This is a genomic window from Streptomyces sp. NPDC002994, from assembly GCF_040611155.1.
Classification (GTDB): domain Bacteria; phylum Actinomycetota; class Actinomycetes; order Streptomycetales; family Streptomycetaceae; genus Streptomyces.
Genome location: NZ_JBEXNQ010000007.1, coordinates 220,912 through 276,349, shown reverse-complemented (window position 1 = coordinate 276,349; position 55,438 = coordinate 220,912). Strand labels below are relative to the sequence as shown.

General features: G+C 69.0%; 53 protein-coding genes and 7 pseudogenes (2 of these 60 running past the window's edge). 26 read left to right on the top strand and 34 right to left on the bottom strand.

What is annotated here, in order from left to right; genetic code table 11:
• On the top strand, positions 1-1,098 hold the 3' portion of the coding sequence (locus tag ABZX79_RS12030; RefSeq protein ID WP_355254845.1) for an aminotransferase class V-fold PLP-dependent enzyme. It extends 141 nt beyond the left edge of the window; 1,098 of the gene's 1,239 nt are visible here — the last part of the coding sequence; the start codon falls outside the window, past its left edge; the stop codon is at positions 1,096-1,098.
• A 543-nt stretch (positions 1,099-1,641) separates the two neighbouring features.
• Here the strand turns inward: ABZX79_RS12030 and ABZX79_RS12025 are convergent.
• From ABZX79_RS12025 to ABZX79_RS12010, 4 genes are all read right to left on the bottom strand, one after another.
• Positions 1,642-2,139: a transposase family protein gene (locus tag ABZX79_RS12025; RefSeq protein ID WP_355254926.1), complete on the bottom strand. Its 498-nt coding sequence runs from the start codon at positions 2,137-2,139 to the stop codon at positions 1,642-1,644.
• Between the two features lie 381 nt (positions 2,140-2,520).
• The gene (locus ABZX79_RS12020; RefSeq protein ID WP_355254843.1) at positions 2,521-2,688 is read right to left on the bottom strand and encodes a hypothetical protein; all 168 of its coding nucleotides are present in this window, start codon (positions 2,686-2,688) and stop codon (positions 2,521-2,523) included.
• Between the two features lie 75 nt (positions 2,689-2,763).
• On the bottom strand, positions 2,764-2,976 hold the full coding sequence (locus ABZX79_RS12015) for a hypothetical protein (RefSeq protein WP_355254841.1): 213 nt from the start codon (positions 2,974-2,976) through the stop codon (positions 2,764-2,766).
• 62 nt (positions 2,977-3,038) lie between these two features.
• A complete protein-coding gene (locus tag ABZX79_RS12010; RefSeq protein WP_355254839.1) occupies positions 3,039-3,890 on the bottom strand; it encodes an arylamine N-acetyltransferase in 852 nt (283 codons plus the stop codon).
• Positions 3,891-4,553: 663 nt separating this feature from the next.
• On the opposite strand from ABZX79_RS12010, the gene ABZX79_RS12005 reads away from it, so the two are divergent.
• From ABZX79_RS12005 to ABZX79_RS11990, 4 genes and pseudogenes are all read left to right on the top strand, one after another.
• A complete protein-coding gene (locus ABZX79_RS12005; protein WP_355254837.1) occupies positions 4,554-6,170 on the top strand; it encodes a phospholipase D-like domain-containing protein in 1,617 nt (538 codons plus the stop codon).
• 128 nt (positions 6,171-6,298) lie between these two features.
• Positions 6,299-6,513 (top strand): annotated as a pseudogene (locus tag ABZX79_RS12000) (hypothetical protein); the annotation flags it as partial.
• A gap of 542 nt (positions 6,514-7,055) precedes the next feature.
• The gene (locus tag ABZX79_RS11995) at positions 7,056-7,214 is read left to right on the top strand and encodes a hypothetical protein (RefSeq protein ID WP_355254835.1); all 159 of its coding nucleotides are present in this window, start codon (positions 7,056-7,058) and stop codon (positions 7,212-7,214) included.
• A gap of 118 nt (positions 7,215-7,332) precedes the next feature.
• Positions 7,333-7,641 (top strand): hypothetical protein, encoded by a 309-nt coding sequence (locus tag ABZX79_RS11990; protein ID WP_355254833.1) that lies wholly within the window; start codon positions 7,333-7,335, stop codon positions 7,639-7,641.
• A gap of 873 nt (positions 7,642-8,514) precedes the next feature.
• On the opposite strand, the gene ABZX79_RS11985 is transcribed toward ABZX79_RS11990, so the two are convergent.
• Positions 8,515-9,381: an NAD(P)-binding domain-containing protein gene (locus ABZX79_RS11985; RefSeq protein ID WP_355254831.1), complete on the bottom strand. Its 867-nt coding sequence runs from the start codon at positions 9,379-9,381 to the stop codon at positions 8,515-8,517.
• Between ABZX79_RS11985 and ABZX79_RS11980 the strand changes: the two genes are divergently transcribed.
• From ABZX79_RS11980 to ABZX79_RS11970, 3 genes and pseudogenes are all read left to right on the top strand, one after another.
• A complete protein-coding gene (locus ABZX79_RS11980; protein WP_355254829.1) occupies positions 9,380-9,781 on the top strand; it encodes a helix-turn-helix domain-containing protein in 402 nt (133 codons plus the stop codon). The two genes, ABZX79_RS11985 and ABZX79_RS11980, sit on opposite strands and share 2 nt — an antisense overlap.
• Positions 9,782-10,056: 275 nt before the next feature.
• Positions 10,057-10,393, top strand: a pseudogene (locus ABZX79_RS11975) (DNA polymerase III subunit beta); the annotation flags it as partial.
• 264 nt (positions 10,394-10,657) lie between these two features.
• Complete coding sequence (locus ABZX79_RS11970; protein WP_355254827.1) at positions 10,658-12,106, top strand: FG-GAP-like repeat-containing protein; 1,449 nt, start codon at positions 10,658-10,660, stop codon at positions 12,104-12,106.
• Between the two features lie 287 nt (positions 12,107-12,393).
• Here the strand turns inward: ABZX79_RS11970 and ABZX79_RS11965 are convergent, their stop codons facing one another.
• Complete coding sequence (locus ABZX79_RS11965) at positions 12,394-13,257, bottom strand: AraC family transcriptional regulator (RefSeq protein WP_355254825.1); 864 nt, start codon at positions 13,255-13,257, stop codon at positions 12,394-12,396.
• Positions 13,258-13,306: 49 nt separating this feature from the next.
• On the opposite strand from ABZX79_RS11965, the gene ABZX79_RS11960 reads away from it, so the two are divergent.
• Positions 13,307-13,804: a DUF2000 domain-containing protein gene (locus tag ABZX79_RS11960; RefSeq protein ID WP_355254823.1), complete on the top strand. Its 498-nt coding sequence runs from the start codon at positions 13,307-13,309 to the stop codon at positions 13,802-13,804.
• Positions 13,805-13,927: 123 nt separating this feature from the next.
• Here the strand turns inward: ABZX79_RS11960 and ABZX79_RS11955 are convergent, their stop codons facing one another.
• Positions 13,928-14,863, bottom strand: coding sequence for an oxidoreductase (locus tag ABZX79_RS11955; RefSeq protein ID WP_355254821.1), 936 nt, complete (start codon positions 14,861-14,863; stop codon positions 13,928-13,930).
• Between the two features lie 82 nt (positions 14,864-14,945).
• Between ABZX79_RS11955 and ABZX79_RS11950 the strand changes: the two genes are divergently transcribed.
• A complete protein-coding gene (locus tag ABZX79_RS11950) occupies positions 14,946-15,557 on the top strand; it encodes a TetR family transcriptional regulator (RefSeq protein ID WP_355254819.1) in 612 nt (203 codons plus the stop codon).
• On the opposite strand, the pseudogene ABZX79_RS11945 reads toward ABZX79_RS11950, so the two are convergent.
• Both ABZX79_RS11945 and ABZX79_RS11940 read right to left on the bottom strand, forming a co-directional pair.
• A pseudogene (locus tag ABZX79_RS11945) lies at positions 15,554-15,754 on the bottom strand (EamA family transporter); the annotation flags it as partial. The gene ABZX79_RS11950 and the pseudogene ABZX79_RS11945 overlap by 4 nt on opposite strands.
• A 234-nt stretch (positions 15,755-15,988) precedes the next feature.
• Positions 15,989-16,540 carry a GNAT family N-acetyltransferase gene (locus ABZX79_RS11940; protein WP_355254817.1) on the bottom strand — a complete coding sequence of 184 codons (552 nt, stop codon included), beginning with the start codon at positions 16,538-16,540 and terminating at the stop codon, positions 15,989-15,991.
• A gap of 88 nt (positions 16,541-16,628) precedes the next feature.
• On the opposite strand from ABZX79_RS11940, the gene ABZX79_RS11935 reads away from it, so the two are divergent.
• Entirely contained in the window at positions 16,629-17,327 is a 699-nt protein-coding gene (locus ABZX79_RS11935; protein ID WP_355254815.1) for a DUF6193 family natural product biosynthesis protein, read from the top strand.
• Between the two features lie 475 nt (positions 17,328-17,802).
• On the opposite strand, the gene ABZX79_RS11930 is transcribed toward ABZX79_RS11935, so the two are convergent.
• Positions 17,803-18,402: a hypothetical protein gene (locus ABZX79_RS11930; protein WP_355254813.1), complete on the bottom strand. Its 600-nt coding sequence runs from the start codon at positions 18,400-18,402 to the stop codon at positions 17,803-17,805.
• Positions 18,403-19,648: 1,246 nt separating this feature from the next.
• On the opposite strand from ABZX79_RS11930, the gene ABZX79_RS11925 reads away from it, so the two are divergent.
• From ABZX79_RS11925 to ABZX79_RS11915, 3 genes are all read left to right on the top strand, one after another.
• On the top strand, positions 19,649-19,921 hold the full coding sequence (locus tag ABZX79_RS11925) for a hypothetical protein (protein ID WP_355254811.1): 273 nt from the start codon (positions 19,649-19,651) through the stop codon (positions 19,919-19,921).
• A 319-nt stretch (positions 19,922-20,240) separates the two neighbouring features.
• A complete protein-coding gene (locus tag ABZX79_RS11920) occupies positions 20,241-21,341 on the top strand; it encodes a helix-turn-helix transcriptional regulator (RefSeq protein ID WP_355254809.1) in 1,101 nt (366 codons plus the stop codon).
• A 230-nt stretch (positions 21,342-21,571) separates the two neighbouring features.
• On the top strand, positions 21,572-22,909 hold the full coding sequence (locus tag ABZX79_RS11915) for an LPXTG cell wall anchor domain-containing protein (RefSeq protein ID WP_355254807.1): 1,338 nt from the start codon (positions 21,572-21,574) through the stop codon (positions 22,907-22,909).
• 349 nt (positions 22,910-23,258) lie between these two features.
• Here ABZX79_RS11915 and ABZX79_RS11910 read toward each other — a convergent pair whose 3' ends face one another.
• Complete coding sequence (locus ABZX79_RS11910) at positions 23,259-23,576, bottom strand: hypothetical protein (protein ID WP_355254805.1); 318 nt, start codon at positions 23,574-23,576, stop codon at positions 23,259-23,261.
• Between the two features lie 222 nt (positions 23,577-23,798).
• Between ABZX79_RS11910 and ABZX79_RS11905 the strand changes: the two genes are divergently transcribed.
• Positions 23,799-24,911, top strand: coding sequence for a PP2C family protein-serine/threonine phosphatase (locus ABZX79_RS11905; RefSeq protein ID WP_355254803.1), 1,113 nt, complete (start codon positions 23,799-23,801; stop codon positions 24,909-24,911).
• Positions 24,912-25,054: 143 nt separating this feature from the next.
• Here the strand turns inward: ABZX79_RS11905 and ABZX79_RS11900 are convergent, their stop codons facing one another.
• Positions 25,055-25,528 (bottom strand): hypothetical protein, encoded by a 474-nt coding sequence (locus ABZX79_RS11900; RefSeq protein WP_355254801.1) that lies wholly within the window; start codon positions 25,526-25,528, stop codon positions 25,055-25,057.
• A gap of 353 nt (positions 25,529-25,881) precedes the next feature.
• Here ABZX79_RS11900 and ABZX79_RS11895 point away from each other — a divergent pair, with 353 nt between their 5' ends.
• On the top strand, positions 25,882-26,403 hold the full coding sequence (locus tag ABZX79_RS11895; protein ID WP_355254799.1) for a hypothetical protein: 522 nt from the start codon (positions 25,882-25,884) through the stop codon (positions 26,401-26,403).
• 345 nt (positions 26,404-26,748) lie between these two features.
• Positions 26,749-27,216 carry a DUF6083 domain-containing protein gene (locus ABZX79_RS11890; protein ID WP_355254797.1) on the top strand — a complete coding sequence of 156 codons (468 nt, stop codon included), beginning with the start codon at positions 26,749-26,751 and terminating at the stop codon, positions 27,214-27,216.
• Positions 27,217-27,299: 83 nt separating this feature from the next.
• On the opposite strand, the gene ABZX79_RS11885 is transcribed toward ABZX79_RS11890, so the two are convergent.
• The gene (locus tag ABZX79_RS11885; RefSeq protein WP_355254795.1) at positions 27,300-27,809 is read right to left on the bottom strand and encodes a hypothetical protein; all 510 of its coding nucleotides are present in this window, start codon (positions 27,807-27,809) and stop codon (positions 27,300-27,302) included.
• Positions 27,781-28,161 (bottom strand): hypothetical protein, encoded by a 381-nt coding sequence (locus tag ABZX79_RS11880; protein WP_355254793.1) that lies wholly within the window; start codon positions 28,159-28,161, stop codon positions 27,781-27,783. The genes ABZX79_RS11885 and ABZX79_RS11880 overlap by 29 nt, the downstream gene beginning before the upstream one ends.
• Positions 28,162-28,432: 271 nt before the next feature.
• Between ABZX79_RS11880 and ABZX79_RS11875 the strand changes: the two genes are divergently transcribed.
• Positions 28,433-28,981 carry a putative glycolipid-binding domain-containing protein gene (locus tag ABZX79_RS11875; RefSeq protein WP_355254791.1) on the top strand — a complete coding sequence of 183 codons (549 nt, stop codon included), beginning with the start codon at positions 28,433-28,435 and terminating at the stop codon, positions 28,979-28,981.
• A 557-nt stretch (positions 28,982-29,538) separates the two neighbouring features.
• Here ABZX79_RS11875 and ABZX79_RS11870 read toward each other — a convergent pair.
• The 4 genes and pseudogenes from ABZX79_RS11870 to ABZX79_RS11855 all read right to left on the bottom strand — a co-directional run bounded on the left by ABZX79_RS11870 (position 29,539) and on the right by ABZX79_RS11855 (position 32,225).
• On the bottom strand, positions 29,539-29,964 hold the full coding sequence (locus tag ABZX79_RS11870; protein ID WP_355254924.1) for a VOC family protein: 426 nt from the start codon (positions 29,962-29,964) through the stop codon (positions 29,539-29,541).
• Positions 29,965-30,174: 210 nt separating this feature from the next.
• Positions 30,175-30,516, bottom strand: a pseudogene (locus ABZX79_RS11865) (DUF418 domain-containing protein); the annotation flags it as partial.
• 110 nt (positions 30,517-30,626) lie between these two features.
• Positions 30,627-31,133, bottom strand: a complete 507-nt coding sequence (locus ABZX79_RS11860; RefSeq protein WP_355254789.1) for a hypothetical protein — start codon at positions 31,131-31,133, stop codon at positions 30,627-30,629.
• 93 nt (positions 31,134-31,226) lie between these two features.
• Entirely contained in the window at positions 31,227-32,225 is a 999-nt protein-coding gene (locus ABZX79_RS11855) for a CocE/NonD family hydrolase (RefSeq protein WP_355254787.1), read from the bottom strand.
• A 214-nt stretch (positions 32,226-32,439) separates the two neighbouring features.
• Here ABZX79_RS11855 and ABZX79_RS11850 point away from each other — a divergent pair, with 214 nt between their 5' ends.
• Positions 32,440-33,063 (top strand): GNAT family N-acetyltransferase, encoded by a 624-nt coding sequence (locus ABZX79_RS11850; protein WP_355254785.1) that lies wholly within the window; start codon positions 32,440-32,442, stop codon positions 33,061-33,063.
• A gap of 41 nt (positions 33,064-33,104) precedes the next feature.
• Entirely contained in the window at positions 33,105-33,995 is an 891-nt protein-coding gene (locus ABZX79_RS11845) for a PaaX family transcriptional regulator C-terminal domain-containing protein (protein ID WP_355254783.1), read from the top strand.
• 64 nt (positions 33,996-34,059) lie between these two features.
• Here ABZX79_RS11845 and ABZX79_RS11840 read toward each other — a convergent pair whose 3' ends face one another.
• Together ABZX79_RS11840 and ABZX79_RS11835 are read right to left on the bottom strand one after the other, a co-directional pair.
• On the bottom strand, positions 34,060-34,746 hold the full coding sequence (locus ABZX79_RS11840) for an acetoacetate decarboxylase family protein (protein ID WP_355254781.1): 687 nt from the start codon (positions 34,744-34,746) through the stop codon (positions 34,060-34,062).
• Entirely contained in the window at positions 34,743-36,149 is a 1,407-nt protein-coding gene (locus ABZX79_RS11835) for an NAD(P)/FAD-dependent oxidoreductase (protein WP_355254779.1), read from the bottom strand. Before ABZX79_RS11835 ends, ABZX79_RS11840 begins: the two co-directional genes overlap by 4 nt.
• Before the next feature lie 167 nt (positions 36,150-36,316).
• Here ABZX79_RS11835 and ABZX79_RS11830 point away from each other — a divergent pair, with 167 nt between their 5' ends.
• Entirely contained in the window at positions 36,317-37,408 is a 1,092-nt protein-coding gene (locus ABZX79_RS11830) for a glutamate--cysteine ligase (protein WP_355254777.1), read from the top strand.
• Positions 37,409-37,743: 335 nt separating this feature from the next.
• Here ABZX79_RS11830 and ABZX79_RS11825 read toward each other — a convergent pair whose 3' ends face one another.
• Positions 37,744-38,730, bottom strand: coding sequence for an LLM class flavin-dependent oxidoreductase (locus tag ABZX79_RS11825; protein WP_355254775.1), 987 nt, complete (start codon positions 38,728-38,730; stop codon positions 37,744-37,746).
• 143 nt (positions 38,731-38,873) lie between these two features.
• Between ABZX79_RS11825 and ABZX79_RS11820 the strand changes: the two are divergent.
• The 3 genes and pseudogenes from ABZX79_RS11820 to ABZX79_RS11810 form a co-directional block, all read left to right on the top strand.
• A pseudogene (locus tag ABZX79_RS11820) lies at positions 38,874-39,222 on the top strand (response regulator); the annotation flags it as partial.
• A gap of 17 nt (positions 39,223-39,239) precedes the next feature.
• A pseudogene (locus ABZX79_RS11815) lies at positions 39,240-39,683 on the top strand (sortase); the annotation flags it as partial.
• Positions 39,684-39,897: 214 nt separating this feature from the next.
• On the top strand, positions 39,898-41,964 hold the full coding sequence (locus tag ABZX79_RS11810) for a SpoIIE family protein phosphatase (protein WP_355254773.1): 2,067 nt from the start codon (positions 39,898-39,900) through the stop codon (positions 41,962-41,964).
• A gap of 53 nt (positions 41,965-42,017) precedes the next feature.
• Here ABZX79_RS11810 and ABZX79_RS11805 read toward each other — a convergent pair whose 3' ends face one another.
• The 4 genes from ABZX79_RS11805 to ABZX79_RS11790 all read right to left on the bottom strand — a co-directional run bounded on the left by ABZX79_RS11805 (position 42,018) and on the right by ABZX79_RS11790 (position 45,975).
• Entirely contained in the window at positions 42,018-42,611 is a 594-nt protein-coding gene (locus tag ABZX79_RS11805; protein WP_355254922.1) for a hypothetical protein, read from the bottom strand.
• A 134-nt stretch (positions 42,612-42,745) separates the two neighbouring features.
• Positions 42,746-43,024, bottom strand: coding sequence for a hypothetical protein (locus ABZX79_RS11800; protein ID WP_355254771.1), 279 nt, complete (start codon positions 43,022-43,024; stop codon positions 42,746-42,748).
• Between the two features lie 1,375 nt (positions 43,025-44,399).
• Positions 44,400-45,230, bottom strand: a complete 831-nt coding sequence (gene nadE / locus ABZX79_RS11795; protein WP_355254769.1) for an ammonia-dependent NAD(+) synthetase — start codon at positions 45,228-45,230, stop codon at positions 44,400-44,402.
• 43 nt (positions 45,231-45,273) lie between these two features.
• A complete protein-coding gene (locus ABZX79_RS11790; RefSeq protein WP_355254767.1) occupies positions 45,274-45,975 on the bottom strand; it encodes an SMI1/KNR4 family protein in 702 nt (233 codons plus the stop codon).
• A gap of 78 nt (positions 45,976-46,053) precedes the next feature.
• Between ABZX79_RS11790 and ABZX79_RS11785 the strand changes: the two genes are divergently transcribed.
• Positions 46,054-46,485: a GNAT family N-acetyltransferase gene (locus ABZX79_RS11785; protein WP_355254765.1), complete on the top strand. Its 432-nt coding sequence runs from the start codon at positions 46,054-46,056 to the stop codon at positions 46,483-46,485.
• Between the two features lie 90 nt (positions 46,486-46,575).
• Here ABZX79_RS11785 and ABZX79_RS11780 read toward each other — a convergent pair whose 3' ends face one another.
• The 3 genes and pseudogenes from ABZX79_RS11780 to ABZX79_RS11770 all read right to left on the bottom strand — a co-directional run.
• Positions 46,576-47,874 (bottom strand): amidohydrolase, encoded by a 1,299-nt coding sequence (locus tag ABZX79_RS11780; protein ID WP_355254763.1) that lies wholly within the window; start codon positions 47,872-47,874, stop codon positions 46,576-46,578.
• Between the two features lie 212 nt (positions 47,875-48,086).
• Positions 48,087-48,767, bottom strand: a complete 681-nt coding sequence (locus ABZX79_RS11775) for a class I SAM-dependent methyltransferase (protein WP_355254761.1) — start codon at positions 48,765-48,767, stop codon at positions 48,087-48,089.
• Positions 48,768-49,243: 476 nt separating this feature from the next.
• A pseudogene (locus tag ABZX79_RS11770) lies at positions 49,244-49,572 on the bottom strand (transposase); the annotation flags it as partial.
• A 177-nt stretch (positions 49,573-49,749) separates the two neighbouring features.
• Between ABZX79_RS11770 and ABZX79_RS11765 the strand changes: the two are divergent.
• Complete coding sequence (locus ABZX79_RS11765) at positions 49,750-50,067, top strand: hypothetical protein (protein ID WP_355254759.1); 318 nt, start codon at positions 49,750-49,752, stop codon at positions 50,065-50,067.
• Between the two features lie 294 nt (positions 50,068-50,361).
• Here the strand turns inward: ABZX79_RS11765 and ABZX79_RS11760 are convergent, their stop codons facing one another.
• From ABZX79_RS11760 to ABZX79_RS11735, 6 genes are all read right to left on the bottom strand, one after another.
• Positions 50,362-51,564: an IS701 family transposase gene (locus tag ABZX79_RS11760; RefSeq protein ID WP_355254920.1), complete on the bottom strand. Its 1,203-nt coding sequence runs from the start codon at positions 51,562-51,564 to the stop codon at positions 50,362-50,364.
• 452 nt (positions 51,565-52,016) lie between these two features.
• Entirely contained in the window at positions 52,017-52,163 is a 147-nt protein-coding gene (locus ABZX79_RS11755; protein ID WP_355254758.1) for a hypothetical protein, read from the bottom strand.
• Positions 52,130-52,282: a hypothetical protein gene (locus tag ABZX79_RS11750; RefSeq protein WP_355254918.1), complete on the bottom strand. Its 153-nt coding sequence runs from the start codon at positions 52,280-52,282 to the stop codon at positions 52,130-52,132. The genes ABZX79_RS11755 and ABZX79_RS11750 overlap by 34 nt, the downstream gene beginning before the upstream one ends.
• A gap of 308 nt (positions 52,283-52,590) precedes the next feature.
• Positions 52,591-53,124, bottom strand: a complete 534-nt coding sequence (locus tag ABZX79_RS11745; protein ID WP_355254756.1) for an SMI1/KNR4 family protein — start codon at positions 53,122-53,124, stop codon at positions 52,591-52,593.
• Between the two features lie 222 nt (positions 53,125-53,346).
• Positions 53,347-54,528: a PLP-dependent aminotransferase family protein gene (locus ABZX79_RS11740; RefSeq protein WP_355254755.1), complete on the bottom strand. Its 1,182-nt coding sequence runs from the start codon at positions 54,526-54,528 to the stop codon at positions 53,347-53,349.
• A 261-nt stretch (positions 54,529-54,789) separates the two neighbouring features.
• On the bottom strand, positions 54,790-55,438 hold the final stretch of the coding sequence (locus tag ABZX79_RS11735) for a sel1 repeat family protein (RefSeq protein ID WP_355254753.1). The gene runs 1,802 nt beyond the window's last position; only the last 649 of its 2,451 coding nucleotides appear in the window; its start codon lies beyond the right edge, outside the window; its stop codon occupies positions 54,790-54,792.

Here is a 55,438-nt window from a genome sequence, read left to right as displayed (position 1 = left end):
GCGTTGTTCTACCTGGCCTCGCATCCGAAGGTGGTGCGGGATGCGGTGGATCATCTGAGTGCACAGGTCGACGCCAATCCTCTGTCAGTGCCCACGGGGATGGCGCTGCCCGACGGTCCGACCGGATGGCCCCGGGTACGCCAGGCGCTCGCGGCCTATCTGGGAGGCCGGGCCGAGGACATCGCGATGACGGCGAGCACGAGTATCGGGCTGGGTGTCGTCTACAACGGCATCGTGACCCGTCCGGGACAAGAGTTCCTGTTGACGGAGCACGACCACATCTCCCATCGCACCGCCGCCCGGTTGGCCGCCGAAAAGCATGGCAACACGGTGCGGCTGGTCTCCTGGTTCGCCGATCCGGCCACCGCGACGGCGGACGGCATCGCAGCGGCAGTCGGCGAGGCGATACGCCCGAACACCAGAGTTGTGGGGATCACCTGGGTGCAGTCCAGCACGGGGCTTCGTATGCCGGTGCGTGCGGTGGCCGAGGTGGTGCGCCGGGCCAATGAAGGGCGCAGTCCTGCCGACCGGTGCCTGCTGGTCGTCGACGGCGTGCACGGGCTGGCGGCAGTCGACGAGGATGCCGCCGGCCTGGGCGCGGACGTGGTGATCGCCGGAACGCACAAATGGCTGTTCGGTCCGAGGGGCACGGGACTGGTCTGGGTGGCGCCGGACGTCCTCGAGCAGCTGCGGCCCACGTTCGTGAGCTTCATCAGCGGCGGGGGAACAGCGTCCCTGTCGCCCGGCGGGTTTCTGGCGTTCGAGCATGCCTTCGCCCTGCCGGTGGCGGTGGCGCTGCATGAGCAGCTGGGCCGAGCGCGCGTTGCCACCCGGATCACACAGCTGTCGACCCGGGCGAAACAAGGACTGAGCCGCATCCGCGGGGTCACCGTGCACACTCCTGCCGACCCGGGACTCTCAGCGGGCATCACCTGTTTCAGCGTGGCGGGCCACACCCATCAGCAGGTCGTAGACCACGCCGCTGCCCACCGCGTGCGGCTGTCCACCTCGACCTACACCCGCATCGGGACCGCCGTCATCAACACTCCAGCAGAGATCGACACCGCACTCAACAGCCTGGCTGACCTCACCCGCTGAAAGCCGTTCTGGACTTCCCCGGGGCGTCGCCGGGGCGTTCGGCACGGGGCCCGGCGACGGGCGGCAGATGGTTCCGTGGAGCGCAGGGCGGCGAAGGCCCACATGTAGCCGACGGCGGCCATGCGTCGGTTCATGTCCCGGCCGGGCCCTGACCCTGCTTGCGATCGCGGTAGGGCCGTGTACCCGAAGTTGCGCGATCCTGGCGTGCGTTTGCCTGATCGCCTCGCGCTGCGCCTTGCCGGCCGCTTCTTCGGCTGCTGCCCAGGAGCCGCCTTGGCGGCCTTCTGTGCCGGGCTCTGCCCCACGAGCCGCATCGTAGAGCTGCCTTGACGGCCCTGCGCCACGCGCTCCATGACGCGGATGCCGACGGCGCACCGGTGCGATGCGCCGCTCACGAAGCAACGCACTCCCTACCGGTGGTTCGCAGCGATGCGGTTCACTGAGCCTCCGCCAACTTGAAGTCGCAGTTCAGAGGGCTGGTGTGACCGGCTCTCGGGGTGCTCACGCTGGTCGTGGGCGACAGTCTCCGGCGTAGATCGTGTGTCAGCGGTTGATTTCGAGGTTCGTCAGGACGAGCAGGGCGCGCAAGAGTTGGGTGGCGCGGTCGGGGTCGTACGGAGCTTGGTGAGGATCCGCCAGTTCTTGAGGTGGGCGAAGCCGTGCTCGACGGGTGCACGTCCGACGGCGAGAACGCGATGGGCAGTCTTCTGGCCTGGGGTGAGCTTGTGGGCGCGGGTGGCGGTGAAGCCGGTGACGGCCACGGGGTCGCGTACGTCGTTGTCCAGGCCGCGGAAGCCGAGGTCTGCGAGGGCGCCGAGACCGGCGGGCGCGCAGGCGGGCCAGGATGTGGTCGTGGCGGGCGGCGGTGATGTCGTGGGTGCGGCCGGGCCGGGCGGCGGATATCCAGACAAGGCGGCCTCTCTCGTCGGTCAGGGCGAGGAAGTACAGGCCGTGATAGTGGTGTTTGCCGGAGTAGTTCCGCCGGGTGGCCTTGCCGGTGCGGCGCTGGGTGGGGATGAGGGTGCCGTCGATCAAGACCACCTCTTCGCCCTGCTTGGCGACCTTCTTCACGGCGCGGCGGTCCAGGCGCGGGGCCTGGGCGGCGAGCAGAGCGATCAGCGTTGTTGCCGCCGGCCATGTCGGCCAGGCGCTGGTCGTGGCGCAGTACGGCCAGGACAGGACGATCACTGCGATCCGTCCGGGCGGCAGGATCCGCCACCTGGACCGTATCGCCCTCAGGTGGCGTCGCAGCAGATCGGTAAGGTGGTTGACGGTGCTCGTGGACAGTGGCAGACGGCACTGGCAGACAAGCTGGCAGGTGTCCTCGGCGCGTTCTTGGGTTCTCGTCACACAGGCCCAACGGCTGCCGGTGGCACCCCGGTTACGCCTGCGACGTCCCGCTCCGGGCAGCGGCGTGCCTGGTCACAGGCGGGTGGTGAACCAGCGGTCGGGAAGTTTCCGCAGCCAGCAGCGGTCGGCCAGTCCGACCAGCTTCCCGCGCAGCGGTTCCAGCTTGGCCCGCACGCTGACGTCCACCCCCAGTACTTCGCCGACCTGCCGGGCCATGACCGGTCCGGCAGCCTGCCGCACGGCGGCGAGGATACGCTGGTTAGTCCGGCGGGAGCGTGGCCTCCTCCACGCCTGACGTGCGGTGCGGGACCAGCATCACCGCCTGCCCGCCCCTTGCACTGGCGTCGGCGCGGCCGAGGCGCGTTCGTTGGCGAGCTGCTCGCTCATCCGCTCAAGGACGCGTTCAGCGACGGCGAGTTCATCCCGCTCGTCCCGAACCTCTGCCGACTGCTTGGCCAGCTGTTCTTCGAGTTCGTCCAGTTCCGCGCGCCGCGCGGTGATCCGTTCCAGCAACTCGGGATCCAGCATGCACCGGATCGTAGAAGACCGCCCGGCCACAGCGGGCAGGAACCGGCGAGCCGACCGTCCCGTCAGAGCGTTGTTGCACGCTGCCCCGCAGCCTCCCGCTCCTGGTGTGCGGTGTGGACGCGGTGCCACAGCGCCGCCCGCGCGGGGGCGTCGACGTCGGTCAAGTTCAGGTGGAACACGTCGGCCAGTACGTCGTACCAGTCGTCGGCCGAGTCGATGGTCCGCTCGTACGTGCCTTCGGCGTCGATCCGGCGCAGCACGCAGCCGCGCAGCATGTCCACGCCCTTGGCGTCGCGGAGCTGGGCTTGGAGGACCCGGACGAATCCGGACTCGGGGGAAGTGGACAGCCGGTGGTGCTCCGCGGCGAAGGAGGACAGCTCCACGGGCTCCGGCGCGAAGACCATCGCCGTGAAGGCGCCGCGGGGGTCATGGGTGAACCGCCAGCCGCCGGGCACCACCACCGACGGGGCCATCACGTAGGTGAACGGCCCCTGGGTGTAGGTGCCTTCGCGTAGCGGCAGTGGCTCGTACATGCCGCCGGCGAGCCCGGTGTCGACAAGCCACCGTTCGCCGTCGAGCCCCACGGTGAGCGCGAGATGGTCGCCGCCCGGGCCCTCGGGGTCCTCGACCTCGTCCTGCACCCCGGCCCGGTGCAGGGTCACGTCGTAGCCGAGGGCCGTCAGCAGCGCGGCGAAGGCCCCGTTGAGGTGGAAGCAGTAGCCGCCGCGGCCGCGCAGGATCCGGGCCACGGATTCCGCGGCGCCGATGCCCGTCAGCCGTCCCAGTTGGTTGTCGAGGGTCTCGTAGGCGACCCGTTCCACCTGCGCCCGGTGCAGTGCCCGCAGCACTTCGGCGGTCGGGGCCGCCGGCCGGGCCACCCCCAGCACGGCCAGATACCCGTCGATGTCGATCATGCTCCCCCTCACCGTTCGAACGGATGATCAGCCTAGTCGCCGGTACCGTCCGTCCCAAGCCCCCGCCCCCTGGGTACTACGCCCTCCTTCGACCACTCCACTCCAGCCACCCAGCGAAACCCGCAGGTCAGACAGCGAAATCCTGCTGGAGTACCAGGTCGTGTTTCCTCGATCAGCTCTTACGGCTCCAGACGATCTACTCCGCAGACTGTCGCCCACGACCAGCGTGAGCATCCCGAGAGCCGGTCACGCCAGCCCTTTGACCTGCGGCTTCAAGTTGACGGAGGCTCACTCCCCCCGACGGTTCGCATCGCCGGGAGCCAGTGCGCACCAACCGCGCACCGATACGAGACACAGCGGACGGTGGCGAACGTGGTCAAGGAGAAAGGTGCGCGCCGCCAGACCTCGGCAAGGAGTGCGCATCCAAGGCGGCGTACTCCGGACAAGGGGTGCGCATCGACCGCACGGAACCGAACCAGCACTTCCTCAGCCTCCGTGCGCGCACCGCGGTGCGGTGCGCACCACGGTGCGCCTTGCGCTGCGCTCGCCCGTGGCAACCACGGCGGGGAATCACAGCGGCGCAGTCGGGTGAACCGATCGGGATGAGCGGGCGTGAACCGGGTAGCCGTACGTTCGGGACCGAATGGGCGGAGGGCCCATGTCGTGGAACTCACCGACTGGCTGCTGACAACCGGCGAACGTGGCAACCCCGCGACCCGCCTGGACGGTCGCCGACCGGACCGCGTGGCGTGGTCGGAGGGTAACCATGTGCGACCTCTGGTCCATGGGGCGACGTACTTCCGCGAGCTGCTCGCCGCGGTCCGCTCGCAGCGCGCCGGCGACCTGCTCCTGTTCACCGACTGGCGCGGCGATCCCGACGAGCGGCTCGCAGGTCACGGCACTGAGATCGGTACCGTCCTGTGCGAGGCGGCGCGGCGCGGTGTGATCGTCAAAGGGCTGGTCTGGCGCTCCCACCTGGACCGCTTGCAGTTCAGCGAGACCGAGAACCGCCACCTCGGCGAGGAGATCGAAGGGGCGGGCGGCGAGTGCCTGCTCGACATGCGCGTGCGCCCCGGGGGCTCGCACCACCAGAAATGCGTGGTGCTCCGGCATCCCGGCCGCCCCGAGCTCGACGTCGCGTACGTCGGCGGGACCGACCTCTGCCACAGCCGCAACGACGACGCCACCCACCGCGGCGACCCGCAGGCACAGCCCATCTCCGCCGCGTACGGACCGCGCCCACCGTGGCACGACATCCAGCTCGCCGTACGCGGACCGGCAGTCGGCGACCTCGAGGCCTGCTTCCGGGAACGCTGGGACGACCCGGCCCCGCTCAGCCGCAGCCCCGTCACCCGCCTGCGCGAGCGCGCACACCGGGAGGACACCCACGCCAACCCGCTGCCACCCCAGCTGCCCGACCCGCTGCCCCGCGGCACACACACCGTCCAGGTGCTGCGTACGTACCCGAACCGTCTGCTGCGCGGATACGACTTCGCCCCCGATGGTGAGCGCAGCATCGCGCGTGGCTACCTCAAGGCACTGCGGCGAGCCCGGGCACTCATCTACCTGGAGGACCAGTACCTGTGGTCTCCGCACGTGGTCAGGTACTTCGCCGAGGCGCTGGCCGCCAACCCCGGCCTGCACCTTGTCGCGATCATCCCGTCCTTCCCTGAGCAGGACGGCCGGGTCACGCTGCCGATGAACCTTGTCGGCAGGATCACGGCCTTGGAGAAGCTGCGACGCGGTGGTGAGGGGCGCGTCGCGGTGTACGGGCTGGAGAACCACACCGGGACACCGGTGTACGTGCACGCCAAGGTGTGCGTGATCGACGACGTCTGGGCCTCGGTGGGGTCGGACAACATCAACCTCCGCTCTTGGACCCACGACTCGGAACTCGACTGCACCGTCCTGGACGAGAGCGCCGACCCACGTGAGCCGCGCGACCCCGGAGGCCTCGGTGACGGCGCGCGCAGCTACGCCAGGAACCTGCGGCTGGCGCTCTCGCGTGAGCACCTGGACAGGGAGGAACCCCTAGCCCCTGACGCGCCGGACATCCTCTGCGACCCGGTGGGCGCCTTCGACACCTTCGCGGCGAGCGCCGCCGCCCTGGACTCCTGGCACGACAGCGGCCGGCGCGGGCCCCGGCCTCCCGGACGCCTTCGCACTTACCGCCCGCCGAACCTCTCGCAGCCGGCGAAGGCTCTTTCGCTGCCGCTGTACCGCCTTCTCGTCGATCCCGACGGCCGGCCCTTCAGCCTGCGCCGCCACCACACGTTCTGAGCCGGTCGATGACGGGACGCTTTCGCACGGCGCGCTCACGCAGCCGCGCGATGATCCCGGTGCTGAGCCCGGCGGCGCTCCTGCCACGTACTTCCGGCTTACTGCCTCTCCACCAGTTCGGGGACAGCGTGGAGCCTGCCGAGTACCGGGTCTGGGTGCGCGCCCCGGAGCATGTACGGCCTGTGGACGGTGTCCAGTGCGACGACGTGCCCACCGAGTACCTGGACCCGCCCTCGCCCGTCCAGCAGGCGCTGGGGCCGCGCCGTCCGTCGGCTGGGTGCTGGCGAAGGCCGCCGGCCTCAGGCTCGGCCGGGGCGTCGTGCACGCCGTCGACTGCGCAAAGCCCCGGCAAGTCGGGGTAGGTGAGGTGCGGCCACAGCAGCTTGAGGTCGCGGGCGGCCCGCTCCGCCAGGACGACGGGGTCGTTGGCGCTCCATTGGTGACTGACCCGATGGTGTCGGCGGCCTTCGTCCCGGAGGTGCCCTTACCGGGGAAGGATCCGGAGGTGACGCGGGCGGTGAAGGTGGCCAGGGCGGGCGGGGCAGGAGCAGCAGTGGGTGGTGCGGGGTGAAGTCGAAGTGGCCCAGGCCGGCTGCGGGTTCTTCGTCGAAGAGCTGCAGTTCGGTCCACAGTCGACGGTGACCACCAGCCAGTGTGCGGGTGGTCCGGGTCGTCGCGCAGCCACAGGCCGAACGTGTCGACCAAGAGGTTCTCCTCCCACTTCCAGACCTTCGCCCGCGGATCGAGTGCGTCGGCCCCGGCCCGGCGCAGCGGCATCAGGACCCGCTCGAACGGGGCGATCAGGTCGTCGTAGGCGTCGCGCATGGCACTGCTGGCCGCGTGGGCGACGGTCCGCTCCCGGTCGGGGACGATCTCCCATGTCAGTTGATCGGGCAGCTGCTCGGCCAGGTACTGGCGCAGCCGCTCCACGACTACCGGGAGGTCGTTCTCACCGCGTCGCGCATGTTCGGCCGCTGGCAGGCGGACCCATCAGGCGTAGTACGGGACATCGTCCTCGGAACCGGCGCTGACCGGGCCGCCTGAACTCTGTCCCTGCTCCAGGGGGTTGGCCCCTGAGCTGGAGAGGGGCCGGTCGCGGAGCCCGTACGACGGCCACTTAGGGTCGTACGGGCCCACCACTGCGCCGACCACAGGAGTCCCCTTGCGCCCCGAGACCCGCCCGCTGGATTCGCCGACGTCCGCCGGGAGGGGGCGGCCGGGGCCCGCCGGCCCGCTCGGAGGGATCCCCTGGGCGGTCGGATTCCTCGCCGCCTGGACCCTTCTGGTCGTATCGCTCATGCAGGACCGGCACCAGTGGCTCACGGTGATCAACCTGGTCACCACCCACGCGGGCCTGTTCGTCCGGCTCAACGCCCGTCGCTTGGGCCACGGACGGCTGGCCCGCGCCAGCCAGATCGCGCCCGTGGTCACGCTGGTGCTCAGCGTCGTGGCCCTTGTGGTGTTCCGGTAGGAAGGGCGGGGGCGGTCGCGAGGTCGGTCGTGGGGACGTGCGGCTGGCTGCCCCTCTCCGCTCCGGGCGACGACGAGGAAACTGAAGCTCTCTACGAGGCGATATGGCGGGGTGAACGCCCGGAGTTCGGCGAATCCCGCCCTGCGGGGGCGTTGCTCGCCGAACTGCGGGCCGGGACGGTCCGCCTCTCCACTGTGGTTCGGCACCGGTTACGGGCGGCACGTTCGGCCGCCTCGCGCACCACGAGCTCCCGGTGCTCTTCCTGCTGATGCAACGCGGCCACCCGGGCCGCGTTGTCCGCGGCCTCGTCTTCCCGGTCCGTGCCTCTGGCCGCACCCTTCGTGCTTGCACGCCCACTTCGCCCACGCGCCCCGCGGCTCGACGCTGCAACCCCTGCTGTACCCGGCCATTGCGCTCCCTGCTCGGCTCCGACCCGAAGGTGTGGCTTTGGCTGATCGGCTGCCTAGTGCCCCGCGACGGCACGGCCACTCATTGGGATGAGCGAACAGAGATCGCTTCGTAAGGACACTTCGGCGTAGTCGTCCGCAGGGTCCAGGAGACCGATTGGCGAAGGGGGTTCGGGTGCCCGGGACTTGGGCGGGGGACGGATGCCAGCAAGGCCGCGCACCACGGCACGGTGATCGACTCGGACGGCGACAAGCTGTTGTCGCGCCGGGTCCTTAATGATGAATGCGAGCTCCTGGGCCTGATATGTAACGTGGTGGCACTGGCCGAGGACGCGCGGTGACCTGGGCAGTCGACCTGAACGCGGGCAGGGCCGCGCATGCGCATGGCGCGGGCGAGGCGGCGGCCGTCCGGTAACCAACGACCGGGTCCGCCCGTCCCGGACGGGCCGGGACGGGACGGGACGGTTCAGCCGCGGAGGAGTTCGGCGACGTGGGCGTACGAGTCGTCCGCGTAGCCGGCCGCCATGCCGCGGCGGGCGATGTCATGGGCGGCGGAGATGACCGTGTCGTCGACGCCCCGGCTGCGAGAGGCGTCGAGGACGTGGGACATGATGGCCGCCGCCGAGCGGAGGTTGGAGACCCCGGCGGGGTAACTGCCGGTGTCGACCTGCTCGGCGAAGGCGCCGATCACGTCGGGCAGGAGACCGGCGACCCCCTTGGCGTAGGGGGCAAGGTCGGAGGCGGTGACGCCCTCGGCCCTGGCGAGGGCGAAGGCGTGGACGACGCCGGTCAGTGCCGTCCAGAAGATGTCGAGCAGCGCGACGTCGTGCGCCCCCGCACGGCCCGGGTCCGTGCCCAGGTGCACGCACGTGCCGCCGACGGCCTGGAGGGTGTCCCGGTGGCCTTCGTACAGGTCGGCCGGGCCGCTGTGAAGGACCAGGGTGGACGGGCCGCCGACCAGGTACGTCGGAACCATGATCGCGCCGTCGAGGTAGCCGATGCCGTGCGAGGCGGCCCACTCGGCGGTGGCGCGGGCGTCGTCGGGAGTGCCGGCCGTGAGGTTGGCCAAGGTGCGGCCCTTGAGCGCGGCGGTGTGCGGGGCGGTGACGGCGTGGACGGCGTCGTAGTCCAGTACGCAGATCACCACGAGGTCGCTCGCCGCGATCGCCTCAGCGGCGTTCGCGGCCCCGACGGCGCCGCTCTCCACCAGGCCGTCCGCCCGGCCCGGGGTACGGTTCCACACGGTTGTGGGATGGCCCGCGGCCAGGAACGAGGACGCCAGGGCCCGGCCCATCGGGCCCAGGCCGAGAACGGTGACGGGGGAAGCAGACATGGGGAGCTCCGAGGTCGTGACGGTGACCGATCCGCACACGTGCGGGATGGGCGTGGCCGTCGGGGTGTTCGAGGGCAAGTGGAAGTCGTTCATCATGTGGGTGCTCGCCGACGGTCCGCGCCGTTTCGGGGAGACCAGGCGACTGGTCACCGGCATCAGTGAGAAGGTGCTGACCCAGCAGCTCCGGGAGCTCCGGGCGGACGGGATCGTGCATCGCAAGGACTACGACGAGGTGCCGCCCCGGGTCGAGTACTCGCTGACGGAGCAGGGCCGTCGGCTCTACGAACTGCTGGAACTGCTCTCAGCCTGGGGACGGGATCACCTGACCGCGAAGGCAGATTCGGTAACGGACGAGGGACTTGGCGCGCCTCCACCAGACTCCCCGACCGCCGGTTCTTGATCAAGTACGTACCTTCAGGTACGTGCCACGTCCCGTCCCGGCTCGGCGTTCGCGGCCCCCGGCGCGGTCCGCCGACGGCGAGCGACGGGCCGACCGGCCACTTGCCGGGTGCGGGATCCGGTGGGGCGGCGGGTAGCGACAGACCCCTACTGCTGGGTCCACACCCTTGCCTTCAAGAGCGAACGCGACACGGCCGGCGTCCCGGCGCCCTGGGTCGTCGGGAGGACCGGTGGCCCGCGCCATCAAGGTACTTCCGTCGCGCTGATGGACCGGGGCCACTGGTCGACGCGGTGAAGCGCGTCTCGGTCGTCACGGAGAAGGACAAGCCGCTGCAGTTGAGTCTCTCCGGCGACCGGGTGCACCTGCATGCCGGTTACGAGGACGACGTCGCCTCGCAGCGCCTGCCGGCGGTGCTGGAGGGCGCCGATGAGCTGAGGGTCCGCCTTCAACTCCACTTTCCTGCTGGACGCGTTGACGTCCTTCGACGCGCCCGTCGTACGGTTTGAGCTCCTCGGACCGGGCCAGCGCGCACTGATCACCGGAGAGCCCGGCGGACAGAACCGGCACCAGCACCAACACCTGCTGATGTCTGTGAAGCAGCCGCTCGTCTGACGGCCGCCCCGAGGTGGCTGGGCCATCCCGGGGCGTACAACACGCTTACGCTTTGGGGAGGGTGCAGCCGGGGCGGGTCAGCTAGATCTTGTGCCGATGCCTATGCAGGCGACGAAACCGTACGTCAGGTGCTTCAAGCAGGCGTATCACCTGGCTGGGATCTGGGTCACCTGGCGATAACGATCTTCCACTCCGTACAACCAGGGGCACCCCTCGGTGATCTCCCGTACGACACGTTTCGTCGTTCCCAGCAGTGGAGCCCGCATGCAGCACATCCCGTCCCGCAGATACGCCGTGCCCGGCACCCTGCTCGGCGCCCTCACGCTCAGCGCACTCTGCGGCGCACCGGGGGCCGGGGCCGCACCAGTGCGGTCCGGGATCGAGGCCGACTACAACGGCGACGGCTACCTCGACCTCGCCGTCGGCGCGCCGAACGCGAAGGTCGGGTCGCGGGAGTACGCCGGAGCCGTCGTCGTGTTCTACGGATCGGCGTCCGGGGTGTCTGCCGGACGGCGCACGGTCGTGCACCAGGACTCGTCCGGGGTGCCGGGGGCCGCGGAGAGGAACGACGGGTTCGGCCGGTCACTGGCCTCGGCCGACCTGGATGGGGACGGGTACAGCGACCTGGTCGTCGGCTCGCCGGGTGAGGCTGTCGGCTCTGTGCCCTACCGGGGCGCCGTCACCGTGCTGTGGGGCGGCCGCCAGGGCATCGCGGGCGGCGCGAACCTGCCCCTTCCCTCCTACCTCGACGAGCAGAGCGTGATGGGGTCAGGCGTCGCTGCCGGCGACTTCAACGGCGACGGCCGCAACGACGTGACGGTCACCGGCCGTACAGAGACCCGGACGTACTTCGGCGCGTTCACCCGCACCGGTGCCCCCGCCCGTCAGCAGACGGAGAACCTGGGCAGCACCACCGGCGCGGTCGCGGGCGACCTCAGTGGCGACGGCGCGGCGGAGCGGCTGTACCCGCGCGGGACCACCGACGACCCCGCCGGCGTGATCTCCTACGTCAGGTGGACCGGCGGCACCACGTACGTGATCACGGAGCTGACCGGCGCGGACGGGGACACAGCCGCGGTCGGCGACGTCAACGGCGACGGGTACGGCGACCTCGTCGTCGGCGACCCCCAGGACCCGGGCAGCGACAGGAACGGCGGGCACAAGGGCGGCCAGCTCACCGTCTGGTACGGCGGCCCCACCGGCCCCGCGCCGGCCCAGCGGCCCACCGTCGTCCACCAGGACACCGCCGGTGTCCCCGGCGGTGGTGAGACCGCTGACGGCTTCGGCGTGAGCGTCGCCGTCGGGGACATCGACAGGGACGGATACGCGGACGTCGCCGTGGGAGCCCCCTACGAAGACCTGAGCAGCAGCGAAAACGCGGGGGCTGTCACCGTCCTGTACGGCTCGAAGGCCGGACTGACCACCACTCGGGCCCGCATGATCACGCAGGACACCGCGGGCGTACCCGGAGCCCCTGAGCGCTACGACTACTTCGGGCACGCGCTCACCCTCCGGGACCTGACCGGCGACGGCCGATCCGACTTGGTGGTCGGGGCGCCGGAGGAGAACAGCTACGGCATGGTGACCGTCCTGCGCGGCACCACCTCGGGGCTCTCCACCAGCGGGGTGGTATCGGTCACCGGCACAGCGGCGGGGCTCTCCGGCGCATCCCAGGAGTGGTTCGGCATGGTCCTACCGGATGCCGCTCGCTGACGCGCCGCCAGTTTCCACGGACCGTCAGACCGGCCGGATCGGCCCCGCCCTGTCGGCGCGGGGCCTGCACGGTCCAGGGCTGGCCGCGCGGCAGGCCGAGGGCCGGCGGAATTCAGCCACGGGTGCATCGTTGGTAAATCTTGACGAGGTACAGAACTTCCAACCCGCTGAGGGGATGGGCTGAGTGTCTCGCACGGCCACGATGCCCGAGGCCAGCATTGCGCTCTTCACCTGCACCAGTTCCCCCCTTGATCCCCAGGACTGTAGAGGTTCCGCACGAATTTCGCTCATGCATTCGCACGGCTTGGGTCAGCCACGTCCCCTGCAGATGAAGGGCAGCCCCCGACGGCGGCCCTGTCGGCAGGCGGGGTGTACCGGCCCGGGGTGATGCCCACGACCCGCTTGAAGTGCCGGGTGAGGTGGGACTGGTCGTAGAAGCCGGCGGCGTTCGCTACCTCGCCCGCCGGCTGTCCGTCGAGTAACAGACGGCGGGCCAGGTCGACGCGGCGGGACGTCACGTACTGATGGGGTGCGATACCGAAGGCGGCGCTGAAGGCACGTACGAGATGCGTGGGGTGGGCGTGGACCAGGCGTGCGGCCTCCTCCAGGGTGATGCCCTCAAGCAGTCGCTCGTCGAGGAGGTCACGCAGGTTCTGGGCGATGCCGCGGGCGGGTCCGGCTCTGTCTGCGGCCAGCCTCGGGCGCAGGTGCTCGCGCAAGCGCTCGCCGATAAGGGCCAGACGGCTTTGGGCCTCGAACTCGTCGCCCGGGTTGGCGAGGGCTGTGTGGAGTTGTCCGACGCGTCTGCGCAGGACGGGATCGGCGAGGTCGGGGCCGTCCACCGCCGGACCGATGAAGCTCTCGTCCAGCTGCGTCATGTCGAGATAGACAACGCGCTTGCGGAAGCCGTCAGGTGTGGCAGGTGAGCCGTTGTGCGGGACCTGAGGCGGGAGCAGGCTCACGGTGTCGTTCGGCGTGCCGCGCTCGTGGCGGTCCAGGTCGTAGCGGACCGCGCCGTTGTCGACGATCAGCAGGGTCCAGGCGTCGTGGACGTGCATGGGGTACGCGTGCTCGGTGAAGTGGGCGTGGAAGACCTCCACGACACCCGCGACCGGCGGGCGCCAAGCGGAGGTTTCCTGCCAGGCGGTCACGCAAGGAACGTACAAGACGGAGAAGGCGTGCACCCTGGAGTCTCGAAGCATGAGAACCAAGGAAGAGACCGAGGCTGCGGCCGGGGTTGGTACGGGGGCCAGGGCCGGGACCGGCGCGGGCGATGACCACGTGCCTGTTCGCTTCGACACCAAGATCGCCGTACTGCTGCGCGACGACCTGGAGCCCTGGGCGCGGCTGAACGTGACCGCCTTCGTGGTCAGCGGGCTCGGTACGGCGTCCGCCGAAGTGATCGGCGAGCCGTACACGGACGCCGACGACACCACGTATCTGCCCATGTTCCGCCAGCCCGTGCTGGTCTTCGAGGGGACGAAGGAGATGCTGACCGCCGCACACGGTCGGGCGCTGTCCCGGTCGCTGCTGAGGGCCGTGTTCACGTCAGATCTGCTCAGCACGGGCAACGACCGGGACAACCGGGCAGCTGTACGGGCCGTGGGCAAGGACCAGCTCGACCTGGTAGGGATGGCCATTTACGGGCCACGCAACGCGGTGGACAAGGTCCTCAAGGGCGCGCGAATGCACCCCTGAGCGACTACAGAGCCGCCTCGTGCGTTGACAGCTGTCCGCGTCCGATGCCCGCCGCCAGCTCCTGCTCACCATGGGAACGTGGGGCGATGGCCTCCGCTCACCGCTTCCGCCGGGTCCAGCCTCCTAGACAGGGGTCGGAAACACGAACCGCACGTTGGTCAATTGTTCCGACAACTCCCACAGACGGCGGCCGGTTTCGGCGTCGGCCGCCGCGGGGGACAACCGCACCCGCGTCGGCCCGCCGCGCAGTTCCGCCATGCCATCCGGCCCGATGAACTGACCGCCCTCCACATTCGGGTCGGTCGCCGCGTACAACTGCGGCAACGCGCCGCGCGCCGGGGACTGGGCGAGCGGGGTGAGGATGCGGCCGAACAGCAGCTTGACCATGCCGACCGGCCCGCTGGTCTGCAGATTGGTGGCCGTATAACCAGGGTGGGCCAGCAAGCTGCGTACCGGACTCCCGGCCCCGGTCAGCCGCCGGTGAAGTTCCTGTCCGAAGACGGCATTGGCCAACTTCGACTGGTCGTAGAAGGTCATGGGCGAGTAGCCGCGTTCGCCGTGGATGTCGTCGAAGTTGATGCTCCCCTTCCGGTGATTGACCGAACTCACCGTGACCACGCGGGGGTCTCGCCCGGCTGTCAGCAGGTCGAGCAGCAGCCCGGTGAGCGCGAAGTGGCCGAGGTGGTTGCAGGCGAACTGCGACTCGTGGCCCTGCGCGCTCAGTGATCGAGGCGGCGCCATCACGCCCGCGTTGTTGACGAGTACGTCAAGGCGCGGGTGGTCGGCGTGCAGCTGATCGGCGAAGCCCCGGACCGAGTCGAGGTCGGCCAGGTCGAGTCGGCGCACCTCAAGGCCGGCGCCCGGCTGCTCGGCGGTGATCTCCGCGACTGCCCGGTGGCCCTTTTCCTCGTCGCGTACCGCAAGGATCACGTGGCCGCCCTGGCGTGCGAGCGCCCGGGTGGTCGCCAGGCCGAGTCCGCTGTTGGCTCCGGTGACGATGAACACCCGCTCGCTCTGGTCCGGGATGTGCTCGGCGGTCCATTCCTGTTGTTGTGTCATACGACATACGTTGCCGCCGGTGGCACTTAGTGTCAAGAGAGCCTCTACGTGCCATGTGAGGCATGGCGTGTAGCATGGTCCGGTGAGCTCCCGCCCCGAAACCAGCCTGGCCCAGCGCAAGCGTCAACTCGTCTCCGACGAATTGACCGAAGCCGCGCTGCAGTTGCTGGCGCTGAAGGGGTTCGAGGTGGTCACCATCGACGAGATCGTGGCCGCTGCCGGCGTGTCCAAGCGGACGTTCTTCCGGTACTTCGCGTCGAAGGAGGACGTGGTCGTTCAGTTTCTGGCCGACATGGGCGTCGGCATGCGCGCCGAGTTGGCGGCCCGCCCCGGCGGGGAGCCTCCCTCCGTGGCCCTGCGGCACGCCGTCTCCGTACCCATCGCCGCCTGCGCCGACCACTCCGACAGGGCACTGCGCGTCGTTCAGCTGATTCTGCGTACGCCCGCCCTGCACGCCCGCTTTCTGGAGCGCCAGGCGCAGTGGCGTGACGACCTGACGAGCGAGTTGGCGCGCCGCCAGGGGATCGAACCCGTCACCGATCTGTACCCGCAGCTGGCCGCCGGGATGGCGCTGACCGCCTTCAACACCGTGCTGCAGCGGTGGAGCGACAGTGACGGCGCCGAGGACCCGGCCGAACTGACCCACCGGGCCTTCGCCGTAATCGCCCCGGCGTTGGACGCCGTCAGTCACTAGGCACGTTCCAGCCGCGCCGCGCCTCGGCCCCACGTCGCGGCGGCCAGCACCAGTACGCCGCCCAGGACGCCGGCCGCGCCCAGGCGTTCACCACGATCGCCATACCCGCTGCCCATGCCCAGCAGCAGGCTTACGCGGGACGGAGAGGTTCGGCGTACCGCCCACATCTGTACGCAGAAGGCGAAGAGCGTGCGGAAGAGGCAGCGGCGGGCATCCTCGTGCCGCTGTACTGATGCCGTCAGCAGAGCAGGGGACCGCAGAGCTTCTTCAGGCCACTGCTGTCGGAGTACGCCCGAAGACGCTGCACGTTTCGTATGTGTTCTCCGGCCTTGGCCCGGGTGCTGGCGAGGTGGTAGGAGTCGGTGCCGGTTTCGATGATGGTGCCGTTGAAGGTGAGGCGGTCGACGATGGCCGTGCCGCCGCGGGCTGACCTACCGCCGAACGGGCCGCTGATCTTCGACCCGGAGCCGATACACCACGCTCCGGCGCAGCGGCCCCTCGGGCACGCTCAGGTCGTCGAAGTCATCGGCTGGGTCGCGGGTCATTCCGATACGGCGCATAACCGCCTGCGAACGGAGATTGGTGGCCGTCGTCACCGCAAGGATCTCCGTCAGGCCGACCCTTTCGAAGCCGAAGGCCACCGCGGCTCGGGCAGCTTCGGTGGCATAGCCGTTTCCCCAAGCGGCACGGGCCAGACGCCAGCCGGCCTCCACTCCAGCGAACGGCATGCCCTCATCCACCGGATCCAGCCCGGTGAAACCGATGAACTCCCCGGTGGCCTGCACTTCCACCGCCCACCATCCCCAGCCTCGCTGGTCGAGGTCAGCCTGGAAGCGGGCTGCAGATGCCTCGGCTCGCTCACCCGTGAGTACATCCGGGAAGTACTCACGGACCTCGGGATCGGCATTCATAGCCGCCCAGGGTCCAAGGTCCGACTCCCGCCACCCGCGGAGCACAAGACGATCGGTTCGCAGCTCAGACATCACGCCAACCTAGCGTGATCACGAACACGGAGCGCTCGAATAACCAGGCGACAGCCCCGAGGACACCAGCATCGTCGCCACGGACACCATGCCGTCAAAATCTCGGGCTCTGGCTCAACTTCTGTCGAGGCGGGGTGCTGCACGCGCAAAGGGAGAGGCGTTCAGCTCAGGCCGCATCGCTCAGTACTCGTTCTGGCACCCTGCTCCTATGAACACGACGCATACGGCGGAGGACATCATCGAGGCCGAGTGGACGAGGCTTCTCGCTTCAGACCACGTTGATGGTGACGTGGTGCGTGCCGCCTATGCCGAACCCAGGTTGCGGCAGCTCTTCCCCTGGGTTGGCATGTGGGAGCTGCACTTCAGCCGGTGCACCGAGCATCCCTGCACGTGGGACGTGCCCTACATCGCCCCACGACGGGGTGGGGGCTTCGTCGTGGCGGGGCCGTCCAGGGTGGAGTACGTCGGTGAGGCTGACAGCGCAGAGGCGGCAGTAGAGATGGTGGCGGACCGTCTGCCTCCGGGTTGTGGCCGAGCAGTTGTCGGCAACCGACACGACTTTGCCGCATGCCGCGTTGAACTGGCGGACGTAGTTCTTGGCGCGGGGTCGACTGGACTCGGGCGAGGATGCCGAGGGGCCGGTGCCCGAGCTCCAGGCCGTGGTCGGGGTCGCGGGGCTGGACCAGATGCGCGGCATGTCGATGACCAGGCCCGGCCAGCTCTGCGCGGGCTGCCTCAGGATTTCACCGTGCTGGTGTCCGACATCCCGGACGAGCCCGAAGCCTAGGAAACCGTTAAGGATCTTCCACCAGAGCTCATGCGCCAACTCTGCACCCACCTGGACAGGTTGGGGGAAAGGTGGAACGCAGAGGTCCGTGTGGCCGTCGAGATCCGGATCGATACCGGTCGCCGCCCCCACGAAGCGTGCAGTTTGCGCTTGGACTGCCTCACCCGGAATACCGACGGCAAGGCAGTTCTGTTCTACGACAACCACAAGGCGTACCGGAAGGGCAAAGGGCCGCCCGAGTCGACCGGACCTTCCTCTATCGGCATCGGGACCTGCTCGAACAAGATCTCGCCGACAGAGTGGGCTAGCTCGAAGAACGGACGAGGAGCTCGTCGGCGCACGGGCCCCGAACCGAGAACTCACCCGGGCGCTGAACCAAGGATCTTGAAGTCTCTTGTCCTGGCGCACTGCAACTGTGCTGAGCTGTGGAAGTTCTCAACCCAGGTGGTTTTCGCCGAACGCCTGGCGGGCTTGGTCAGGCAGCGGCGCGGGACATCACGGACCGGGCCATGGACTCGGCGGCGAGGCGAACATGCGCTGCTTGAGTGGCGCGGCACTGGGCAGTCACGACGAGGCTCAGGGTCTCGTTGAGGACGACCAGGTGATGGCTCTGCCGCCACTCGGCCTCATCGTGCTGGTAGGCGAGCTCGACGACCTCGAACGCGGGGTCCTGCCGGTGGTCGATGAGCCTCTGGCCTGGGCCGGTGAACTGGGCCGGCGCGGGGATCCGCTCGGGGCTCATCGGGCCCTGAATGTAGATAAGAGCGTCGTCCGGCCCCCAGAGATGGAACGGGGAGTTGTCGCCCGCGGGAGGAGAGTCGATGGTGAAGCCTTCCGGCCAGACAACCGAGTAGGGCGAGGTTTCTATCCGCCAGCCCGGTTCCAGGGGGCCCGGAAGGACATCTACGACTTCGTCCGCGTGCTCCACGTTGGTGAGTGCGATGCTCGATGTGCCGACGGCTGCACTGATGAGTGCGGTGCGGGCGACTTGCGCCTCCCACTTGGTCACGCGCACCGAGGACGGGGCGTCTGCTACACGCTCGAACGTGTACGGCCAGATAGGAGTCAGCGTCATGCCGAACCCAGTCAGCCGGGCAAGGACATGGCCCATGATTTTCCCCTCCGAGGACAGTGGCTGCACATGATCGCATGTGCAGTCAGCCCCGCCGGGAAGGGGACTCACGTTGTCAGGACGCCCAGAAGAAGTGCGGGCAAGTGCGGCTGTCCCGGCTTGCTCGCGCACGCCGTCAGCAGGCACAAGCCGAGCAAGCCGGCGACCAATGAGCCCGTGGGGGCGGGGTGCCTTCGGGCCATCGGCGTGAGCCACCCGAACCAGCGAAAGCATCACACCTGTTGCGCTGGGTACGCTCAACCGCATCAGCGCTGAGTTGCACCAGTGCGAGAGCAGCGTCTCCGTAACAGCTCGGCTCCCCACCATGCCTGGCTGAACTGCGCTAGGCCCAGGCATGGTTGGCCTGTGGAGCGGTCCGTGACCGCGGCGAGCAGTGCGCTCAACAGTCCTTCAGTGAAGGGGCGCCGCGGTGGTCGAGATCAGCGCCGGACCGCAGGCGTCGGCGGCGAGGTGAGCCAAGCAGGCGGAGTGCGGCTCGACGCTGCGGCCAGGCCGATGCGGTGTTGGGTAATGAAGGGGACGTCACGTCGCTCAGGACGAGTGGAAGCGACAGGCGGTTGCAGGCTCTCGTCCAACGACCACCCAACGAGCCTCTCCATGTGTAATGGCACGCGCTCATCCATCGCTGACACTGGACAACCGCGAGGACGCCGGGGACACACGTGCCCCTGTCGGCTATTCCTCCGTCGGCAGGGTGCCGGACGAGACGCTTGAGCTCTTTCTCCAGGTCATACCGGCAGCACGTTCCGCTGCCGCTCGGCCCACGCGGCCTGTTCGAGCTCGATGAGCTCATCAATCAGTTTGATTTCCACGGCCTGGGTCCTAGGCCGCCGGCCTGACACCGCTCCCCCACGTGACCGCGACCCGTGCGCGGCGGGAACCGAACTGGCCTCGAACGGGCCGTTTCCCGCGAACCGCCGCCCTATCACGTAGGTCGCCGGTTACGGACGGGTTCGAGAATATCCACGAGCAGTGAATAAAAGGGCAAAGGAAGTGATCTTTGCTTTGCCTCGAAATGGCCCATTTTATTGGGTGCACATTCTGCTCGAATAAGCGGAAATCGCCCCCGCTGTCAAAAATTGGCGCGACACATTGCGTAAGGCTAGGGTCAGCGGAGCGTGAGCCCCAGAGGGCTGCCACCCGTATTCCAGGGCTCACACCAATCCGTACTAACGATCGAAGGTGAAGTATGTCCACTTTCTCCGACCCTGGCGGAAACAAAACGCCACGTGGGCGCCTGTTCCGCTTCACGGACACTAACAGGCGTGACGAAAATCCCCAACGTCACGGACCGATGGTTCACATCCAGTTCATCGCGATTCCGGCCCTGCCGCTGATCGTCATTTCGGTGCCCACAGAATCCCGGTGGGAGACGTTTGCGCTCACCCTGGCGGCGGCATCCGCCGCCGCCGTGGGTCGCCTGGCGTGGCGATTCGTTTCCACGCGCTTCAAGGCGTCCTGACACAGGAGCCGGGGAGCGGCCGACAGCCGCTCCCCGGCGTACGCCGGGCATTTCGGTTCACTACGAAACGGCGAAACTGCACCGCTCGGCGTGACGCAATTCGTCAACCCAGCCGCACCACTGCCACCACGCCCCGTCAGCGTTGCCGGGGCTGGGGAGGAACCGTCCGATGCTCAGCGTGCCCAGCCCGTTATGCCGACACTGCAGCGGCCCTCTGCCCCAACGCGACCACCACGGGCGCGGCAGGCCGGCCGACTACTGCGGCCGCCCGTGCCGCCAGGCCGCCTACCGCGAGCGCAATCGCGCCCGTGAAGTCGACGTGACCGCCAACCCCCGCGACTCGTCCGCCGCACCGGCGGCCGCAAGCCCTCTGCAACAGCAGCTGCTCGAACTGGCTCTGGACGCTCAGAGCGAGCTGCGTCATCTCATCCGGCTGCTGTCCCCCGGCCCGCAGGCCTCCGCTGTCGAACTCGTCGAATTCTCCACACGAACCGAGCAGACCCTTGACGCCCTGACGGCCGGCCTTGTGATGCTCGCTCGCCAGCGAGGCATCCCCTGGAAGGTGCTGGCGGCGATCTTTCACGTCAGCCCCGAATCAGCCCGCCGCACCTACCACGAGCACCAAGTCCAGGTCCGGCTGCAGGAGCTCGCCGGCTCCTCGGAGATGCCCTGTACTGCGACCACTACCCCGCAGCCCAGTGCCGAGGGAGCCGACGCGCCAGAAGCACCGCCGCCCCCGCAGCCGGTACGCCCACCGCGTCGAGCCGCCAGCCAACTCGCCCCTGTCCTGTCCCAGCTGCAACGCGAAAGCCGCATGCCACTGCGCCAGCTCGGCCTGCGCGCCCAGGTCTCCCCCAGCTACCTCAGCCGCGTCTTCAGCGGCGAAAAGTTCCCCACCTGGGACCTCACGGAGAAACTCGCCGTCGCTCTCGGAGCCGACTCCGAGAGCCTGCACAAGGTCTGGCAGGACGAACACGCTCGTACGACAGCCGCCTCCACACCTCGCGACCAGCCCCCTGAGGATTTAAGCCCGCTGCACTCCGCCCTGCGGACGCTGAGCCGCAGAGCCTCCAGCCCCTCCCCCCGCATGCTGGCCGCCGCCACGGGCGGAGACCTCACCGAGCAGCAGATCCGAGAGGTGTTCCGCGGCAGCCGCGTCCCCGACTGGCCCCAGACCCAGAACCTGGTGCTCGCCCTGGACGGCGAGCCCACGTTCTTCCGGCCTCTCTGGGAAGAGGCCACCCACATGGCGAGCTCACCGGGCCCCCGCCCCGCCGACACCCCCGGCCATCGCATCAACCGGCTCCTCATGGCCTTCGGCGACGTCCTCAACCCCGCAGACCAGCTCAGCGTCCGTGGAAGCACTCGCCGCGCCCGAGCCCGCGCCATCCGCCAGCGCCTGGCGAACCGGCCCATGTAAACAGCGAGCTGAGTACCTGATCTGTCGTTACCGACACCGAGCTGGACGGCGTCGCCCGTGCCGGCGGTCCGGGCACCGGCGACTGGCGCGTACAGGCAACCAGTTGCCCGCTTGGCCGAGTCGGAGTGATCTTTCGTACAACCCTCCGGGCTCGCCAGAGGTCTGGCTTCTCGCAACTGCTTTCTGGCAGACACTTTTCGTTCGCCTACATGTCACACAGAGGGACCCGCATGAAGAACGCCCTTGCCGGCCGCCGCTCGCTGCGCGGTGGAGTCGGCGCGGCTGGTGCCGCTGCCCTGGTCGCGCTGGCGGCCGCCCCCGCCTTCGCGGACGAGGCCGGGCCGGACATGGCCGTAGGGAAGCTCGCTCCGATAACAGGGGTGAAGCCCGGCAGCACCCCGGAGATACCGCTCTCGTTGAAGAACAAGGGCACTGAGCAGGCCGAGCGCGTCTGGGTGTACCTCCACGGCTCGGCAGGGCTGGACTTCGCCAAGCAGCACTCCAACTGCACATACACGAAGTCTGGCGGCTACGACGAGATGCCGGTCGGGTACGACGCCATCTGCGCCGTGGAACAGGCGCTGGAGCCCGGTGTGGTGTACGTGCCCGAGAAGGCGCCGCAGTACAACGTCCAGGACAGGGCGCTGTACGAGAGGTTGAGCGCGTCGGTCCACCTGACGGATCCGGGCTGGTCGGACCCCGACGGGACCGGAGAAGGGGTGCAGGGCACCGGGCCGGCGCTCAAGCTGGTCGAGCGGAAGGCCGCCGAACCGGGCTCCGACGAGGACTACAGCAGTGCGTCGACGCACGCGCTCGTGACCGCCGACAACACGGCCGACTTCTCGCTGACCGGCGGCGAGCTGAAGGGCAAGGCGGGCGAGACGATCACCGCCTCGTTCCAGTTCACCAACAACGGCCCGGCCTGGGTCGACATGAACCGGGTGGTGAGCACCGGGGCGCTGACGATCAAGGTTCGGATTCCGGCCGGTACGACCGTGATCGAGGCGCCGCGCCCGTGCGAGAAGGTGAAGGCGGGCGAGTACACGTGCATGAACCACATGGGCTGGGTGAGTGAGAACAGCGACTGGCCCTACCGCTTCCGCCTGAAGATCGACAAGGTCGTGGCGGGTGCGACGGGCACGGCGTCGTTCGTCAAGGCCGAGACGCCCTTCGACAACAACCTGGCGAACAACACGGCGGAGATCGTGCTCAACGCCGCGTCGGGGACCACCAGCGGCGGTTCCGGATCCTCCTCCTCCACGGGGGGCTCCTCGTCCACCGGCGGCTCCTCGGTTACCGGCGGCTCCGGCTCCTCGTCCACGGGCGGCTCCACTTCCTCGTCCGGTGGCGGTTCGGACTCGTCGGCCGGCGGCAGCTCCGGCTCCGCGTCGTCATCGGCCGGCGGTTCCTCCTCCTCGTCCACCGGTGGCTCGGACACCTCGACGGACGGCGGCGACCTGGCCTCCACCGGCTCGGACAGCACGCTGCCCATCGCGGGCGCCGGAGCCGCGGCGCTGGTGGCAGGTGGCGCCCTTTACTTCGCTATGCGCCGCCGCCGCGCGTCGTAAGGCCCGGCACGAAAACCGGCACGGAACGGGGCCCTCCCATGGCCTTGAGGCCATGGGAGGGCCCCGCGAACCGGTGTCGGCGGTGTGCAGCTGCGGCCGCCGGCGCGGTAGTCGCCGCACCCCGCCACGCCGGGCTCGCGATGCTCCGGGCGTACGTCCTGACCATCTCGGCGTCGCGCACCAACAGCATCACCACGAGGCGTGCGTGGCGCACTCGAAGAGGTGGCGTACGCCGTCCGCGCTCGTGAGCTCGCCGCAGACGTATGCGGCTCCAGCCAGGTGGGGACGCTCGCTCGCGGCTTGCGTGTCAGGGTACGGATGCGGATGTGGGGCGCGGGAAGGTCTGGCCTCAGCGAGGAAGATCATGCCGGGGGCGGTGTGGTTGATGTCCGCGATGCCCTTCCCCAGAAGACAATGCGGAAGACCCGCACGCCCTGGCTCCCCGCAGCACTCGGAGCGTCTCGCGGACCAGGCCCGACGACTTCGTCGCCCGCGGCCCGTATCGCGTACGCCGGGAACCCGGGGCCTTCGCCGCCTCGTGGCCGACGGCAACGGCCGCGAGGCCCAGCATCGCCGTACGGACATCTACGGTGTCCGGAGTGCCGCCGAGGACCTGGATTCGCGAGATCAGGTCGACGTTGACCTCGATGACCAGTACCTGCGTCACATGCGCTCGGTGATCGCGGGACACTCTGCGCTACTCCCGGAGCGGCGGCCCCTCAGGCGCCGGTTCCGCAGGCTCGGGGCTCTCCGACGCCGCGTTCGTACACGCGCAGCGGGAGGTGGTGGGGTTCGCGGGAAACGACGACGGCAACGCGGACGCGCTACCGTACGGCCCATTAGGGTGCTAGATGCCCGACCTGCACCAGATATGATGCACTTTGTGATCATGCCCGGACGGCGCTGGCGCCGTCGTCCTCCCTACGGCGGCCGGTGGGAAGCTGCCCGGCTGTCACCGGTGCTCCTTACTGCTCTCATCACCGGCCTGGCTTTCTCCACACCGAGGGAGATCGCCTTCAGCCGTCTCCTGCCCGCCGCACCCGCCCTCGCCGCCGCGATGTGGCCCGTGCTCCCCACGATCCTGCTGGGGACGTTCTGCCTGCTGGTCATGATTGGCCTCAGCTTCGCCTACACCGACCTGGGGACGCCGTACACAGCGGCTGCGATCATCGCGGTCACCTTGGCGGCCGCCTACGCAAGCCACGTCCGGCTCCAGCGGGAAGAGGCTCTCTTCCACATCCGGCTCGTCGCCGACGCCGCCCAGCAGGTGCTGCTGCGCCCCCTGCCACGCCGCATCCAGGGCGTCGAGATCGAGTCGCTGTATCTGGCGGCCCAAGAAGAGGCCCGGATCGGCGGCGACTTCTATGAGGCGGCCGACACACCGTACGGAGTCCGGCTGCTCATCGGCGACGTACGCGGCAAGGGCCTGTCCGCGGTGGGGGCGGCCTCGGCGGTGATCAATGCCTTCAGGGAGACGGCGTACGACGAGCCCGACCTGAGGGGCATCATCCATCGCCTGGAGCTCAGCAGCGCCCGCTACAGCGCAGCCTTCCCCGCCCAGGACCTGCCCGAGCGCTTTGCCACCGCTCTGCTCGCTGAAATCCCCCATGGCGGCGGCCACGTCAGGCTCCTCAACTGCGGGCATCCCCCGCCGCTGCTCGTGCACCGCGGGGAGATCCGCGTCCTGGAGCCCACCGCCGCCTCGCCGCCCCTCAACCTCGCGACACTCCTCGGTAACCAATACTGCGTGGATACGGTCGCCTTCGCCCCGGGCGACCAACTGCTGCTCTACACGGACGGTGTCTCAGAGACCCGGGACCGCACCGGCGAGTTCTTCCCACTGCCGGAGTGGATGGGGCAGCAAGGCCCGACGCCGCCCCGGGAGGTGCTCGACCGGCTTCACCGGGCCCTGCTCCACTACAGCGGCGGAAGGCTCGACGACGACATCGCGGCCCTCGCCGTGCAGTGCTCGAACACCCCGGCCCAGGAGCACCCCGCGTAGTCCGACGTGCGGATGGCCGAGTTGGGCCGTACAGAGTGGCGAGCCCTTCCTTTCGTCCTTCAGATTGCCGACTCGAGCGTCTGCGCGCCCGGCTGGACGGAGCTGGAACCAGTCCGCTGTCCAGGAGGGGCGAAGCCGGGACTCTACGGCCACACGACCTCGTCGTCTCGAACGACCAAGGGCTCGAACCAGTCCGACTCGCAGAACCTGGTCCAGCCCAGGTGGACCACACCGGTGGAGGAACGATGCCGGTCATCGGCTTTGGTAGCCAGCCACCTGAGCAGTTCACCAGTGCGGTCGAACTCATCGGGATGGATCTCCTGCCGAGCGGTCAGGGCCCATGACCCGTAACGGGCGTCTTCAGAGCGCAGCAGCACCGAGACCAGTGCTCCGCCCACCTTCCATGCCTCACCGTGTCGGCCGAGAAGAGGCACAGGATGGTCTTCAGTGACGAGCTCGCCGCAGTCGTCCTCCACCACGATCGCAAACGCGGGCACGATACGGAGAGTCTCCGGCTTGTCGCCCAGCCCGAGATGCCACCGAAGCTCCTCGATCTCTTCGTCCTCCAGACTGTCCCGCAGGTTCAAGACAATCGAGAGCTCAAAGATGTCAGCCATAGCGGCAAGCTATCGCCTTGGTACGACAATTCCCCGAGCGAAGTAGCCTCGGCCGCTCAGCGGCGGGGTAGCCGGGTAGCCTCAGGCGTTTGCCCCGCCTACTAGGGTGATCCGTCGTCAACTACCAGGAGATCGCCGTGCCCACCCCGTCGCCACCCGGCTCGTACTCCTCCGCACATCACGGTGTCCCTTATGGCGGTGCACCGCACGGAAGCTTCTCGCCGTACGCACAGCATGCGACGCCCCAGTGGGGTGCTCCGTACGGGATGCCCGCCGGGCCCTCGTGCCAGGTGTGTGGTGCGCGGCCGGCCGCGCACGCGGTCATACGTGGCCACCAGGGCTTCTTGGTGATCATGCGCTTCCGCAAGCGGGAAGGTGACTTCTGCCGCGACTGCGGCACGGCGTTCTACCGTCGGATGACCTCCGACACGCTGTGGCAAGGCTGGTGGGGCCCCTTGTCGATGATCATCACGCCCTTCACCGTGCTCCTCAATCTCGGGCCACGCGCCGTCTTCCGCCGCCTGGCCGCTCCGGTCGGCGCCGTGCGCCGTCCTCTCGATCCCGGTAAGCGTGTCCTCGCCCGGCCCCCGGCCCTCATCCCCCTCCTCGCCGTCGGTCTGGCGCTCGCCATGGTGACCGTTCTTACGGTCATCGGCCTGGTGTCGGGCGATGGCAAGGCGGCACTGGTGTCGGTCGGTGACTGCGTCCGCAACAACGCGGCCTGGCCCGAGCAGGACATCGAACGCGTCAGCTGCTCCGACAGCGACAGTCAGTACCGCGTGTCGCCGAACGGGGCGTGTCCCGCCGGCGCGTACCTCCTCTACCCGGAATACAGCAGGGACGGGTCGGCACTGTGCCTGACGCCGGTGCGCTGACCGTATCCAGGCACAGTGCCGACCCCGGCTCCCCGGCGGAGAGGGGCTACGAGGACCTCGGCGGGCGCGTGCCCTCGGCGCCCTCGGCGCCTTCCGCCCCCGGGTCCACATGGCCCCAGCTCTCGGACGCACGGCTTCGCCGGCCGGACCCGGATGCCCGGCGCTCCTCCTCCGGTGTCATGTCGGTTTCCGTCGTGTGCAGGGGTTCCGGCCGGGTGGGTTGTGGGTGTCGCGCCACCAGGAACACCGTGAGGCGTCTGGGAGCGCACCAGGCAGCAATGCCCCCGTCGGTACCGGCCGGTTCGCGCCCTACCCGCCGGCAGTACATGCCCGGACCCTTAGGTTATGGGGGACACAGGAAGCGCTCAGCCCTGCCCGGACAGCCCTGACCACCAACCCGGACGCCGTTCCTCAGACTCTGAGGTCCAAGCGATGCTCGAAGGGGCCACTGCCCCCGGGCCACCCGCACCCGCCACCTGTGAACACTGTGAGCTGCCCCAAGACCGCTATCCAACCCTCTACCCCGGCAGATGGGTGTTCCTGGAGCCCCGCAGTGCTGTCCCTGCCCATCACCTGCCACCCCGACGGCGTTGGATCATCACTACGGACGGTGTCGCCTGGAACCTGTGGGACGCCGAACCCATACCCGGCACCGTATGCCGGGTCGTCCACCGCCTCGTCTGCCCCCACCTCGAACCCGAGGACCCGTGGCCATGGGGGACCGCCCTTCGTCTCGAGAACGGCCGGCGGGCGCAACGGCTGTTCAACGTGCCGGAATTCCCGGACCTTCGGGGTCTGCCGGACGCCGGCTGACCACAGCTTCGGCCCGGACCGTTCTGGTTCGGGGCGCGGCTGTACTGCCGGCCGACACGCTCCCGAAACCTGGGCCCACGGATCTACTCTCCGAAGTCCTCCCATTGGCCTCTGACTACTCCGTCGGCGTCCGGTACCACGGCGCACCACTGGGACAGTGCCGAGTCACTGAGCATGAACGCGTAGCCTTCGGCCGTCACTTCGGCGAGACGGTCGGCGCCGAACGAATAGGACCGGTAGGCCAGTTGCCCGGGTGTGAGCGGAGCTTCGAAGGCGGTGAAGCCGTCATCCAGCAGATCTGCTCGGAGCCGCAGGTCCGGGTCGGCCACAACGCAGAGGAGCGACCGGGCCGAGACAGCCTGGGCTACCGCCGAGAAATTCTGTGGGTCCAACCGAAACCAACGGTAGCCGTAGGCCCCGTGCGCCCAGCGCTCGCACAGCAGGGTCACCTCCTCCCCGAGGCCGGCACGTACCGCTGCCCAGAATTCGCTGTCCGCGGCGGTGTCGACGAGTGTCGACACCTCGGTCGGCTCCGGGTCCGCAGTGCGCCAACCGATGCTCAGGTCACGGCTTCGGAGCCCCTCCAGATCCACGGGTGACTTCCGGTCTCACGTAGAGGTGTATGGCGCCGTCCCATGCCGTCTTGATGCGAATCCCCGCCCCAGCGAGGCTGCAGTAGGGGCCGTCGCCGGCCGCCATCCCGACAACAAGATTCAGCGCTTCCGCGGGAGCGACCTCCACGCCGTTGCGGAGCCTCCCGTTGCCGTCAGGCAGCGGCCGGCCCACGTACAAATCACCGGCCTGGAGGGTCTCCGTGCGGCTGGCCTCAATCATCATTCCGATCGCACTGCGCAGCTGCGAAACGTAGGCACCCCATCCCTGTGCCTCGGCCAGCTCGGATCGCACGCTCGCGTCACGCGGGCTCAGAACGATTTCGAGGGGCATTCTGCTCTTCCTCACCCAAAGGGCTGGGCCAGTGGGGGCCCTGCGCCTGATTCAACGGCTGTCGGCAAGAGCAAGGTATGCGCGGGGCAGCGTCTTCGACCAGAAGGCTTTGGACAGAGAGCACGATCTCCGCGTTCGATTTCGACCCCTGCCCAGCACGGGCGTACGAAGCACAGTGGGTGACGCCCAGGCTCCCCCGGTCGCGATCAGCTCGGGGACGACCGGGGTACGGCGTACTGCCGTGCGGCGCGCCCGCCGCTATCGTTGGCCGATGACCAACCACCACGTCCTGACCTGGCACGTCACGGAGAGCGGAGGATACGAGACCGCCTGGATCGAGCTCGACGGCAGCACGCTGCGGGCGCGCGGCCGCGTGGTCGGTACGGTGCCGGAGCCGTACTGGATCACGTACGAACTCAAGACAGTCGATGACTTCGTGACCCAGCGCCTACAAGCCACCGCCGAAATGACAGACATGACAGCCGAGTTGGACCTGCGCCGGGCGGAGGACGGCAGGTGGACGGTGGACGGGGAGCCGGCGCCCGACCTGTACGGGGCCCTCGACTGCGACCTCGGGCTGTCGCCGCTGACCAACACGATGCCCGTGCTGCGGCACGCCCTGCACCGCACGCCGGGCGAGCGGGAATTCCTGATGGCCTGGATCCACGTCCCCGACCTCACCGTCCGGCCCAACCGCCAGACGTACACGCACCTCAGTGCGAGTCGCGTGCGGTACGCCTCCGGCACGTACCGGGCAGACCTGACCCTCGACGCGGACGGCCTGGTCGTGGCCTACCCGGGGCTGGCCAAGCGCCTCTGAACGCGGTGGGCCGCCCACGACCGTGCTCCGCCGCGCCCCTGTGATGGCGTCTCACGCACGCTGCTGGTGAGATGGGGTGCGTCCTGGTGGGGGCCGTCGGAACGAGGTGCATGCCGAGAGCCGATGTGGAGCAGCTCCAGCAACCACAGCACGCGGCGAAGCCGACGACCATCCCCGCCATCACGGTGGCTCCGGACACGATCACCTGCCACCAGCCGAGGTACCTGAGATCCGGGTCGGGCTCGCACACCCGGACAAGGGGCAATGCCGTCAGCAAGCGCGCCCTCCTGCGAGCCCGCAGCCGCCGACGCGTACAGCCATCGGCCCCCCTGGCGCCGCTCTTCCTCGTCACCGACCATGGAGATCAAGCGGGAAAGGACATTCCCCAGAGTGATGAAGTGCGCGGAGGCCGGCGGGCTTCATCATGGATGCCCAAGTAGCGGCGTACCTCTTGGCCGTGCCACACCGCCCAGCCCTTCAAAGACGGCTTGGGGCAGGCCTCGTAGGGCGAAATGCGGACGGCGGCCAAGCGTCAGTCGGGCCATGGCGCTCTCTGTTCAGAGGACCGGCTCGCCGATGCCCAGCAGGTTCCCCTCGCTGTCACGGAACCAGGCGGCGCGTTCCCCCCGGGCGCCCTTGCTCGGGTAGTTCCCGTCGATCTCGGCGATCCCGTCCTTCGTTCGGAAGCCGGGCACGTCGACCTCTTCGAACATCACGCCGCGCTGCTTGAGTTCCGACACGACTGTCTCGACGTCGTCGACCTCCCAGCCCATCTGAGTGAAGGTACCGGGTGAGGCTCCCGTCGACTTGAACAGGGCGAACTCCGCGCCTCCGCACCGATACAGCAGCCCACCGGGTCGTTCGTCGACGGGCTCCAGACCGAGCTGCTCGGCGTAGAAACGCCGCGCCCGGTCCAGGTCCTGGGCTGGAAGCCTGGTCGCCACGCGTCCCCTGGCCAGAATGTTCCTGTTGTCTGCGTTCATGCCTCCACTGTGCCGTGAACCGTGGCCAAACGGACGGGCAACAGGCGCGTGCCACGGTGTGCTACTCCTGCCGGTGCGGCCAGGCGGCGTTGGTCGCCGCTCGCAGCAGCCATTCGACTGGACCGCAGCGGTGGCGTTGCAACCACCATCGCAGGCCACCAGTTGGCAGGTGAACAAGGTCAATGCGATGCCGGTCACCAGAGGTGGGGACACGCGGCCCACCAGGGCGGCGCCGAATCCGGTGAAGAGCAGCGCGCAGAGCAGCGATTGGGTGAGGTAGTTGGTGAGAGCCATCCGGCCTGCCGGAGCCAGGAGGGCCGTGAGCCGGTGGCCGCGGGCGTTGGCGGTCAGGCGTACGACGGTGGCCGCGTACGCGGCGGCCAGCAGCGGTGCGGTCACGACGTCGAAGCCGAGGGCGGCCAGGTGGTAGGGAGTGCCGGGGTGTTCCAGGCTCGCGTGGGCGTAGACCACTCCCCCGGCCAGCCCGACGGGGTAGCCGATCTGCTGCAGCCGTCGCAGTACCGGCTGGTAGCGGGTGGTATCGGCCAGCACCTCGTGGCGGCCGGCGGCGAAGCCGAGCAGGAAGGCGGCCGGCGCGGCAGGGGCCTGGAAGGAGATGAGCAGGAACGCGACGTCCGGGAGCTGTTCGAGGTGCGCGCCGATCACCGATCCCGGGCCAAGCGTAGTGCGTCCGTGGCCTGCTGGGCTTGGGCCGCCGCGGCGGCCGCGTCTATGCCGCCACCGCCGGCCGCGTACTGGGCGAAGCCGAGCATCAGGTAGCCGGTGGCGGTAACGGTGAACAGGACGACCGCAGTCCGCACCGCGTTGCGGGGCCGGGTGTTTCGGGCGGTGAGGAGTACCAGGCCCAGCACCGCGTAGGTCGTGAGGATGTCTCCCGGGAAGAGAACAACGGCGTGGAAGGCTCCGAGGGCGAACAATGCTGCCAGGCGGCGCAGGAACCGGCGGGAGAAGCGGGCGCCGCCGCGTGCGGCCGACTTCGCTTGGAGGGTGAAGCTGTAGCCGAACAGGAAGGAGAACAGCAGGAAGAACTTGGCCTCGAAGAAGGTCGCCACCAGGTAGCGGGTCGCGTGGTCGGCCGGTGAATCGAAGCTCGGGTCTTCCAGGCCGGTGCCGTGGTGGGCGGAGGCGAGGTAGGTGATGTTGACCATCAGGGCCGAGGAGTGCGAATCCTCGCAGCGCGTCGATGTCAGGGATCCGCTGCCCTTGTGGGCCTGCGGGCGTCAGTCACGTCGTCGTGTCCGTCATGTCCGCCCGCCCTTGCCGGCGGTGGCGTCGGCGTCGGCGTCGGCGTCGGCATTGGCCTGCTCGAGGAACTGGCGCTGGCCGGCGAGAAATCCGCTCCCGAACAGGGCCCTGGGCGCGAAGACCGCCGTCAGCGTGAGCTTGAACTCCGACTGTTCGACGTTGTGCTTCACCAGGGAGTGCGTGGCGTCCGGATACTGCTCAACCCGCAAGAGCGAAGCTGGAAGCAGCTTGCGGTAGATGTTTTCGGTGTCGGTCACGTCGACGTTGATGTCATGGCCGGCCAGGACGAGCAGGACAGTCGTTCCTTGGACGGCCCGCAGGTCTGCCGTGGCGTCGGCGGTGTAGTTCTTCTTGACGAACCGCCATCGGTCGGCCGTCATCCCTTGCAGGTCGCCGACAGCGGCACGGTATGCAGAGAACGAGGCATCGCGGCGCAGCAGTCGCACAGTGGTTTCCCGTCGCCTCAACGCCGCCGCTGTCTGTTCAACGGAGGCCCCGTCTTCACGCATCTGGGCCAAGAGGTTGAAGCGGCCCTGTTGCTGCCAGTTCACGGCCGGGGATACGGCGATGACGAACCGCAGATCAGGAGCACGGGCCGCGACCTTCGGCAGTACCCATCCCGCCTGGCTCGCTCCCCAGAGCCCGATGCGCCGGCTGTCGATGTCCGGCCGCTGACGCGCCCAGGCGATGGCCGCCACGGCTTCGTCGGCCCGGTCGTCCATGCTCTGGTCCAGCCAGTTGCCCGACGAGCCACCCACCCCCGGCTTGCTCAAGGACAGCGCCGCGTACCCGGCTTCGGCGAAGGACTCCCACAGGGGCCGGTAGAAACCGTCGTGAGTGGCGTCGATCGGCCCGTCGCCATGAACGAAGACGACCAGCCCGTGGGGCCCGCGGCCGCCTGTTGGCGTGGCCAGTACACCGTCGAGTGTCTGCTTGCCGTGGCGCAGCGTGACTCGCTCTTCCCGGATGTCGTACGTGTTCTGCCAGATCGCCACTCCCCCCAGCCCTGCGGCCGCCAGGAGCACACCGACCAGGAACCAGATCCCTGTTCGTTTCCTACGACGCCCGCCCCTGGGGACACCTTGTTTCCTCTGCCGCATACCCATCAGCGCACCCGTCTATCGCTTCTTCAACGCTCGTTTCCATTACGAACGTACCAGATGAGAGAGTATGGTGACCGAAGGAGACCAAGAGCGAGGAGAGCCGGACATGACCCATGCCGAAGCAGGACCGGTGGCCGTTCGGCGCGGTGTGCCGGAGGGGGCCGAGGACGTGGTGGCCGGGCTGTACTGGGAGGCGTTCGGCCGGAAGCTGGGCGTGGCGCTCAACCCGCCGGCCACCGGGCAGCTCTTCATCGCGGCGCATCTCCACCGGGACCGGGCGGTGGTGGCGCTCGCCCGTGATCAAGTGGTGGCAGTGGCCGGCTACCAGCTCGACGGCCGAGGCCTGACCGGCGGCGGAGTGGCCGATGTCCTGGATACGTACGGCCTGTTCAGAGGGATGCCACGACTCGCCCTGCTGGCGCTGCTCGAACGCACTCCGGCCGCGGGGCAGCTGGTCATGGACGGCATCGCCGTCGCTGCGGAGTTCCGGGGACGCGGCATCGGCAGTCTGCTGCTCGGCGAGGTCTTCCGTGTCGCCGCCGAGAGCCACTGCCGGCAGGTCCGGCTGGACGTCGTCGACGTCAATCCCCGCGCACGTACCCTGTACGAACGCCACGCCTTCACCGCCGTCCACACCGAACAGACGCCTTACCTGCGCCGCTTGATGGGGTTCAACGCCGTCACCACCATGCACCGCCCCATCACCCCGGAGCCGGGCGGCCGACCGTGAGCGACGGCAGGGCTCCCGTACCGCGCGCCTATGCTCGGTCCATGCCTGAGAACGCCCCCGAGATCCCCACCCGCCTGCTCGTACACGCCCTGGTCCGCGAGGACGGCACCGTCGACACCGGCGAGCTCTACACCATCGCGGGCGCGCTCGGCATGAGCGACCAGCAAGTACGCCTGTGCATCAAACGACTCGTCACTGAAGGCCGCTTCACCCACGAAGGCCGCGGCCGCAAAGCCCTGCTGCATGCCACCGCCGACGTCACCGGGTCCCTGGCCCCGGAAGTGGAGTACGTCCGCTACGCCTACGCGCAAGACAACGGGCAGGCGCCGTGGGACGGCGTCTGGCATCTCTTCGCGTTCGCCGTACCGGAATCAGCCAGAGCAGCTCGGGACACGCTGCGCGACACCCTCCTCAGACTCGGCGCCGCCGCCGTCCAGGGCGGCTTGTACGTCAGTGCCAACCCCATCGAGGAACACATCGAGACCCAGGCACGTCACCTCGGCATTCTGGATGCCCTCACGACATTCACCAGCAACGACCTGCGCATCGGGAATCGCCGTGATGCCACCGATCTGGCCGCCGGGCTCTGGCCCCTGGAGGAGATCGCCAACCGCTACGACACGCTGGCTGCCCTCGCTCAGGCCCGCCTCGGCCAGCTCGACGCCGCGATCGAACCGACCGAGATCGACCAGCTGACCATCGCCGTCGAACTCGCCGCCCAGTTCACCCGCGCCATGGAACCGGACCCCCTCCTCCCACCGCAACTGCTCCCCCGGCCCTGGGCCGGCGCACACGCTCGCCACCTTGCCGCCCGCTGCTGGGCCCGGCTCCTCGAACACCAGGCAGCCACCACCGCGGACCAGCACCACCGTCTGCGCCTCTTCAGCCTGTACGCCGACGCCATACAGCCCCCACACCATCCAGTGCGCTGAACAGGAGGGGCCGCCGAACTCCTCTTCGAAGTCGCTCGCAGGTCGGGCAGCCTTCCCGTCCCGGTCACCTGCCCGCGGTGCCGTTGGCTTGGCCTGTCCGGCTTACGGTGAAGCGGAAATCGCGGAGCGACACGGTGAGGAGCGGGTGGCGGCCGCTGATGAAGGCCAACGGCCCCGCGTCGTCCGCCTCCAGCTGGATGCGTCCCAGGGCGGGGGATCCCATGGCCCGGAGGGACACCCGGCGCACCTCACCCGTTTCATGCCGCTGAACCAGCTCGCCGCGCACCGGGATCCTGCCCGGCAGCCGCAGCAGGTCGCGGTAGGTGCCCCATGCCGCGACCGCGTTGTGCCGGCAGCTGCCCGGGGACAGTCTGAGCCGGACCGCGCCGGCCTTTCGCCCGGCGGCCGGTGGCGGTCCGACAGCCAGTGAGGCCGGCTCTTTCGGAATGCCCCACAGTGCCCGGCCGCCGGCCAGGGACTGTTCGTTGTCGACCCAGGCGGCGACCGCGGTGCCCGCGACGGTCCGCCCGCGGCGCACCACGAGGGCGACGAGCAGCTCGCGGTAGGCCAGTGTGCCTCCGGGCTGATAGTCCACCCAGAACGTGACCAGCGCGCATCGACCCGCGACGATCAGCGGCCGCACGTCGGCAGGCAACGGCCACCGAGGCAAGGAGCGTGCGGGCAGCGACCACAGGGATGCGTACATGTCGCCCCGCAGCAACCACGGCTCGGGCGGGAACTCGGGTGTCATGATCCGCCTTCAGGTCGAGGGGTGGGGCGCAGCGTGGGGTAAGGGGTCACGGAGAGGTAGAGGCCTGCGGCTGCCTGGTCGGGGGTGGTCGGCAGCGGGAGCATGTGGCTGGTTCCGTGTCCGCCGAGGCCGTGAGGGTGGTGGCCGGTCAGAGGGCTGCGGAGCTTTTCGTAGAGGAAGTCGAGGGATTGTTCCTGGGCGTCGTGGAGATCTTCGGCGCCGGTGATGATGTTAAGGAATGACTCGTGGAGGCGCAGTCCTTGCTGGTCCCGGTGGCTGAGGGTTTGAGCTCTGCGGAAGTAGGCGTCGCGGCCGTCGTGGATGCGGTAGAAGGCCCCGACGAGGATGAGGAGGCGTTCGTAGGCGTTTTGGTAGGTGGTCTGGTAGAAGCGGCGGGCGGTGGCCTCGTCGGTTTCGCCGCGCAGGACGGTGGCGATGGCTGCGGCGCTGAGGAGGCCGCTGTACATGGCCAGGTGTACGCCGGTGGACAGCAGCGGGTCGAGGAAGCAGGCGGCGTCGCCGGTGAGGTAGTAGCCAGGGCCGCAGAACGCGTCGCTGGTGTAGGAGTAGTCGCTCTCGACTTTGAGGGCGGATACCGGTTGCGCGCCTTCCAGCATGCGGGCCAGGAGCGGGCATTGGGCGAGTGCCTCGTGATAGACGGCGTCGATGGAGCCTTGCTTGTCTTTGGCCTGGTTGAAGGAGCGTTTGTCGGTGACCAGGCCGACGCTGAGGGTGCCGTCGTGGAGGGGGATGGCCCAGAACCAGCCGGCTTCGGGCAGGGAGAAGACCCCGATCGCTCCCTCGGGGGCGTCGGGCAGAGGTGCGGTGCCGCGCCAGTACCCCCAGGCGGCGACGTTACGGAACACGTCGTGCACGCGCCGGGTGCGCAGTTGCCGGGCGCCGAGAATCCCGGCCCGGCCGGTGGCGTCGATCAGGTGGGTGAAGTCGATCTCGCCGTCGCGGCCGTCCTTGGTGGACCAGGACGCGCTGGTGGCCCGGCCTTCGGGCATGGCTATGTGCCGTACCTGCGCTTCTTCCCGGATGTCCGCTCCCTGGTGGCGGGCGTGCTGAAGGAGGAGGTGGTCGAACTCGGAGCGGATGACCTGGAAGCTGTGGGTCGCCGGCCTGCCGGGGTCGTCGAAACGCAGGGCCCACTCCTGGCCGCTCCAGCCGTAGAAGGCGCCGCTCTTGCGGACGAAGCCGTGCCGTTCGACGACCTCGCGGGCGCCCATGATGTCCAGGACGGGCAGGAGTGAAGGGAGCAGGGATTCCCCGATGTGGTAGCGGGGGAAGCGCTCCCGTTCCAGCAGCACCACGTCGAAGCCCTGCTGTGCCAGCAGCGTGGCCGCTGTCGTTCCCGCGGGGCCGCCCCCGGCGATCAATACCTGTGTCCGCTCGCGCACGTCCCGCTCCCCGGAGTTGAGAGAATGTCGACTTTGCGTCCTGCCTCACGCTTACCGCCCGTGACAGCATGATGACCATGACGAGTACAGGGCGTACGTCCGCCGGTACACAAGGACCGCTCGCAGGCCATGGCCGAAGCCGGACCGTCGCAGGCAGACACGCCCCCATGACGGTGGGAGCCGAGGAGGAATTCCTCCTGGTCGACCCTGTGTCGCGCGCGGTGAGCGCGGAGGCGGAGAAGGTGGTGGCCGAGGCCGCGGGCGAACTCGGCGATCGCGTCGGCATGGAGCTGACGCGCTACCAGGTCGAGGTGCGCACCGACCCGCACACCAGCCTGACGGAGCTTGCCGAGCAGGTCCGGTCCACACGCACGGCGGTCGTACGGGCCGCCGCGCGTCAGGGCCTTCGCGTCATCTCCAGCGGCACCCCGGTCCTTGGCCAGGCCTCCCCGCCGCCGCTGGCCCCGGGCCCCCGCTACACGTTGAGTGCCGAGATGTTCCGCGCCCTGGACGACGAACAGTGTGCCTGCGCCTGTCACATCCACGTCGGCGTTCCCGACCTCGCCACGGCGCTGCAGATCAGCAACCGCCTGCGCCCCTGGATCCCCGTTCTGATCGCTCTCACCGGCAACTCGCCCTTCTGGGCCGGGCGTGATACCGGGTACGCCAGCTGGCGTACGACGACCTGGGGACGGTGGCCGGTGGCCGGGCCCCCGCCCTACTTCGAGTCCCCCTCCCACTTCGAGGACCTCGTCGCCGGCTTCATCGCCACCGGGACGGTAATGGATCGCGGCGGCCTGTACTGGGACATCCGGCCCTCCCACCATGTACCTACGCTCGAATTCCGCGTCGCCGACGCGACCGCCACACCGGGTGAGACCGTGCTGCTCGCCGGTCTCCTCAGGGCGATGGCCGCTACCGCCCTGCAGGCCATCGCTGCCGGGGACCCGGTATTCCGGCCCGGGCCGGAGATGCTGCGCGCCGCCTGCTGGCGCGCGGCCCGCGACGGCCTGGCCGGGCAGGGTATCGACCTGTCCACCGGCGGCCTGTCCCCCGCCGTCGGCCAAGTCGACGAACTCCTGTCCTGGCTGCAGCCCGCGCTACACGACCACGGCGACACGGAACTGGTCAACACGCTCTGGTCACGCCTGCGCGCTGCCGGCAGCGGCGCGTACCGCCAACGTGCCGCCTACCAACGCCGAGCCAGTCTCGTCGACGTCATCGACCACCTCATCTCCACGACAACCTCGTCGCGTTGAAGGTGCCCGGGAGCGCCGACCGACCACCCTGTCGTACCCGGTCAGGGTAGGCGCCGTCCGGGGCCTGCTGTGGTGTGGTGTCGTCCGAGTTCCACGCCCTGGTGGCAGTTGATCCCCGATCGAATCGTCACTCCCACCCCCGGGGGCAACCGCAGCGCGTTGGTGCGGCGCGCCGGCGGTCTGCGGCACCTCCTTGACCGGCTCCCCGTCGGCGTTCGGAACACCCGGCGGTCCCGTGACGCGGGTCATCAACTCAAGCAACCGCATCTGTGGATCGTTGTCGCTCGGCGGAGCACCTGCGACGTACGGGCACAACGTCCTCCCCCGCAGTGTTCCTACGGTGCTGTCGTGGCCTCGGAGTAGTTCTTGATCAGTTCGTAGGAGCGAATCCGGTCGCGAAGGTCGTAAACGGGTGTGGTCAGCATGAGTTCGTCCGCTCCGGTCTCATCAGCCAGTTCTGTGAGCCGGTGTACGACGGCCTTGGGTGTTCCGACGGCTTGCTGCGCACGGAAGCCGGCCAGCGCCTCTCGCTCCTCGGCCGTGAAGGTGTGGCCGGCCGCCTCCGCGGGCGTGGGAAAGGGCGTATCACTCAATCCTTTGAGGAGCCCGGCTTTGACGACGTCCATCGGTCCGACTCGCCACGCGGCTTCTTCCTCCGTCTCGGCACACACCGCCTCCACGCACAACAGCACGCGAGGATGCTCGCACCACCGGGACGGGGTGAACGCCCCCCGGTAACGCTCCAGGGCAGCACGGGTGTTGTCCGGCCGAATGTGGTGTGCGATGGCGATCGGCAGACCGAGTCCCGCGGCGAGAGCGGCACCTGCGGTGCTGGAGGCCAGCAGCCATGGCTCCGGCAGCGGGCCAAGTGCGACTTCGTCGACCAGAAAGGACAGGATCACCTCTACGTCGCCCTGGTACTCCGCATCCGTCGCCGGTCCGGCTCCGCGGCGAAGTGCCCGTGCGGTGGCCTCGTCAAAGGTGCCAGGGCCGCGGCCGATGCCCATGTCGATGCGGCCGGGGTGCAAGGCGGCCAGTGTTCCGAACTGCTCCGCCAGCGTGATGGGGGCGTGGTTGGGGGCCAGTACGCCGCCCGAACCGACACGGATGACCGAGGTCGAAGCGGCGGAGTGCGCGGTCAGCACGACCGGTGGGAACGCGCCGATCGCGGGTGAGTGGTGATGCTCGGCGTACCAGATCCGGTGGTAGCCCAGCCGTTCCAGTCCCTGTGCGAAGGCCGCGGTGTCGCGCAGGGTATCCACGGCTCGGGCGCCCGTTTGAACCATCGCGACTTCCAGCGCTGAAAGAGGTATATCGACCATGTCCCCAGCATAGAGAGGGCGTTGCCGGGGCTGTGACCCACCACGATGCCCAGTCCGGCACGCCTCCCACGCCTTCGACTTGCTGGAACCGGCCCTCACGCCCCAGCCCTGACCACACGCACGCACCGTCTACGATCGTGCGTGTGTGGGCGAACGTGATAGTCGCGGAAGACGACGCGAAGCAGGCCGAACTCGTCCGCCGCTACCTGGAGCGCGAACGGTACGCGGTCACCGTCGTCGGGAACGGCCTCGCCGCGCTCGAAAGGGTCCGGCGCCACGCTCCCGACCTGCTCGTCCTTGACGTAATGATGCCGCGGGCCGACGGACTGGACGTCGTACGTGTACCGCGCGCCGAGTCGCGCGAGTTGCCCGTCCTCATGCTCACCGCCCGGACCACCGAGGACGACCTGCTGCTGGAGCTGGACCTGGCGCCGACGACTACATGACCAAGCCGTACACAGCCCACGCGAGCTGATGGCACGCGTCCGTACGCGACGACCGCTTCCTGCCTGATCGTCGCCGCCCTCACGAGTCGCTCGTCCGACGCGACGGAGGCCGGAGCCGCTGCCGCTGCCGCTGCCGCTGCCGGGGGATCGTCCCCGAGGGCCTCCGCTGCCGCCGGCAACCCGGACGCGACCACCGCGGACGGCACCGTCGAGGTCCCGCCCGAGGAGAAGGGCATGACCACGGGCTGGTACACGGGCGGTCCCGTACCCGGTGAACCCGGGCCCGCCGTCATCATCGGCCACAACGACACCCGTCTCGGCAAGGCCGTCTTCCATGACCTCGAAGACATCGCCAAGGGCGCGGACATCGCCGTACGTAACGAGAAGGGAAAGACAGCACACTTCACCGTCACCGGAACCGAGACCGTCAGCAAGAACGCCTTTCCCACGGCCAAGGTGTACGGCGAGACCAAGGGCCGTGTCCTACGCCTGATCACCTGCGACGGCGTGGGATCCGTGGACACCGTTGTCACGGGCCTGGCCCGAGGAGCACCCGTCGCCGCAGTCAGCGTGAAACACCCCCTCGGACCCGGCCGGGGCGGTCCGGGGGGACGGAGCCGCCCCATGTCCGCACAATGGAGGCAGAGGGCCTGAGCCGCGTGCCCGGCGTGCCGTCCACGCGGACTCGGACCAGCCATGGCACGCGTGGAAGGGGCCGCTGGTGCCGTCAGATCGGTCGGGGGGTGAGAAGGCTCCCGGTCCGCTCTGGTCCGAGCCCGGGACGCTGCTGGAACACGTGCGCGTGGCGGTCTTCGGTATCGGCGAGGACGACCGGATCTGTTACTGGGGGCCCGGTGCGCAGGATCTCTTCGGGCACGACCCGGCGGGGGCGCTGTCCCGGCCGGCCGGCCTCCTCCTCGCGGATCCGCCCCCGGGCGCCGCCGACGCGCCGGTGTCGCTGGCGGAGCGAGGCCGCACGCTCGGGTACTGGCGCGGCCGGCTGCGGGCCCGGCACCGGGAGGGCACGGTCTTCGACTGTGGTTTCCGGGTGTTTCCGGTGACCGGCGCGGGAGGGGCGTCCGTGGTCATGGCGCTGGCCAGCCGGAGCGACCAGCTCGACCGGGTGAAGACCAATCTGGCCTTCCTCGACTCACTCTTCGAGACCTGCCCCATCGGCCTGGTCATGCTGGACGAGGAACTGCGCTACGTCCACCTCAACCAGGCGCTCGCCGACATGGATGGACTGCCCATAGCAGATCACCTCGGCCGGCGGATGGACGAGATCATGATCACCTCGGACGGCGGCGAGTACCAGCGGATGCTGCGGGCGGTCGCCGAGGAGGGCCGGCCGGTGGTGGGCGCGCTGGTGGGGGTCCGCACGCCGGGGCACCCGGACCGCGATCAAGTGCGGTCGGTGAGCTTCTTCCCCCTCAGCGGGGCGGTCGGCAGCCGGCCGGGCCTGGGCGGGCTGCTGGTGGACGTGACCGACCGGGAGCAGGCGATCACGGAGGCGACCGCCGGCCGCCGGCGGTTGGCCTTGCTGAACCGGGCCGCGACCACTATCGGCACCACCCTGGACGTGAACGTCACCGCCCGGGAACTGGTCGACGCCGCGGTGCCCGACTTCGCCGACGCCTCCGTCGTGGAAGTCGTGGAGTGGATGGACGAGCCCGAGGTGTTCGACCCGGAACGCCCACTGATCACCCGCCGGATCGCCTCCGGCACCACCCTGCCTCCGCCCGCCACCGAACTCGTGAGCGGACTGGAGCACGTGACTTACCCGCCCGGTTCCGCGATCCACCGGATGCTCGCAACGGGCAGCGTCGTCTCCGTCCCGGTGGACGACGAGTTCGTGACCCGGACCGTCCTGCACCAGGACCGTGCCCAGTTGCTCAGGGACAGCGGTCTGACCTGCATTCTCATCGCCCCGCTCATCGCCAGGGGCACGGTCCAGGGCCTCACCATGTTCGGCCGCTCGGCGGCCCGTCCCGCCTTCACCGGCCAGGACCACGGCCTGGCCGGTGAGCTCGCCTCGCGCGCCGCGCTCTGCCTGGACAACGCGCGCCTCTACAGCCGCGTGCAGGACATCGCGCTCACCCTCCAGCGCGCGCTGCTGCCCAGCGCCCTGGCGACCAGCCCCTATGCGGAGGTCGCTCACCGCTATGTGCCCGGCAGCCACATCACCGAGGTCGGCGGCGACTGGTACGACGTGATCAGCCTGCCCGGCGGCCGGGTCGCTCTGGTCGTCGGTGACGTCATGGGGCACGGTGTGCCGGCCGCCGCCGCCATGGGACGGCTGCGCATCACGGCCAAGGCGCTCTCCCGGCACAACCAGGAACCGGGCGACCTGCTCGCCGAGCTCGACGCCTGTGCCCAGGAAGCCGGCATCGAACTGGCGACCTGTCTCTACATCCTGTACGACCCCGCCACCGGGCGCGCACGCATCGCCAGCGCCGGGCATCCCCCGCCCCTGGTACGACACCCGGACGGCACGGTCGAGACGATCAGCGAGGTCCTGGGCGTCCCCCTCGGGGTGGGCGGCCAGCCCTTCGCGACGACCGAGACCGACCTCGCCGAGGGCGCCGTCCTCGCCCTGTACACCGACGGCCTCATCGAGGCCCGTGGCCGGGACATCGAAGAGGGCCTGGATGCGGTACGCGCTGAACTGTCCAGCGACTCCGGCGACTTGGAGGCAGCAGCGGACCGCATCCTGGCCAGTCTGCTGCCCGGCCCGCCCGACGACGACACGGTGCTCGTCCTTGCCCGCGTCCACCGCGCGGGATCGTAGTGAAGCGTTTCTTGGCGTGCCGGCGATGGACTGCGCGGCAGCCGTACGAAACCTCATCCCGTGTGCGGCGGGGCTTCCCCTGCCCTCATGTACAGCTGCGAGGCGGAGGAGGTAACGGGGCCTTGCCGATCGGGCGTGGTGTACGCGAAGTTCAGCGCCGTGCGGCGCGAGCCGGGCCGGCGCAGCGGGGTGACGCGGTGTGCGGCGGTGTCGGCGCGCAGCAGGTATCCGTCGCCTGGGCGATGGTGCGCGTGGCGGACCGCAGCGGTATCCAGAGCGTTCAGGCCGGCGGCGTCAGGGGCCCACTGGAGGAGTCCACCGTCTGCGGGATCACTGGGTGCTTCGGTGACCAGGACCAGGGCCAGGGGGTAGTCGTCGGTGTGAGCGCCGTGGGTGTCGCCCTGTCGGTGGAGGATGTTGATGACGTGGCGTTCGAGCGGATCGGCCACCCCGACGGCTTTGAGGCCCGTGACCTTGCCGAGCCATGTGATCAGTGCCTCGTCACGGTACGAGTGCGGGATCAGATCCGATTCCCTGGTGATGACGTGGCCGCCGAGTGTGGTCATGTGGCGGGGTGAGTGATTCATGGACGCCATGGTGAAGTCCCGCCGCACGGCCACCTTCTCCAGCCGCTCCACCTCTGCCACCAATGCGAGAAGCGTCTCGGGTGGTATCAGCGAGGGCATCGGCAGGTAGCCGTCGGTGCCAAAACGATCACGTAGGGCTGGGGTGAACTCAGGTAAGGACAACACCGCCACGGCCTACCCCACTCCGCCGCACATCAACCCGAACCCTGTCCCTGCGATTGCGGCTCCAGACGCTCTGAGCGCCTCACGGCCGCCCTGCGATCTCGATGTCCGTTGCAGTGCGTCATCCTGGGCGGTTCACGGTCGGCGTCCAGGACGACGACATGAATCTCGCCGCCGATCCGGGGCGGGGCGACGTTCTCGTCCCACCACGACGGGTGCTTCACCTGATCGATGAAGCCAGCGGCGCCGCCCACCTCAACCTCCGCGCCCACGGGGGCGACCGTGACCACGGTCTGGAACCACTTCGACATGGGTGGGCTGAAGAACGCAAGGGGCCGCCGCCCAGGCTGCCGAGATCGAGCAGTGGCGTGCCGAGAGCCGGCCGGTGGAGTCGTCAGCCGGGGCGCTGTCAGCTCAGCGGCGCGAGCCGCTGATGGAGACCGTGCATCGTGGTGCCCGACCTGGCTTGGTCACGTTCCCTTGGAGGGGCTGTCGGCGATCATCCCGGCCGCCACGGGGCAGGTATTCCCGTACAGACGCGCCCAGACACGCCAACTCCCGCCGATGCACCGAACCCGGCGCGGGGTAATTGCCGCGCCGCACCCTCCACCGCGGTGAAAGGATGCCCCGGACGCGGGACGCACCGTGAGAAATGGGTGGGCTGACTTGTTGGAGAGGCTGGAGGGGCTGGACGCGGTGGACTGGCGCGGGCTTGAGCCGGTACGGCCGCACCGGCCGGCCACCGACGTGCCCACGGTGCTGCGCCGGATCGCGCGGGCGGACGCCACCACCGCCGGCCTTGCCCTCCTTGTAGAGCTGGAAGATTCCCATGCCCAGTGCGTAGACCATCCCGATCGCGAAGAAGGGCCCGGGACCGGCGTTCGTCGGGTCGTCGCTGTTGGCGAGGTCAATGAACCCCAGGGCGTACATCGGACCAACGATGATCAGCATGTCGAGCAGGTGCGCCCCCGCGCGCTGCCCCCAGTGGGCCAGCGGCGGACGCCCTGCCCCCGGCATTCCGGCTATTCCGGCCGACAGGTACGCCCCGTACGGCTCTGCGGGTGCTGCGGGTAGCCCTACTGCGGGGGCACGCTCTGCGGCGGCACGCCCTGCGGCGCCTGCTGCGGATAACCGGGCTGGCCATGCGAAGGCTGCTGGCTGTAGGGGTTCCGAAGCTCATGGCGAAGTCTCTCCCGTTCCTGTAATGGGGACGACGCGGCCTCAGCGGAGGGTTATTTCGGGGCACAAGCGGTGTGCCCCGCGCAGCCGCGATCTTGAGCGCCCATCGTGTTCGTCACATCGACTGCCTGCCCAATCCGATCAGCAGAGCCCGCGTCTGAAGGTTCGCTCCGGGCGGGGATCGGACCTGGGCCAACTCTTCGGCCCAGGGGGACGTTTCAGGGGAAAGCCTCAGCCGCGCCACCATCGCTCGTCGTCTGAGGTCGAGACGCGTGGCAAGGACGAGTCGGCCGTCACGGTCCCGGCCGAGGCCTCGATCCAGGCATCCCTGGGAACTTGAGTGCTCGCCCTTCCGGCCTGGTTCAGCCGGTCCTGAGCCGACCGTCGACCGCCAGCCGGTGGCGCAGCCGCTCTCGCACGGTCCGCAGTACCCTCACCGGCGCACCGAGTGCTCATGCTGTGTGTGCCGAGTGCAGCGCTCGCAGGGAGCGGCCTCAGAGGGCGACCTCAGGGAGCGACGGGCAGCTGACGCTTGTGGTCGGTGAGGCGGTAGCGGCGGACGATCGTTTCGAAGGCCCGCTCGTCCACCGGCTTGCCCTCCAGGAAGTCATCGATGTCGTCGTAGGTGACCCCGAGCGCGTCCTCGTCGGCCTTGCCCGGGTCGAGGGTCTCCAAGTCGGCCGTCGGCGTCTTCCACACCAGCTCGGCGGGCGCGCCCAGCGCGTCCGCGACGGCGCGCACCCGGCGCTTGGTCAGGCCGGTCAGCGGGACCAGGTCGGCGGCGCCGTCGCCGAACTTGGTGAAGAAGCCGGAGACCGCCTCGGCGGCGTGGTCGGTGCCGACGACCAGGCCGTCGTGCGCGCCGGCCACCGCGTACTGGGCGATCATGCGCTGCCGGGCCTTGATGTTGCCATGCACAAAGTCCTGCTGGTGGGCGTCGCGGAAGCTCACGCCGCCGGCCAGCGAGGCCTCCAGCGCGGCGTCGCTCGCGGGCTTGATGTCCACGGTCAGCACCTGGTCGGCGCGGATGAAGGAGAGCGCGAGCTGGGCGTCGTGCTCGTCGGCCTGGACCCCGTAGGGCAGCCGCATCGCGTAGAACCGCGCCTCGTGCCCGGCGGCCCGGGCCCGCTCGACGGCGAGCTGGCACAGCCGGCCGGTGGTGGTGGAGTCGACGCCGCCGCTGATGCCGAGCACGAGGGAGCGCAGACCTGTGGTGGTCAGCCGCTCGGCGAGGAACGCCACCCGGCGTTCGATCTCCCGATCGGCCTCGAAGATCTCGGCGACCTGGAGTTCCCGGGCGATCTCCTGCTGCAGGGCGATGGACGCCGGCTCGCTCACGTCTGCTCCTTGTTCCGGTTCACGATGTGCTGTCGCGGCCACCCTACCCAGGGCCGCGTCCGGGGTCCGACGACGTCGGCAGTACCGCCTGCTCGGCCCTCTCCAGCCAGCCGGTGTACCAGCGGGCGAAGGTCACCGGTTCCCCACCGTCGTCGAGGAGCGGCACGAGGTCGGCGTCGTCCGCCCGGCCGTCGGACCAGATCGTGCCTCGGTGGCTGCCACTGATGACCAGCCACTCGCGCAGGGCGCAGCCAAGGTGGCAGATCACGATGGCGCCGGCGGTGCGCTCGGGGGCGAACATGAGGGCGTCCCATTGCTCGTCCCACGCTTCGATGGCGTCGTCGAAATCCTCGATCTCGTCGAAGTCTTCTTCTTCGGGACGTTGGGCGAGGAGTTCGTCGAGGGTCTTGGGGTCCGGTCCCTGCTCGGGGAACGGCTCGGCGAGCATGGAGAGGTCGGCCAGGTCGGCACCGTCGCCTTCCCAGCGCCACCGGCCCTGTACGCGCCGTACGGGAAAAAGGCCGTACGCAGGTCCTGCGCCGCCCGCGGCAACGTGGAGGAGGAAGGTCCGATACTCCTCGGGCAGCCTCCCGCCTGTCTGGTCTTCGAGTTCAGCCAGTCCGTCCTCAGTGAGCGGCTCCTCCAGGGCCCACCGGTGCCCGAGCGCCCCGAACACCTCACTGCTCGTCGACTGAACGCCCAACGCCAGGACGCGTTCCCGTACCCCTGCCCACTGATCAACCATGAGCAGACCGTATGTGCCACCACTGACACCGATCTATCTGCTGGCTGCACGGCCAGGCCCACAACTACCATCGCGATCATGATCATTCGCAGGGAAGACGGATACGAGGTCGCTACCGATCCAGACCGTGTCGACATCGGCCTCGTGCACCACTGGCTTTCGACCGACGCATTCTGGGCCCTGGGCAGAAGCCGCGAGACAGTCGAGCAGTGCATCCGCGCGTCTTTGAACTTCGGCCTCTACGACGCCAACGGGGCCCAGGTGGGTTACGCACGCGTCATCACAGACTTGGCGACCTTCGCCTGGCTCTGCGATGTCTACGTCGACCCCACGCACCGCGGCAACGGCCTCGGCACCTGGCTTGCTGCTGCGATCCGCGACCACCTGGCCCCCTACAAGCTCAAGCGGGTACTCCTGTCCACCCTCGATGCGCACGAGGTCTACGCCAAGGTCGGTTTCGTTCCTTTCCCCGATCCTGAAAAGCCGATGATCATGGGTCCTGCGCAGTGAGGGTCTAGACCCGAACCTGACTACGGTGCCGTCATTTCTCGTGACGTCCGCTGCGACTCGTCGCGGTGGAGGGGTGTCAGTTCCGGTCGCTCACGAATGGGCGCGCGCGGCGAGCCAGCCCGACATCGCGCGGACGCCGATGCCGATGGCCCGCTCATCAGGGTCGAAGTCGCCGTAGTGCGGATAGCTGCTCGTGATGCCGGCGCCGGGTGCACGGACACCGAGGAAGGTGTAGGTGCCGGGTATGCGGTCGAGGAACAGCGCGAAGTCCTCACCGTTGAAGGGGAACGCCGCGTGCATCACCGTCACCCCGCCGGGGCCGAGCACCCGGCGCAGATGCCGCGCCACTGCCTTCGCCTCCTCCTCCGGACAGACCATGGCCGGGAACGGATCGGTGGGGAAGCTGACCAGGGCCCCGGCGTACGGCTTCGCCAGTCGGCGGATCTCCTCACGCACCTCGACGTGCCGCTCCTCGGGCCAGCAGCGGTACGACACCTGCACCTCGGCGCTGCCTTCGACGTCGGCTTCCTTCGCCCTGGCGCGTACGACCACGAACCGGGCCAGCGGCCCGCCCTGCGTCTGCACGTCCGCGACCATCCGCTCCAGGTCCGCGGGCGTCTGTGGGGGTGCCACCGTGGCGAGCCCCCCGATCTCCGCGGCCAACCGCTGCGCCGACTCCGTCGCGTCCGGGCCCGTCAGCGTGATCACGGCACGGTCCTGGCCCGGCAGTCCGCTGCCTGGCGTCACGGCGAACTGCCCCACCGGAAACGGGCCGCAGTGCAGGGCGTGGATCTCCTCGGCGCCGGTCCGCTCCAGCACTCCCGCGTCGATCATCGCGCGAGCACCCACGAGGGCTTCCTCACCCGGCTGGAAGAAGAAGACCACCGTGCCGCTGAGCCGGTGCCTCAGCTTCGCCAGGACCTGCGCGACGCCGACACCCACTGTGGTGTGGATGTCATGGCCGCAGACGTGGGCCGCCTTGGTGCCTCCCGTGACGATCCCCTCCGGCGGCACCGCGTCCGTGTCGGCCCTGTAGGCCACCGTACGTCCGGGGCGCGCGCCCTTGAGTACGGCGACGACCCCGTTGCCGCCCACGCACGTGGTCACCGCAAGCCCGGCAGCGCGGAGCCGGTCGGCCACCACAGTGGCGGTGCGGAATTCCTGCCCCGCCGTCTCGGGGTGCTCGTGCAGATCACGCCGCAACGCGATCAGGTCACTGTCGAGCCGCCCGGCGACGGCGTCGATCGCGGCCTGGTCCAGCGGACGGTGGCTGCGGCCGGAATCCGCTGCCGCAACGCTGCCGGACGCCAGCACCGCACCGGCTCCGGCCGCCGCGGCACCGCCGAGCATGGTGCGGCGGGTCAGGGCGGGCTTGCTTGGACGGGTCATTCTTCCCCCCAGTGACATGCGGTGTCGTCCCCGCGTGACAGTGTGCCTCAAGTACCCACCGACATAGGGAGATTGAGAGACCGCTTCCATAATCACGGAGCGGGAGCGGGAGCGGGAGCGAGGCTTTGGCCACGGAAGGTCGCCCGTCCTGACACGCACTTCAATGTCCGCACGGAGATTTACTCGCAGCGGACAGCGGTTGCCGCCTTCGGTCAGCGACGGGCGTGGAAGAGCCTGTAGGAGACCGCATTGTCGTCGCTGGGGGCGTCCAGGGTGTCTACCCGCTCCACGAGCAGCCCGTGATCGTTGAGCAGGCTCTCCCACAACTGGGTTGTGAGGACCCACATCTGGACGGTCTGGGTCCTTCCTCCGGCGAGTGGGAGGGCCTCTGGGCGCGGGGCGACCGTCGTGGAGGGACCATGGCCGGCGGAATTGGTATGCAGAGTGGTGAAGCACAGCAGGCCGCCCGGTTTGAGCCCGTCGGCGAGTGCTGGTAGCGCTCGATGAGGGTCGAGGTAGGTCAGCCCGTGCACGGAGTAGATGACGTCGTAGGGTTCGGCATGAGCGAGATGGTCAACCGCGTCTGCCAGGACGAGGCGCAGTCCCGCAAGGCCGGGGTACCGGGACCTTGCCCGAGCGTGCTGGCTGGGTGAGGAGTCGATGGCGTCGACGACGGCGCCGTGTTCGCGGACGAGGTGAGCCGCGTGGCGGCCCGTGCCGCATCCCAGGTCGAGCACGCGTTTACCGGTGAGGTCACCGAGGACTTCGGCTCCCGGTCCGGTTCCCCACCACCCCCAGTCGAAGCGGTCCAGCTCGGCCAGCGCGGTCCGCCGGTGGACGTGGTGACGTCCGTAGGCCTCCCAGGCGGTGGCATTGCTCGATTCTGCGATCAACTCATCTCCAGGGTCGTGGTTGTCGGTTCTCGGTTCTCGGTTTATGGGCGCAGGGCGAAGCACCGGTACGTGCGGATAGTCATGGTGTCCTCCCGGGACCAATTGGCGGTGAGCAGCTCGGCGTCGGCCGCCTGCAGCTCCCATGCCTCGGCGGCGCCATGGGCTTGGTCGTGTACGGAAGTGCCGACCCAGAAGAGCCCCTCCGGTGCGAGGAGCTGGCGTACGCGAGCCCGAAGTCCATCCGGCGCAGGTCGAGGTGCGGGTAGCGAAGCCGGCCAGTGGCCAGAGCAGTTGGTGCGCAGTCGACCCCGGTGCTCCGCAAGCGCTCCCTCACCTCATCCGATGTCCAGTGCTGGTCGCCCGCTGCCGGGGCCGGCGTGGTGGCGCAGATGCTCGGCTTTGGATGAGTCGAAGCGGCGGTAGCGGTGGCCGGCGCGCTACAGCGGGTCCCAGTACGCCTCGGCGGCCCCGGCGCCGTCCGCGCGTCCGGCAGTGCCGGTGTACTGACGCTGCACGCCCACCGTGGCGGCGCCCTTCTTGAGGTCGCCAGTCTCGTCGACGACCAACGCCGCCGCGGCGTCGCGCAGGTGCTCGACGACGAAGCTGCGATGTCGTCGCGTACCGCGTCGGCATCCCACTTGGCCCTCGACAGCAGGTGTTGCAGGCCGTACGGGTTCGCGTCCCCGGCATGCTCGGCCAGCGTCCAGCAGTTCTTGCGCGGCAGCTCCGAGAGCAACCCGAGCACGAACGCCCGTGCCCGGCGCCGTGGTTCCACCCAGCCGAACCGTCCCGCGATGCGGCCCATCAGGACCTCGAACGTCTCCTGCCAGCGGCCGGGATCTATGCTGTGACCTGCGGCCACCGACTGATCTTCTGTCTTCACACACCGATGATCACCGGTGGCGCATCCATTCCCGGACCAGCCCCGACCAGCAAGACTGCTATCTGGGCCGGAGTGCCAGCTCTGGAGTTGAATCGGCCGATGGACATGTCCTCCCGAGAGATCCGCATACCCCTCAACGAGGTCGTCGCCGTCCTACAGGACCTGAACGAGTTCGTGGTTTCCCTCGACCGACTCGGATCCCGCATGGGATCCGGAACCGCCGACGAGTACACCGTCGGCAAATTCATCCTCGACTGGGATGTCGCGCGGCGACTGTCCCGCGCCCGGAACGTCATCGATGTCGCGCTGGATGAGCAACTCAGCGAGGAAGCGAACCTTGAGATCAACGACCTGTGCGAGCAGGGCCGCTTCTACACGGACAGCGTCGGCTACCCCTCCGCCGACCAGTCCAGCTGATACGGCAAGCGCGTCGGACCGGACCGATCGAGACGGGCTCAACCGTGACCCGGCATCCCACCAACAAGATCACTATCTACAGCTGGAGTACTAGTACTCCAGTTGCAGTTCGCTATTCCTGCTGGTCAGGAGCCTGTTTCTCAGTGTAGTGAGCTGACTGGCCGTCATGTGGCGGGAGTTCGTGACCGGCGGTGCGTCGTTTGTAGTGGCAGTTTCTGGCGGCGGCCTGGTGACGGCGGCGCCAGCGGGACCATCTCAGTGTCTGATCGGCGTGATGCCCGCGGTGGTGTCCTGTCATGGGGCGGCAAGTTGCCAGGAGTCTGCGGATTTCTGCCAGGCTGAGCGGCGCGAGGGATGATCCGTTTCTGCGGCCCCCCTTTCCGTTGTGGCCTGGGCGGTCATGGCGGCGAGGAAGGCGTGGGCGAGCATGGCGAGGGTGATGTGCCGGTACCAGCCGACGTAGCGGCGGACTTCGTACTCGTCCAGGCCGCACTCGTTCTTCGCGCTCTGGAAGCACGACTCGATGGACCAGCGGCTGCCGGCCACTTTGACCAGCTGGTCGACGGTGGTTCCAGTGGGGGCGTGGGCCAGGTAGTAGGCGATCTCGTCGGGCCGGGCGATGCTGCGGCGGGCCAGTACCCACCTGCGGTGGGAGGGCTCGTCTCCGTCGAAGATCGGGACGGCAGGCAGCTGGGCGGCCGCCCAGTCATAGGCACGTGGGCCCTTGGCGCCGTCACCGCAGGAAAGCCGTTCCCATGCATCATCAGGGGCGTCACCGATGAGCTGGTCGATGCGCCAGCACCCGGCCAGTGACTTGACCTGCTGCGATTTCGGGACCGCGACGACGTAGCCGAGGCCGGATTCCTCGATCATGCGGCGGAAGTGCCAGTCCTGGCCATAAAAAGCGTCCGCGGTCACCCAGGAGATGGGCAGCGGCGAGGCCAGGGCCCGGGTGATCAGGAGGCGGGCCAGCTCCGTCTTGGTGGCGAACCCACGCTCGTCGGGCACCTTCGCCGCCCGGCACCGCTGGCGGTCGGACGTCCAGGACTTCGGCAGGTACAACTCCCGGTCTACCAACGTCCGGCCCTGTGAGGACGTGTAAGCCGCGAACACCGCGACCTGGCAGTTCTCGGTGCGACCCGCGGTTCCCGAGTACTGCCGCTGCACCCCGGCCGAGGTGGTGCCTTTCTTGAGGAACCCCGTCTCATCGATGACCAGGACACCGCCGGGCTCGCCAAGCCGCTCGGCGACGTATGCCTGCACGTCGTCACGGACTTCGTCCGCATCCCACCGGGTCCGGTTGAGGAGGTTCTGCAGCCCGTGAGGTGTGCTGTGACCTGCGTATTCAGCGAGCTGCCAGCCGTTTTTCCGCCCAACCGGCCCCAGCAGCCCCCGCACGTAGGCGCGCATCCGCCGCCGCAGGTCAGCCCGTCCGAACCGGTGGCCGACCCGCAGCAGCACCTCCTCGAGCTCGCTCGCACAGACATCAGGCCGCACATCATCTTGCACGATCAGAACAACAGCGATCGGCAGCCGCCGGTCACGAACTCCCGCCACATGACGGCCAGTCAGCTCACTACACTCAGAAACAGGCTCCTGACCAGCAGGAATAGCGAACTGCAACTGGAGTACTAGGCGATTGCGACGGTCACCGTATGGGTGAACGGGTCGGCTTTCTCGTCCCAGAGCAGGTGCTCGGGTCGCACCGTGCAACCCCTGAACACGGCCCAGGGGCTGGCCGCCGCTGCGGCCAGCCCCTGGGGGCCTTGTTCTGGCCGTTCCACTCACGTCAGCCGGGTGCCCACAAGAGGCACCCCCTAACAACGGAATCTCACGTCGCTGCATGGCGGGGTATCCGAGCCGCCGGCGCTGTCTCGCACCAGCAGCAGCACACGCCCCGGACGCCTCTCGCCACGTGGCTCGGGTCGTCCGCGCCTAACGACCGTGGTTCAAGCAGTGCGGTAGAGCCCGGCCAACTTCGCGATGGCGCGGGTCATCTCCGCGCAGGCCTCGGAAGGGGCGAGGACAGGTGGCCCGGTGGAGTAGCCGCCGGCGATACGGGTCACCCTGTCCAGCCGCTCCCGGTGCAGCCGCACGGCGATCGTGACGCCGCCGCTGCGCTCTCCACCTCGCGGCGCAGATCGTGCCAGACCTGGGTCAACTCCACGCCGGGTCTGCGGCGCACTTCCGCCTCGATGACACCGACCTGCGCCAGCCTGTCGGTTCGGAAGAGCCGCGGCTTGCCCTTGTGGTCGGCGACCAGATACCAGGCGCCGACGTTCCGGGCTCGTAGTAGTCACCGAACAGCTCGATGCGTTCGTTGTCCAGTGGGAGCAACGCGCCGCGCTCACGAGCACCAAGCCCGGATTTCTCGACTCCCGGCTGCACCGGGCCTGTACGACATCGCCGTCGGCCCCGCCGTGCTCAGCCGACCATGCCGGTGAGAGCCGAGACTTGACTCTGTACTGGGCGCGCGGCGGCGGCCAGATCCGACAAGGTTGCCTCACCAAGGGCACGGCCAAGTCACACTGATCGGAGCTGACGAAATTCGTGAGTGCTGAGGGGAAAACGTGAGGAGAGGATGCTGGACTGCACTTCGCCATCGAGAGCGGAGGCCAAGAATCTCGTGCATGTGGTCGGGTAGTGCTCCCAGCCGCTGCCGCGGGCTTCGTTCAACATGATGGTCCACTCTTCTGGCCCCTGCCCCGGACGGACGAGCCAGTAAAGACATTCTCCGTTGTCAGTAGTGGCCCAGGGAATGATCCGAGTTCCTGCTGCGGTTAATCCCGTCGGCTTCTCCTCGAATTCCCAGAGACCTTCAAGGGCTTCAGTCTGCTGATCTTCCCACTCGATGAGGTCGTAATTGTCATTGGGGCAGTCGGGCTCCAAGACATACAGATAGTCGTCCCAGTTGCTGCCTCCGTAGGTCTGAATGAGCTCCTTGTAGTCCGACGGGAGTTCCACGCCGAGAGTTTGCTCTGCTGAGCCCCAGTTTTTCTGACGTGGCTGCGATGGAGGCGGGACGAGCTGCTTGAGGCGTGCAAGGCCTGAATTCACCGGCGCTCCTGAAGTTCCGCTGTCGTTTCCTGCTCGCAGGCCGCATGATCTGACCCGACCTGGACCCCGGGCGTCCGCGCGCCAGTGACCGTATGCCCTGTTGCAGTTGCCCTCCAGCGACAGCCCGTAGCCCGCGGCGCGCTCCGTACATAGGCGGAGTCTCGTCCCTGTCCCGCTCGACCCGTTTGTGCACCATGGGAGGGCGTCCGCCGGATCTCCCTGCTAACGCAAGGCGTTCCCCAACCGCGCAAGCCCTTCCCGGATCACCTCCGGCGTCTCACTGACGAAGCAGAGCCGCAGGGTGGTCAGGTCGGGTGCACCGGCGTAGAAGGGCGCGCCGGGCACGTACGCGACGTCGTACGTGATGACCTTCCGCAGGAGCTCGGTGGCGTCAACACCCCCCGGAAGCCGCACCCACACGAACATCCCGCCCTCCGGCCGGGTCCACTGCGACCCATCGGGCAGTGCCTCCGGCAGCCCCGCGAGCATCGCGTCCCGCCGTTGTCCGTACGCTTCCCGCACCGTCGCCACGTGCGCGTCGAGATCGGAGTCGGCCAGATACCGGGCCGCGGCCAGCTGCGTGATGGTCGACGTGTGCAGGTCGGCGGCCTGCTTGGCGATCACGCAGGCGCGCAGCAGTTCCGCGGGCGCGCGCAGCCACCCTATTCGCAGCCCCGGCGCCATGACCTTGGAGAAGGACCCGATGAGTACGGTCCGGTCCTCCGCGCCCGGGTAGGAGGAGATCCACGGCACCGCCTCGCCCTCGTACCGCAGCTCTCCGTACGGGTCGTCCTCGACCACCCACATCCCGCACCGCGCCGCGACCTCTGCGACCCGCGCCCGCTCCTGACCGGGCATGGTCCGCCCGGTCGGATTGCGGAAGTTGGGCACGGTGTAGAAGAACTTCGGCCGCTCGGCCCGTACGACGTCCTCCAGCTCCCCGACATCCCGCACAGCCACCACCCGCGCCCCCGCGAACGCGAAGACCTGGAGCGCCGCGAGATAGCAGGGGTCCTCGACCACGACCACGTCGCCGGCCTCGACAAGCACGTCGGCGAGCAGCGAGAGCCCTTGCTGCGACCCGCTGGTGACCATCAGGGCATCCGCCGCCGTGGGCAGGCCTCGGGCACTGATCCGGTCGGCGATCGCAGCCCGCAGCCCCGGGTCCCCCTCGGTCGTCGAGTACTGCAACGCCGTCCCCGGCCGCTCGTCCAGGACGGCCCGGTAAGCGGCGGCCACCCCTGACATGTCAAAGAGCTCGGGCGCCGGGAGCCCGCCCGCGAAGGAGATCACCTCGGGCCGGGCGGTGAGCGCGAGGATCTCCCGTACGGGCGAGGCACCGACGGAGACGGCACGGGGGGCGAGCGGGGGGACCGGAGCCGGAACACGCACTGGAATCGTCATCCGCCCACCCTAGGGAAGAGGTTGCCCCCTGCACGCAATAGTTTCACCATCCGGGCAGGAAGCGAAGGTGGTGAGCGATTCCCCCTCGGGGCGATGCAGGGGCCGCAGGGCGGGGGCTCGCCCTCCCAGACCGCCGCGTGTTGCCGGCCGACCCGCCGCAGTACTCGGCCTCGACGTAAGCGACAGGATCGCTGCTGACTCAGGCGGATACTGCTCCCCTCAATCCCGACCCTCAATCCCGACCCGCAATCGCGTGACTGCTCAAGCCTGCTGATCGCCGGTTCGCTCTCGTATGCGGTCCAGTCTGCGAAGAGCGTCCCCGTCTCCGGCGTCGGCGGCGAGTCGGGCAAGGTGTCCAGCCCCCTCGTGGTCCCCGGCCCGTTCCCGCATCTCCGTCAAGCTGCGCAAAGCGTCCGTACTTCCGTTGCCGGCGGCCATTCGCGCCAAGCGCTCCGCCCCCTGCGGGTCCCCGGCGCGCTCCCGCAGCTCGGCCAGTTCGCGCAGGGCATGCCGGTCTCCGGCGTCGGCGGCGAGTCGCACAAGGCGCTCAGCGCCCTGGTGGTCCCCCGCCCGCTCGCGCATCCAGGCCAGTGTGGTGTAGCAGCGTGGGCTTCCCGCCTCGGCGGCCAGCCGGGCCATCTCCTCTGCACCTTGGCTGTTCCCCGCCCGCTCCAGCACTCTGGCCAGGGCGTTGTAGGCTCGGCGATCCCCCGCGCCGGCGGCCAGTTCGTAAAGGCGCTCGGCGCTCTCCGCGTCCCCGGTCTGCTCCCGCCCGCGGCCAAGTCGGCGGAAGGCGGCCCGGTCTCCGGCCTCGGTGGCAAGTCGGGCCAGCCTTTCGGCGCCCTGGTGGTCCCCGGCCCGTTCCCGCATCCCGGTCAAGCTGCGCAGAGCGTCCGTATCTCCAGCGACC

Excerpts from the sequence above, each read along its gene's own strand:
- ABZX79_RS11840 (WP_355254781.1), bottom strand. The coding sequence starts at position 34,746 with ATGACACCCGAGTTCCCGCCCGAGCCGTGGTTGCTGCGGGGCGACATG.
- ABZX79_RS12010 (WP_355254839.1), bottom strand. The coding sequence starts at position 3,890 with ATGATCGACATCGACGGGTATCTGGCCGTGCTGGGGGTGGCCCGGCCG.
- ABZX79_RS11890 (WP_355254797.1), top strand. The coding sequence starts at position 26,749 with ATGGGGGACACAGGAAGCGCTCAGCCCTGCCCGGACAGCCCTGACCAC.
- ABZX79_RS11980 (WP_355254829.1), top strand. The coding sequence starts at position 9,380 with ATGGGGAGCTCCGAGGTCGTGACGGTGACCGATCCGCACACGTGCGGG.
- ABZX79_RS11800 (WP_355254771.1), bottom strand. The coding sequence starts at position 43,024 with ATGTCGAAGTGGTTCCAGACCGTGGTCACGGTCGCCCCCGTGGGCGCG.
- ABZX79_RS11970 (WP_355254827.1), top strand. The coding sequence starts at position 10,658 with ATGCAGCACATCCCGTCCCGCAGATACGCCGTGCCCGGCACCCTGCTC.
- ABZX79_RS12015 (WP_355254841.1), bottom strand. The coding sequence starts at position 2,976 with ATGCTGGATCCCGAGTTGCTGGAACGGATCACCGCGCGGCGCGCGGAA.
- ABZX79_RS11955 (WP_355254821.1), bottom strand. The coding sequence starts at position 14,863 with ATGACACAACAACAGGAATGGACCGCCGAGCACATCCCGGACCAGAGC.
- ABZX79_RS11765 (WP_355254759.1), top strand. The coding sequence starts at position 49,750 with ATGGACATGTCCTCCCGAGAGATCCGCATACCCCTCAACGAGGTCGTC.
- ABZX79_RS11870 (WP_355254924.1), bottom strand. The coding sequence starts at position 29,964 with ATGAACGCAGACAACAGGAACATTCTGGCCAGGGGACGCGTGGCGACC.
- ABZX79_RS11790 (WP_355254767.1), bottom strand. The coding sequence starts at position 45,975 with ATGGTTGATCAGTGGGCAGGGGTACGGGAACGCGTCCTGGCGTTGGGC.
- ABZX79_RS11925 (WP_355254811.1), top strand. The coding sequence starts at position 19,649 with ATGTCCACTTTCTCCGACCCTGGCGGAAACAAAACGCCACGTGGGCGC.
- ABZX79_RS11875 (WP_355254791.1), top strand. The coding sequence starts at position 28,433 with ATGACCAACCACCACGTCCTGACCTGGCACGTCACGGAGAGCGGAGGA.
- ABZX79_RS11895 (WP_355254799.1), top strand. The coding sequence starts at position 25,882 with ATGCGCTTCCGCAAGCGGGAAGGTGACTTCTGCCGCGACTGCGGCACG.
- ABZX79_RS11940 (WP_355254817.1), bottom strand. The coding sequence starts at position 16,540 with ATGTCTGAGCTGCGAACCGATCGTCTTGTGCTCCGCGGGTGGCGGGAG.
- ABZX79_RS11905 (WP_355254803.1), top strand. The coding sequence starts at position 23,799 with ATGCCCGGACGGCGCTGGCGCCGTCGTCCTCCCTACGGCGGCCGGTGG.
- ABZX79_RS11880 (WP_355254793.1), bottom strand. The coding sequence starts at position 28,161 with ATGCCCCTCGAAATCGTTCTGAGCCCGCGTGACGCGAGCGTGCGATCC.
- ABZX79_RS11935 (WP_355254815.1), top strand. The coding sequence starts at position 16,629 with ATGCCGTCAAAATCTCGGGCTCTGGCTCAACTTCTGTCGAGGCGGGGT.
- ABZX79_RS11825 (WP_355254775.1), bottom strand. The coding sequence starts at position 38,730 with ATGGTCGATATACCTCTTTCAGCGCTGGAAGTCGCGATGGTTCAAACG.
- ABZX79_RS11785 (WP_355254765.1), top strand. The coding sequence starts at position 46,054 with ATGATCATTCGCAGGGAAGACGGATACGAGGTCGCTACCGATCCAGAC.
- ABZX79_RS11900 (WP_355254801.1), bottom strand. The coding sequence starts at position 25,528 with ATGGCTGACATCTTTGAGCTCTCGATTGTCTTGAACCTGCGGGACAGT.
- ABZX79_RS11845 (WP_355254783.1), top strand. The coding sequence starts at position 33,105 with ATGCCTGAGAACGCCCCCGAGATCCCCACCCGCCTGCTCGTACACGCC.
- ABZX79_RS11960 (WP_355254823.1), top strand. The coding sequence starts at position 13,307 with ATGAGAACCAAGGAAGAGACCGAGGCTGCGGCCGGGGTTGGTACGGGG.
- ABZX79_RS11915 (WP_355254807.1), top strand. The coding sequence starts at position 21,572 with ATGAAGAACGCCCTTGCCGGCCGCCGCTCGCTGCGCGGTGGAGTCGGC.
- ABZX79_RS11860 (WP_355254789.1), bottom strand. The coding sequence starts at position 31,133 with ATGGTCAACATCACCTACCTCGCCTCCGCCCACCACGGCACCGGCCTG.
- ABZX79_RS11985 (WP_355254831.1), bottom strand. The coding sequence starts at position 9,381 with ATGTCTGCTTCCCCCGTCACCGTTCTCGGCCTGGGCCCGATGGGCCGG.
- ABZX79_RS11830 (WP_355254777.1), top strand. The coding sequence starts at position 36,317 with ATGACGGTGGGAGCCGAGGAGGAATTCCTCCTGGTCGACCCTGTGTCG.
- ABZX79_RS11740 (WP_355254755.1), bottom strand. The coding sequence starts at position 54,528 with ATGACGATTCCAGTGCGTGTTCCGGCTCCGGTCCCCCCGCTCGCCCCC.
- ABZX79_RS11780 (WP_355254763.1), bottom strand. The coding sequence starts at position 47,874 with ATGACCCGTCCAAGCAAGCCCGCCCTGACCCGCCGCACCATGCTCGGC.
- ABZX79_RS11850 (WP_355254785.1), top strand. The coding sequence starts at position 32,440 with ATGACCCATGCCGAAGCAGGACCGGTGGCCGTTCGGCGCGGTGTGCCG.
- ABZX79_RS11930 (WP_355254813.1), bottom strand. The coding sequence starts at position 18,402 with ATGACGCTGACTCCTATCTGGCCGTACACGTTCGAGCGTGTAGCAGAC.